General features: G+C 52.1%; 37 protein-coding genes and 1 pseudogene (2 of these 38 cut by a window edge). 27 read left to right on the top strand and 11 right to left on the bottom strand.

What is annotated here, in order from left to right:
- The 7 genes from MRY86_RS20355 to MRY86_RS20325 form a co-directional block, all read left to right on the top strand.
- Nucleotides 1-1,233, top strand: partial view of an HDIG domain-containing metalloprotein gene (locus tag MRY86_RS20355; protein ID WP_293569710.1) — the 3' portion only. It extends 855 nt beyond the left edge of the window; only the last 1,233 of its 2,088 coding nucleotides appear in the window; the start codon falls outside the window, past its left edge; it ends in the stop codon at nt 1,231-1,233.
- A gap of 179 nt (nt 1,234-1,412) precedes the next feature.
- The gene (locus MRY86_RS20350; protein ID WP_293571854.1) at nt 1,413-3,161 is read left to right on the top strand and encodes a M1 family metallopeptidase; all 1,749 of its coding nucleotides are present in this window, start codon (nt 1,413-1,415) and stop codon (nt 3,159-3,161) included.
- Between the two features lie 55 nt (nt 3,162-3,216).
- Entirely contained in the window at nt 3,217-3,585 is a 369-nt protein-coding gene (locus MRY86_RS20345; protein ID WP_293569713.1) for a cupin domain-containing protein, read from the top strand.
- Nucleotides 3,586-3,863: 278 nt separating this feature from the next.
- Entirely contained in the window at nt 3,864-5,081 is a 1,218-nt protein-coding gene (locus tag MRY86_RS20340) for a glycosyltransferase family 4 protein (RefSeq protein WP_293569715.1), read from the top strand.
- Nucleotides 5,082-5,084: 3 nt separating this feature from the next.
- Entirely contained in the window at nt 5,085-6,290 is a 1,206-nt protein-coding gene (locus MRY86_RS20335; RefSeq protein ID WP_293569717.1) for a glycosyltransferase, read from the top strand.
- Nucleotides 6,262-7,422: a 3,4-dihydroxy-2-butanone-4-phosphate synthase gene (gene ribB, locus MRY86_RS20330; protein WP_293569719.1), complete on the top strand. Its 1,161-nt coding sequence runs from the start codon at nt 6,262-6,264 to the stop codon at nt 7,420-7,422. Before MRY86_RS20335 ends, ribB begins: the two co-directional genes overlap by 29 nt.
- A 2-nt stretch (nt 7,423-7,424) precedes the next feature.
- Nucleotides 7,425-8,063 carry a polyphosphate polymerase domain-containing protein gene (locus MRY86_RS20325; protein ID WP_293569721.1) on the top strand — a complete coding sequence of 213 codons (639 nt, stop codon included), beginning with the start codon at nt 7,425-7,427 and terminating at the stop codon, nt 8,061-8,063.
- On the opposite strand, the gene MRY86_RS20320 is transcribed toward MRY86_RS20325, so the two are convergent.
- Nucleotides 8,060-9,100 carry a PorP/SprF family type IX secretion system membrane protein gene (locus MRY86_RS20320; protein ID WP_293569723.1) on the bottom strand — a complete coding sequence of 347 codons (1,041 nt, stop codon included), beginning with the start codon at nt 9,098-9,100 and terminating at the stop codon, nt 8,060-8,062. The two genes, MRY86_RS20325 and MRY86_RS20320, sit on opposite strands and share 4 nt — an antisense overlap.
- Before the next feature lie 147 nt (nt 9,101-9,247).
- On the opposite strand from MRY86_RS20320, the gene MRY86_RS20315 reads away from it, so the two are divergent.
- Entirely contained in the window at nt 9,248-10,099 is an 852-nt protein-coding gene (locus MRY86_RS20315) for an NlpC/P60 family protein (protein WP_293569725.1), read from the top strand.
- 52 nt (nt 10,100-10,151) lie between these two features.
- Here the strand turns inward: MRY86_RS20315 and MRY86_RS20310 are convergent, their stop codons facing one another.
- Nucleotides 10,152-11,510, bottom strand: coding sequence for a pyridoxal-phosphate dependent enzyme (locus MRY86_RS20310; protein ID WP_293569727.1), 1,359 nt, complete (start codon nt 11,508-11,510; stop codon nt 10,152-10,154).
- 34 nt (nt 11,511-11,544) lie between these two features.
- Nucleotides 11,545-12,450 (bottom strand): LysM peptidoglycan-binding domain-containing protein, encoded by a 906-nt coding sequence (locus MRY86_RS20305; RefSeq protein WP_293569729.1) that lies wholly within the window; start codon nt 12,448-12,450, stop codon nt 11,545-11,547.
- Between the two features lie 63 nt (nt 12,451-12,513).
- Here MRY86_RS20305 and kdsB point away from each other — a divergent pair, with 63 nt between their 5' ends.
- The 3 genes from kdsB to MRY86_RS20290 are packed head-to-tail and all read left to right on the top strand — an operon-like array spanning nt 12,514 to nt 14,073.
- Nucleotides 12,514-13,272: a 3-deoxy-manno-octulosonate cytidylyltransferase gene (gene kdsB, locus MRY86_RS20300; RefSeq protein ID WP_293569730.1), complete on the top strand. Its 759-nt coding sequence runs from the start codon at nt 12,514-12,516 to the stop codon at nt 13,270-13,272.
- On the top strand, nt 13,265-13,513 hold the full coding sequence (locus MRY86_RS20295) for a hypothetical protein (protein ID WP_293569732.1): 249 nt from the start codon (nt 13,265-13,267) through the stop codon (nt 13,511-13,513). Before kdsB ends, MRY86_RS20295 begins: the two co-directional genes overlap by 8 nt.
- The gene (locus MRY86_RS20290; protein ID WP_293569734.1) at nt 13,510-14,073 is read left to right on the top strand and encodes an NUDIX hydrolase; all 564 of its coding nucleotides are present in this window, start codon (nt 13,510-13,512) and stop codon (nt 14,071-14,073) included. The genes MRY86_RS20295 and MRY86_RS20290 overlap by 4 nt, the downstream gene beginning before the upstream one ends.
- On the opposite strand, the gene MRY86_RS20285 is transcribed toward MRY86_RS20290, so the two are convergent.
- A complete protein-coding gene (locus MRY86_RS20285; RefSeq protein WP_293569736.1) occupies nt 14,054-14,536 on the bottom strand; it encodes a cytidine deaminase in 483 nt (160 codons plus the stop codon). The genes MRY86_RS20290 and MRY86_RS20285 overlap by 20 nt on opposite strands.
- Before the next feature lie 110 nt (nt 14,537-14,646).
- Here MRY86_RS20285 and MRY86_RS20280 point away from each other — a divergent pair, with 110 nt between their 5' ends.
- Together MRY86_RS20280 and MRY86_RS20275 are read left to right on the top strand one after the other, a co-directional pair.
- Entirely contained in the window at nt 14,647-15,984 is a 1,338-nt protein-coding gene (locus MRY86_RS20280) for a saccharopine dehydrogenase C-terminal domain-containing protein (protein WP_293569738.1), read from the top strand.
- 6 nt (nt 15,985-15,990) lie between these two features.
- Entirely contained in the window at nt 15,991-17,295 is a 1,305-nt protein-coding gene (locus tag MRY86_RS20275) for a polysaccharide biosynthesis C-terminal domain-containing protein (protein ID WP_293571853.1), read from the top strand.
- On the opposite strand, the gene queD is transcribed toward MRY86_RS20275, so the two are convergent.
- A complete protein-coding gene (gene queD / locus MRY86_RS20270; RefSeq protein ID WP_293565476.1) occupies nt 17,284-17,652 on the bottom strand; it encodes a 6-carboxytetrahydropterin synthase QueD in 369 nt (122 codons plus the stop codon). The genes MRY86_RS20275 and queD overlap by 12 nt on opposite strands.
- Nucleotides 17,653-17,879: 227 nt before the next feature.
- Between queD and dnaK the strand changes: the two are divergent.
- Nucleotides 17,880-19,820: pseudogene (gene dnaK / locus MRY86_RS20265) on the top strand (molecular chaperone DnaK); the annotation flags it as partial.
- Between the two features lie 73 nt (nt 19,821-19,893).
- Here dnaK and MRY86_RS20260 read toward each other — a convergent pair.
- A complete protein-coding gene (locus MRY86_RS20260) occupies nt 19,894-21,015 on the bottom strand; it encodes a PDZ domain-containing protein (protein WP_293565477.1) in 1,122 nt (373 codons plus the stop codon).
- A gap of 139 nt (nt 21,016-21,154) precedes the next feature.
- Between MRY86_RS20260 and MRY86_RS20255 the strand changes: the two genes are divergently transcribed.
- The 4 genes from MRY86_RS20255 to MRY86_RS20240 all read left to right on the top strand — a co-directional run bounded on the left by MRY86_RS20255 (nt 21,155) and on the right by MRY86_RS20240 (nt 23,409).
- Nucleotides 21,155-21,751: a hypothetical protein gene (locus MRY86_RS20255; RefSeq protein WP_293565479.1), complete on the top strand. Its 597-nt coding sequence runs from the start codon at nt 21,155-21,157 to the stop codon at nt 21,749-21,751.
- Between the two features lie 80 nt (nt 21,752-21,831).
- Nucleotides 21,832-22,491: a GPP34 family phosphoprotein gene (locus tag MRY86_RS20250; RefSeq protein ID WP_293565481.1), complete on the top strand. Its 660-nt coding sequence runs from the start codon at nt 21,832-21,834 to the stop codon at nt 22,489-22,491.
- Between the two features lie 74 nt (nt 22,492-22,565).
- On the top strand, nt 22,566-22,766 hold the full coding sequence (locus MRY86_RS20245; RefSeq protein WP_293565482.1) for a hypothetical protein: 201 nt from the start codon (nt 22,566-22,568) through the stop codon (nt 22,764-22,766).
- A 46-nt stretch (nt 22,767-22,812) separates the two neighbouring features.
- A complete protein-coding gene (locus tag MRY86_RS20240; protein WP_293565484.1) occupies nt 22,813-23,409 on the top strand; it encodes an ACP phosphodiesterase in 597 nt (198 codons plus the stop codon).
- On the opposite strand, the gene MRY86_RS20235 is transcribed toward MRY86_RS20240, so the two are convergent.
- On the bottom strand, nt 23,372-23,944 hold the full coding sequence (locus MRY86_RS20235) for a hypothetical protein (RefSeq protein ID WP_293565486.1): 573 nt from the start codon (nt 23,942-23,944) through the stop codon (nt 23,372-23,374). The two genes, MRY86_RS20240 and MRY86_RS20235, sit on opposite strands and share 38 nt — an antisense overlap.
- A gap of 140 nt (nt 23,945-24,084) precedes the next feature.
- Here MRY86_RS20235 and MRY86_RS20230 point away from each other — a divergent pair, with 140 nt between their 5' ends.
- From MRY86_RS20230 to MRY86_RS20205, 6 genes are all read left to right on the top strand, one after another.
- On the top strand, nt 24,085-25,521 hold the full coding sequence (locus MRY86_RS20230; protein WP_293565487.1) for a nicotinate phosphoribosyltransferase: 1,437 nt from the start codon (nt 24,085-24,087) through the stop codon (nt 25,519-25,521).
- A gap of 58 nt (nt 25,522-25,579) precedes the next feature.
- Complete coding sequence (locus tag MRY86_RS20225) at nt 25,580-26,557, top strand: DUF368 domain-containing protein (protein WP_293565489.1); 978 nt, start codon at nt 25,580-25,582, stop codon at nt 26,555-26,557.
- 11 nt (nt 26,558-26,568) lie between these two features.
- The gene (locus MRY86_RS20220; RefSeq protein ID WP_293565490.1) at nt 26,569-27,351 is read left to right on the top strand and encodes a shikimate dehydrogenase; all 783 of its coding nucleotides are present in this window, start codon (nt 26,569-26,571) and stop codon (nt 27,349-27,351) included.
- Nucleotides 27,352-27,400: 49 nt separating this feature from the next.
- On the top strand, nt 27,401-28,654 hold the full coding sequence (locus tag MRY86_RS20215; protein ID WP_293571851.1) for a proline dehydrogenase family protein: 1,254 nt from the start codon (nt 27,401-27,403) through the stop codon (nt 28,652-28,654).
- A gap of 384 nt (nt 28,655-29,038) precedes the next feature.
- Nucleotides 29,039-35,953 (top strand): gliding motility-associated C-terminal domain-containing protein, encoded by a 6,915-nt coding sequence (locus MRY86_RS20210; protein WP_293571849.1) that lies wholly within the window; start codon nt 29,039-29,041, stop codon nt 35,951-35,953.
- Nucleotides 35,954-36,252: 299 nt separating this feature from the next.
- Entirely contained in the window at nt 36,253-43,308 is a 7,056-nt protein-coding gene (locus tag MRY86_RS20205; protein ID WP_293565495.1) for a gliding motility-associated C-terminal domain-containing protein, read from the top strand.
- Between the two features lie 8 nt (nt 43,309-43,316).
- Here the strand turns inward: MRY86_RS20205 and MRY86_RS20200 are convergent, their stop codons facing one another.
- Nucleotides 43,317-44,765, bottom strand: a complete 1,449-nt coding sequence (locus MRY86_RS20200) for a hypothetical protein (RefSeq protein WP_293565497.1) — start codon at nt 44,763-44,765, stop codon at nt 43,317-43,319.
- Between the two features lie 207 nt (nt 44,766-44,972).
- Between MRY86_RS20200 and MRY86_RS20195 the strand changes: the two genes are divergently transcribed.
- Both MRY86_RS20195 and MRY86_RS20190 read left to right on the top strand, forming a co-directional pair.
- Nucleotides 44,973-51,476 (top strand): T9SS type A sorting domain-containing protein, encoded by a 6,504-nt coding sequence (locus tag MRY86_RS20195; RefSeq protein WP_293571847.1) that lies wholly within the window; start codon nt 44,973-44,975, stop codon nt 51,474-51,476.
- Between the two features lie 181 nt (nt 51,477-51,657).
- The gene (locus MRY86_RS20190; protein WP_282779001.1) at nt 51,658-52,431 is read left to right on the top strand and encodes an SDR family oxidoreductase; all 774 of its coding nucleotides are present in this window, start codon (nt 51,658-51,660) and stop codon (nt 52,429-52,431) included.
- Here MRY86_RS20190 and MRY86_RS20185 read toward each other — a convergent pair.
- On the bottom strand, nt 52,428-52,844 hold the full coding sequence (locus tag MRY86_RS20185) for an OsmC family protein (protein ID WP_282778999.1): 417 nt from the start codon (nt 52,842-52,844) through the stop codon (nt 52,428-52,430). The two genes, MRY86_RS20190 and MRY86_RS20185, sit on opposite strands and share 4 nt — an antisense overlap.
- A gap of 293 nt (nt 52,845-53,137) precedes the next feature.
- On the opposite strand from MRY86_RS20185, the gene MRY86_RS20180 reads away from it, so the two are divergent.
- Nucleotides 53,138-53,767 carry a copper homeostasis protein CutC gene (locus MRY86_RS20180; protein ID WP_293567676.1) on the top strand — a complete coding sequence of 210 codons (630 nt, stop codon included), beginning with the start codon at nt 53,138-53,140 and terminating at the stop codon, nt 53,765-53,767.
- Nucleotides 53,768-53,879: 112 nt separating this feature from the next.
- Here MRY86_RS20180 and MRY86_RS20175 read toward each other — a convergent pair whose 3' ends face one another.
- Nucleotides 53,880-55,394, bottom strand: coding sequence for a SusD/RagB family nutrient-binding outer membrane lipoprotein (locus MRY86_RS20175; protein ID WP_293567678.1), 1,515 nt, complete (start codon nt 55,392-55,394; stop codon nt 53,880-53,882).
- A gap of 36 nt (nt 55,395-55,430) precedes the next feature.
- A protein-coding gene (locus tag MRY86_RS20170; protein ID WP_293571846.1) for a SusC/RagA family TonB-linked outer membrane protein crosses the window boundary here: on the bottom strand, nt 55,431-57,671 show its 3' portion. The gene runs 867 nt beyond the window's last position; the window shows 2,241 of its 3,108 coding nt (coding positions 868-3,108); the start codon falls outside the window, past its right edge; it ends in the stop codon at nt 55,431-55,433.

Genomic DNA, 57,671 nt, shown 5'->3' with positions numbered 1-57,671 from the left:
GGTATCTTTTTGCTGTATGTGCGCTTGTACGCTCAGGCGGTCTTCTCGCGTTTCAATAAACTGGTGTTCATCATGCTCTGGCTGGTAGCCTTCAGTTACCTGGTGTACGCAGTGGAGCAGGTGGCTTTGCTTAGCACCTATATGATCCCGTTTTGTATCGTGCCAATTGTCATCAAAAACTTTTACGATGAGCAGCTGGCTTTATTTACCCATCTGGTTGTGATATTGCTGGCGAGTTTTTTGTCCTCCCTAGGGTATGAGTTTACCTTTCTTCAGATTCTGGCTGGTATTGTTGTGCTGCTCAGCGATGTGGATACCCGGGACTGGACCCGGTTCTTCTACTCCATCCTGTATATTTTTGTGGTATACCTGCTCGGATACGTCGGGCTCTCACTGATTCAGGAAGGCAGTTATCACGATATTGACTTGTCGGTATTGTCCTGGTTAGCCATCAGCGCATTTATGACCCTGCTGGCTTATCCGCTCATCCCGTTGCTGGAACGTTTCTTTGGTTTTACGTCCTCTATTTCTCTGGTGGAATTATCAGATATGAACCGGCCCTTGCTGCGGCAGTTAGCCAATAAAGCACCGGGCACACTACAGCACTCCCTGCAGGTCGCTAACCTTTCGGAAGAAGCTGCCCGGGCCATCGGCGCGAATCACCTGCTGGTAAAGGTAGCTGCTCTGTACCACGATATTGGCAAAACTTTACAGCCGAAGTTCTTCATTGAGAATCAAAGCAATAACAGTCCCCACCTGAGTATTTCAGACCGGGAAAGTGCTGAAATCATCATCAGCCACGTGACGGAGGGGGTCAAAATGGCTAAAAAAGCGCGCCTCCCCAACGTTTTAATCGACTTCATTACCTCTCATCACGGCACGACCCGCGTGGAATACTTCTACCGCAATTATATCAAAGACCATCCGGAGGAAGAGGTAGACGAACAGGATTTTCGCTATCCCGGCCCCAAGCCCGTCACCAAGGAAGAGACCATTCTAATGCTGGCGGACAGCATTGAGGCGGCTTGCAAAAGCTTGAAAAATCCCACGGAGGAAGCACTGCTGGAACTGATTGACAAAATCATAGCCGGTAAAATGGCGATGGGGCAGCTGGAAGACTCTGAGTTGACCTTCTCCGAGCTGGAAACCTGCAAAACGGTTTTTCAGCAACTCATGCGCAGTGTACACCATGTGCGCATTGAGTACCCGGAAGAGCAGCAATCTGAGGAATAGCTCCCAATTTTTGCACCCGGATGATCAGGGATGGCTTGTTACCTTTGCCAATGACTTAGGCTTTAGAAACACAATCAATTGACTATATGAAAATTTGGTATTCTCTTTTTTTCTGTTGCATCACAATGGCCGCTTTGCAGGCACAACCCGACCGATGGCAGCAGGCTGCAAAATATACAATGGATATCGACTTTGATGTAAAGAAACATCAGTTCGATGGTAAGCAAACGCTGGTTTACACCAATAATTCCCCGGACACCCTGCACCGGGCCTTTTACCACCTTTACTTCAATGCGTTCCAACCGAACAGCATGATGGACGTCCGCTCCCAAAACCTTAAAGACTCCGACCCAAGGGTAGGCGGCCGAATTGGTGAGTTGGAACCGGATGAAATTGGCTATCATGAAATCAATAGCCTTACCGTGGATGGGAAAAAGGCCAGCTTTGAAGTCGTGGGCACCATCCTGGAGGTACAATTACCTCAGCCCATTCTGCCCAATTCGAAAGCCGTTTTTGAAATGGAGTTCGAGTCCCAGGTACCGGTGCAAATCCGCCGTTCCGGACGCGATAATGCCGAGGGGATTTCCTACTCCATGGCTCAGTGGTACCCAAAGATGGCAGAATACGACTATCAGGGCTGGCACGCCAATCCTTACGTGGGCAGGGAGTTCTACGGCATTTGGGGCGATTTTGACGTGACCATTCACATCGACAGCGAATACATCATCGGTGCTACGGGCTATCTGCAGAATCCAAAAGAAATTGGCCATGGGTATACCGATAAAGACGTAAAGGTGAAGAAAGGCAAAAAACTTTCCTGGAATTTTGTCGCTCCTGATGTCCACGACTTTGTCTGGGGTGCCGATCCGGACTACACCCATACCACCTACGAGCGGGAAGGTGGCATGGTGATGCACTTCTTTTACCAGGAGAACGAGCGCACCAAAGAGAACTGGGAAGCCCTGCCCGCCATCATGGACGAAGCTTTTGCATTCATCAACGAAAACTACGGGCAGTACCCTTACGAACAATACTCCTTCATTCAGGGAGGCGATGGTGGAATGGAATACCCCATGGCAACGCTTATCACCGGTGAGCGCAGCCTGCCCAGTCTGGTAGGCGTATCGGTACACGAGCTGATGCACAGCTGGTACCAAATGCTGCTGGGCACCAACGAAGCCCTGTACGCCTGGATGGACGAAGGCTTTACCAGCTGGGCCAGCAGCAATGTGATGAACCACCTGCGCGAAAAGGGCTTGATTCCCGGCGAAGCTTCCGATAATCCCCATCTGGGCTCTTACATGGGTTACGCTAATTTCTCCCAAAGTGGTCTGGAGGAACCTCTAATCACACATTCCGACCACTTCAATACGAATTCCGCTTACGGCGTGGCTTCCTATGTCAAAGGCGCTGTTTTCCTGGAGCAACTCAAGTACATCATCGGGGAAGAAGCCTTCGATCAGGGTATGCTCCGCTACTTTGAAACCTGGAAGTTCAAGCACCCCAACTCTAATGACTTCATCCGTATCATGGAAAAAGAATCCATGATAGAGCTGGACTGGTACCGCGAATACTGGATTAACACCACGCATACCATAGACTACGGCATTGAGAACGTAAAAGTCGATGGGCGCACCGCCGTAGCCGTGCTAAATCGCGTGGGCATCATGCCTATGCCGCTGGAGGTGGAAGTGGTCCTCACCGATGGCACAAGCAAACGGATACTGGTGCCGCTGCGCATCATGCGTGGCCACAAGCCGCTGAATGGCATGGAGCTGGCCGAAGACTGGCCCTGGACGCATCCTCAGTATGAGCTGGACCTGGGTGTGAAAGCCAAAGACATCGAAAAGGTGGTGATCGACCCCGATTTCGGCATGGCCGATATTGACCGGGAGAACAACACTTACGAAATGATCAGCGACGAATAAAACTAACTTTCACCGGGCGGTGGCATTAACCGCCCGGTTTTATTCCCTACTTACTATGCATCCCATTCATAAGCAGTTGCAGTCCATTGCCTCCTTCACCGCCGGAGATGACACCGAAATCCGGGAAGTCCTGCACCCCAAAAATGACGGAATGGATTTTGGCTTCAGCTTGGCACACGCCGCTTTGCAGCCCGGAGAAGCTTCCAGGCCCCACGTCCTGCACGGGCGTTCAGAGACTTACATCATAGTGCAGGGACAGGGCACCGCCTTCGTTGCCGGGCAAACCATGGAAGCCACCCCCGGCAGCGTCATTTTTATTCCACCCGGCGCCGAGCAGTACATTCAAAACACAGGCGAGGAACCGCTCCATTTTTGGTGCGTGGTTTGCCCGCCCTGGACCGCAGAAACAGAGGAGGTCGATTGATTTCCTGGCATACTTCCTTCCTCCGTGGCCTACTATGGTTGTGCGTGCTTCTTTCTCCCCCTGCCGCCTTATTTTCGCCTTTTGTGTGAACCCCCAAAAGCCCAAGATCAGATTCACCCTGCATTTTGGAAAAAACCGTTATTTTTGCAGACCTTTGACCGCAAGTGCAACAAGTCTGAATTTTTGCTGGTTTTTTGGCCCTTTACTGGTGCCAGGCCCCACGTGGTGAGATAATTTTCGAATCAATTCCAGGTCAAGCCGCCGGAAAAAAAGGATGAATGAGAATTCTTCAGCTTTGTAAAAAATTTCCTTTTCCGCTTAAAGATGGCGAATCCATTGCCGTGACGGCTCTTAGCCGCTCCATGAAAGCATTGGGGCATGAAGTGCATTTGCTGGCTATGAACACCAGTAAGCACTATTTCCCTAAAGAAAATCTTCCTAAATCTTTCAACCACTACGCCAGCATACAGGATGTGAGAGTGGACAACCGAGTGAAGCCCTTGCAGGCACTACGCCACCTTTGGGGAAAAAACTCCTACCACATCGCCCGTTTTTGTTCTTTTAGCTTTGAAGAACGTTTGGTGCAACTGCTGCAACAAACCGAGTTCGACGTCATACAGCTCGAAACCCCCTACTTGTCGCCTTACATCCCGGCTATTCGTAAGCACTCCGATGCCGTAATCAGCATGCGGGCGCACAATGTGGAGTTTGAAATTTGGGAGCGCATCAGCCAGCATACAGCACTCTGGCCCAAGCGCTGGTACCTTCGCCATTTGACGGAACGGCTCCGACAGTACGAAATCAGCCAGTTGAAGGCTTATGACCACCTGGCGGCCATCACCCGCCGGGACCTGGAGCGCTTCCGCGAACTGGGCTACGAAGGCTCGGCTACTGTCACTCCCATTGGCTTGGATAGCCAGGTCTACCAGCCAGACTATTCCAGTTTTCAGAAGCCGTTGTCCCTGTCTTTCATAGGTTCCCTCGACTGGATGCCTAACCTGGAAGGGCTGCAGTGGTTCCTGGATGAAGTTTGGCCCCTGGTCCAGGCGGAGCATACCGGTCTGGCATTGCACATCGCTGGCCGCAATACGCCGAAGAGGCTGCTGAAAATGAAGCGCCCCGGTATTGTCGTGGAAGGAGAGGTGCCCAGTGCGTCGGCCTTCATCAATCAGCACAGTTTGATGGTGGTGCCCTTGCTCTCCGGTAGTGGGATGCGGGCCAAAATTTTGGAAGGCATGGCCTTGGGCAAAGCGGTACTAAGCACACAGATGGGGATGGAAGGTATCGGCATTAAGCCCGGCATCCACGCCCTGATTGCCAATAGCCCGGAGGAATTCGCCCGGCAAATCTCTAAAGCCTGCCAATTACAAAAAAATAAACAGCTCGAATCCATGGGGCGTTCCGCCCGCCGGTTTGTCCTGGAGCAATACGACAGCCTGGAAGTAGCCCGGCAGTTGGCACAAGCCTACGGTGAATTAAGCGTTGAAGCCCTCTGATGCATGGGGCTTATCCTGGTACATATCACAGTTTGGCTGAGCGCACTGGCATTGTTGCACACGTACCTGCTTTATCCTTTGCTGATGCGCTGGCTGGCACGCGGGAAATCGCCCAATCAGGATGTCTATCCTGCCGAATCCAACTGGCCGCAGGTAGCCGTAATCATGTCGGCCTACAATGAGGAAGCAGTTATCGAAGAGAAAATGGCTCACTTGCTTGACCTTTGTTATCCGGAGGAGCGGCTGTCCATTTTTATTGGCTCGGACTGTTCAGATGATCGCACAAATGACATCATAGCGCCCATCGCTGCGGAGAAAAAGCACATCCATTTTTTCCCGTTCCAGCAACGGCGGGGCAAACCCGAAGTTATCAATGAACTGGCAGGGTACGCCCGGCAGCAATTCGTATCGGACGGTATCGACCCCATTTTTGTGGTAACGGATGCAAGCGTTATGCCTGCTCCCGAGGTGCTGTTTAAGCTCGTACAGCACTTCCGAAATCCTCAAATCGGGCTGGTCGATGCACACATATTGCATACGGGTATGCAGCAACAGGGCATTTCCGAAGCGGAAAACACCTACATCTCCGGTGAGGTCCGCCTGAAACACTACGAAGGGCTGGTCTGGGGGCGAATGATGGGCCCCTTTGGCGGCTTTTATGCGATCCGGGCCCGCTATTTCAGCAAAGTGCCTCCAACCTATCTGGTGGATGACTTTTACATCACTATGCGTATGTTTGAGCAGGGCGGGCTAGCCATTAATGAACTGGACGCCATCTGTTACGAAGCCGTTTCCCATGAAATCCAAGAGGAATACCGCCGGAAAGCCCGTATTTCCGCCGGCAATTTTCAAAACCTGACGACTTTCCCGCATTTGTGGTGGCCACCGGTAAGCCCGCTGCAGTTTGCGTTTTTTTCTCATAAAGCCCTTCGGTGGCTTGGCCCGTTTTTCCTACTTTTGATCCTGGCGGGCAGTGCTGCCCTCGCAGCACTGGGCAACTTATTCTGGCAGTGGTTGTTTGCCGTATTGACGGGCGGTATCATCCTGGTGCCCGTCCTGGATCAGCTGCTTCGGAAAGCAGGCTTGCATTGGCTGCCCCTGCGGGGTGCCCATTATTTTTTGGCAATGAACCTGGCTTTGCTTACCGGTTTTTTCAAATTTATTAAAGGAGTACGCTCAAATGTCTGGCAACCAACTAAACGTAACTAAGCAACAGGGTTTTCAACTCAATACCATTGATGAGGCCATCCGCGACATCAAGGCGGGCAAGGTAATCATTGTGGTAGATGACGAAGACCGCGAAAATGAAGGCGATTTTATCTGTGCAGCCGAGTGTGTAACGCCAGAGATCATTAATTTTATGGCCACTCATGGGCGGGGGCTGATCTGTTCACCCATTGATGAGAAACGGGCGGATGAGCTGGACTTAAATATGATGGTCTCTTCCAATACCGCCCTGCATGAAACAGCCTTCACCGTATCGATCGATCTGATTGGGCATGGTTGCACTACAGGCATTTCGGCTTACGACCGGGCTACCGGCATTCGAAAATTAGTGGACCCGGCTACCAAGTCTACCGATTACGCCCGCCCCGGGCATATTTTCCCGCTGCGGGCCAAGACCGGAGGCGTCCTGCGCCGTACCGGGCATACCGAAGCTGCCATCGACCTGGCCCGTTTGGCTGGCTTTGAACCTGCCGGGGTATTGGTGGAAATCCTCAACGAAGACGGTACAATGGCCCGCCTGCCGGAACTGATGAAAATTGCGGAGCGCTTCGACCTGAAAGTTATCGCTATCAAAGATTTGGTAGCTTACCGGATGCGCAATGAGCGCCTGATCAAGCGGGAACTCTCCGTTTCCATTGATACCCAATACGGGCCCTTCGAAGTCATCGCCTTCCGCCAACTCACCACAGATGATATCCACCTGGCGATCAAACGAGGCGACTGGAAAGTAAACGACCCCGTCCTGGTACGGGTGCATTCCTCTACCGAAACTGGTGAAATTTTGGGCGGTCTTTTCAATAGTTACGGTGTGCAGCTGCAAAAAGCCATTGAGATGATTGCTGAAGAAGATCAGGGCTTGCTGCTTTACATGCGCCATAGTGAGAAATCAGATGCCATCCTCCATCACCTTGAGGATTATCAGAAACGGCAATACAACGGTGAAAACCCAGAGCTCAACAAACGAGCCGAAATGACCCAACGGGACTTCGGCGTGGGTGCGCAAATCCTCCACGATATGAATGTGACCAAGCTGCGCCTGATAACGAATACGCCGCGAAAGCGGGTTGGACTAATCGGTTATGGTTTAGAAGTGGTTGAGAATATCACAATGTAGGTATGCGGTACGAGCGCAAGTACCGCATAGAAAGCACCCATCCACAGGTGGTCAGTATGGTGATCCGGCAGCACCCGGCAGGCTTCCGCCCGTTGTTCCCGTCGCGCCAAATCAATAATTTATACTTTGATACGCCTGATTTTGCGGCTTTTCAGGATAACGTCACCGGTACACCTCAGCGCTTAAAGTACAGGCTGCGCTGGTATGGTGACGACTTTTCTCTGATCCACAATCCAGTACTGGAGGTAAAAATCAAAGACAATCTGGTAGGGTGGAAGCAGCATTATCCATTACCTGAAGGCAAGTATAATGCTTCAGACTGGAAAAAGCTGGTTCGCCTGTGCCGGGAAACCTTGGGAAAGGGTTTGGACCTGCAACCTGTTTTGTTCAATACTTACCAGCGTTCTTACTGGGGGGCACCCGCGCTTCCCTTCCGGCTCACGATGGATACCGGGCTGCGGTTCGGGCCCTATCAGCCACACCGGGAGCCTGTCCTGCCCTTTACTGACTCAGCTATCGTGATTGAAGTTAAGTACGACCAGCAGGTAGACGAGGATACCGCCTTCATCTTACAGCACCTGCCCTTTCGGTTGAGCAAGAACTCCAAATTCGTGACCGGCATCAACCTCTGTTACGGTTAAAACTTAGGGCAAAGCACCACCTCATCCTCATATTCACCCAGATAAGCGAGGGAGAGTTCAAAAGCGCCCCGTTGTTTGCGCAGAGAGCCAATCCCATCAATGCGGGCATCGTAGCTCAGCCCCAGCAGGAAGTTGCTGAACTCAATACCCACCATGCCCACAACAGCATCAAGCATGAAGTTGTCCAGCTCATCCCGGACCGGGCGTACCCAACCGCCGGTATGCAGCGCCACGCCTGAGATTTCATCAATCAGGAAGCGGATATTGCTGCCCGCATTAGCTGCCAGGTGTGGGCCCTGTGCATACAGCAGCGCCCGTGGCTGTATCTGAATACCCAGACCTACCGGGATATTCACATTGACGTAGGCGGTATATTTGCGGTGGAGGAAGTCAGAATTGCCCAGCTCTGGTTCATCTTCATTATAGAAAAAGCTGATCTGTGGCTCCAGTATATGGTGCATAGCCGCCCCTGCATAAACGGAAACCCCTTTCTTCGGCGCATAGGTATAATTGATACCTGCCGAAATATCACCGTAGGCAAAGTTATTGGCAGGAAGGATTTCAGCACTTGGATTGGTATACCCATCATCGCCACCGAACTGATCTTCAAAATTGAAGCGCTCGTAGCCGAAATTGCGCTGTGCCAGCCCTGCCTGGAAGCCTGCGCTCAGGAACTGATCGTTGGATTTGCTCAGGCTTTTGTGGAAAGCTGCAGCGACATTGATCTGATTATTGGAAAAACCGAATTTAGGCACCCGGTCATTGTAAAAAACCACCCCCACACCAAAGGCATCCTTGTAACGCTTGCCGATGCTGTTAAGCCCGAAGCGGAGGTCGACCGCTCCGGCATAAGTCTGATACGGGTTTTGGTCCCGGTAGACGAGCGCCACCCGGTATTTCCCGTTGAAGGTGCCGCTCAGAGCCGGGTTGAGGGTGAGCGGTGCCGCAAAGAATTGGGTAAAGTGCTGGTCTTGCGCGGTAAGGCGCAGGCTACTCAGCAAGGCAAAACAAAAAAGGAGCAGGAATAGCTTCTTCATAGAATCGGTTCATGTGATTGTGCGGCCAAAGTTAAACAGGCCGCCGGACTAAAACGAGTATTTCGCGCTGATAAGTCAGAAATAGGAACGGAATTGGCTGATATTTATTATTTTTGAAAATATCTTGATTTCCGTAAACCCGCATGCATGCCCTCTTACGCTATTTGCCCATTGAGCAACGTGCCTATCCGGAGCAATTCTTCGGACAAGAGCGAGATCGTGTCCCAACTGCTGTTTGGCGAGCTGGCGGAGGTATTGGAGACCAAAGGGCGGCAATGGGCAAAAATCCGCTGTATTTGGGACAATTACGTTGGCTGGGTGGCTGCCAATCAGCTCAAAGCCATTACGCCCAGCGAGTTGTCTGTCTTTAGGGAACACTTTGCCTACAGCCTGGAGCTTTTCCAGCCCCTGATGGCGGATAATGAAGTGATCCCGGTGGTCATGGGCGCACGCCTGCCCAACTTCGATGGCATGCGCTTCACACTTGACAATACGGTCTATACCTTTAGCGGCCAGGCGGTCTTTCCGGAACACATCAAACCTTCTGCCGAATTCATCCTCAAGATTGCGCGGCGCTACCTGCATGCGCCTTTCCTCCACGGCGGGCGTTCCCCTATGGGTATAGATGCCGCAGGCTTCATACAGATGGTTTTCAAAATCGCCAATATCGCTTTGCCGCGGGAAGCTGCCCAACAAGTCTACATCGGTACAGCTGTAGATTTTGTGGAGCAGTCTATGCCCGGCGATGTGGCTTTCTTTGAAAATCGTACCGGGCGCATTACCCACTGCGGTATCATTTTGCCGGATGCGGAGGTGATTCACGCTTTCGGCAGTGTGCGAATTGACAAGATTGACCACTATGGTATCTACGACCGGTCTGAAAAACGATACACGCACCGCTTGCGCGTCGTCCGCAGAATGCTGAAGACGGAAGCTACACCTAAACAAGTGAAGCGCCGGGTGAGCGGGCATATCCCTAATCAGGTGGAGCTCTTCTAAGCCGGATTGGCAGGTACCCACTTCCAAAAGCGAATGCCTGCCTAACGTTTTTTTATACCGCTCTGATAATATCGTACTGTGTCAGAATGTGCAGGGTGCCCGCCTTGTCCTTAGCAATAACGGCCGGAATGGTCCGGTCTACATATTTGCTCAGCTGGGAGAACGGCAAGTCTTCCTCCACAAGTGGGAATGGAGCCCCCATGATCGCCGCTACGGTTTGCTCCGCGTGATTCATCGGGTTTTCCAGCAGGTAAGACAAGACGGCGGTTTCCGTGATCGAGCCGACCATTTCACCTTCCCGCATAACCGGCAGCTGAGAAATATCGTGGTCCTTCATCATTTTGAAGGCAGCCTGAACGGTATCCGACTCGCTAAGGGTGATGAAGCGGTTGTCGTGCTTCATGTGCAGCAGGTCGCGCACGCAAAGTTCCCGCTCCAAAAAGCCCCGCTCCCGCATCCAGTCATCATTATAGATTTTACCGACGTAGCGGCTTCCATGATCGTGGATGACCACCACCACGACATCCTCGGGCGTAAGTTCATCCTTAAGCTGCAGCAAACCGGCAACGGCAGAGCCTGCGGAATACCCCAGCAGCAGGCCTTCTTCGCGGGCCAGGCGGCGGGCCATCAGGGCACCATCCTTATCAGTCACCTTTTCGAAGCGGTCGATTACTTTGAAGTCGACATTTTGTGGTATGATATCCTCGCCTATGCCTTCCGTGATATAAGGATAGATTTCCTTTTCGTCAAACTCGCCCGTCTCGTGGTACTTCTTGAAAACGGAGCCATAAGTGTCAATGCCCCAGATTTTAACATCCGGGTTTTGATCTTTAAGGTAGCGCCCGGTGCCGGAAATGGTGCCGCCGGTGCCCACGCCCACCACCATGTGAGTGATTTTACCGTCGGTCTGTTTCCAGATTTCAGGGCCGGTACTTTCGTAGTGGGCCGTGCGATTGGACAGGTTGTCATACTGATTGCACCAGTAGCTGTTAGGGATTTCCGTGCTCAGGCGGCGGGCCACGCTGTAGTAGGAACGCGGGTCATCCGCTTCCACATTGGTAGGGCAAACGATGACTTCGCCGCCTACGGCGCGCAAGAGGTCTATCTTTTCCTTCGACTGCTTATCGGTGGTGGTGAAAATACATTTGTAGCCTTTGACTGCTGCCGCGAGGGCCAGGCCCATGCCCGTATTGCCGGAAGTACATTCAATGATGGTGCCTCCGGGTTTGATGTCCCCCCGGGCTTCTGCATCTTCCAGCATCTTCATCGCCATCCGGTCTTTGATAGAGTGGCCCGGATTGAAGGTTTCCACTTTCATCAGTACCGTAGCCGGGATGTCTTTAACGACTTTATGGAGCTTGACCAGAGGCGTATTTCCAATGGTGTGCAGGATATTTTCGTAGTATTCCATGGGTTTTACTTGGTTTGCCGCAAAGGTAAAAAATTCATCGGTGGTATTTGACCTTCACAAAGAATCGGGGGTCAATGGCGCCTAATAATTTTGCCACAAGGGGCGAGACGACCACGATCACATCATCCTTGTAAACAGTGTCGGGTATCCGGCCCACCACTTTGGCATAAACAGTACGACGGCTCATCGGGTTGTAAATGGACACCACCGATCCAATTTCTGCCCTTCGGTGCATCGCCATGAGGTCTGTTTCATCCTTCATGTCTTTTGGCCAGAAGGCCACCCCCTGATGCTCTCGCTCTCGTTCGCCCGCCATGTCATATTGAAAAAGCTTACGGTAGGCAGCGTTGCGTTTGCCCAGCTCGCCCCCCGCGTAGGCACGAAGGCTGTCCGGAATGCCGTTGAGGCTCAGCCAGCCCACATGAAGGATTTGGTTACTTTTCAGGGTATGGTCCAGCAGACCATTGCGCATCATGATTTCTTCCATTGGGATTTCAAAATAGGATTTGGATATTTTATAGAGCGTATCGCCCTTGCGCACCACATAGTACACCGGTGCGAACCGGCCAGGGATAATGTCCTTTTCCTGATATTGCTCAATGGCCTGTTTGGGAATAGGAATGCGGACCGGCATGCCCACCCGCATGGTCTGCGGGCTTAGCCCTGGGTTATGGAAGTACAGCTCCTGAAGGGAAAGCCCGTAAAATTTTGCCAGAGAAAACAAAGTCTGTTTTGGCTCCAGGTGGTGGCTGAAGTATTTTTCATTAAACTGCCCCACCGATAGAAATATGGTATCTTTGGGGGTAAGGTAATTCAGGCTGTCCCCGGTAGCTTTGGCCATCAGCGGCAGGCTTAGGAAAGCGCAGAGTACAGTGGCTTTAAATAAGAGTGGGGCAAGGTTCGCGCCTTTCAGTCTAGTCGCACTAGTCGTTTTCCTCATAGTTTAGTTTTCCTGTTTGGGGTTCATATTTTGCTGAACCATAGGAGCAATATAAACAAATATATGAAATCAATAGCGGTGATTCCAGCCCGATACGCAAGTACGCGTTTTCCCGGTAAACCTCTGGCTTTACTGGGAGGCAAACCTGTGATCCAGCATGTCTACGAACGGGCGCAAAAGGCCCGTCAAATCGACGAAGTCTGTATTGCCACTGACGATGAGCGCATCCTGAAAGCTGCGGCCCGGTTTGGAGGGAAAGCTGTACTGACGGATGCCAGCCACCGCAGCGGGACTGACCGTTGTGCGGAAGTGGCGCTGCAATATCCCGAGGACAGCCTTATTGTCAATATACAGGGAGATGAGCCGTTTATTGACCCTGCACAGATTGACCTTGTTTTGGCACCGCTCATGGGCAATAATCCTGCAGATATCAGCACCCTTGTCGTCCGGCTCAGAGATGTGGAGGCCTTGCACAATCCTAACGTTGTAAAGGCGGTTAAGTCTGCTACCGGCCAGGCCCTTTATTTCAGCCGGTCGCCCATTCCCTTTTTGAGGGGCGTGCCTCCTGAACAATGGATGGCGCAGGGTGTTTTTTTCAAACATTTGGGCATTTACGGGTTTCAACGGTCTGTCTTACTTGAGGTAGCTCAGCTGCCTCCGGGACATTACGAACAAATGGAGTCGCTGGAACAACTGCGTTGGCTGGAAGCCGGATACCGTATTCACATTGGCACCACGCAGACCGAAACAGTGGGCATAGACACCCCGCAGGACCTGGAAGCCGCCGAAATCCTCTGGAAAGAAAGCAATCAACATGAATAAACAACGCTACTATCGCCGCTGGCTGCTCCGCGCACCGATCGGGTTGGTGCTCATTGGTTTTGGTGCCTGCCTGATTGCCGAAGCGGCCATGGACAAATACGATGGCGCTCCCGTCTGGCATTGGGTAGCCTATGGCACCTTGGCCCTCGTGGTTTTCAACAGCGGGCTGAGCATCTTTGGAGACTCGATACTGCAGCGGGTACGGTATGAACGGGCATTGGAAAAAGAAGCGGAAGCATGAATTACTGTAGCCACTGCGGTTCTGATGCCCTGTCATTTAAAGTCCCCGAGGGAGACAACCGGCCACGCTATATTTGCGGCAGCTGCGGGCGTATCCACTACTCCAATCCAAAAATTGTAGCAGGCTGCCTGCCCATCTGGGAAGACAAAGTGCTGCTGGCTAAGCGTTCAATCGAGCCCCGCCTCGGCTACTGGAATGTCCCCAGCGGCTATATGGAAAATGGCGAAACGGTGGAGGAGGGTGCGCTGCGGGAAGTACGGGAAGAAGCCATGGCTCAGGTGAAGATTACTGGTGTGCACACCATATACAGTATTCCTCACATTAATCAGGTGTACATGCATTTTCTGGGTGAGCTGCAGGGGCCGGATGCCTTTGGAGTGGGGGAGGAGAGCCTGGAGGTGCGCTTGTTTACCGAAGCAGAAATCCCATGGGACGAAATCGCATTTACCTCTTCGGTATTCAGTTTGCGGCGCTATTTCGCCGATCGCAAACGGGGGCGCCATCAATTGCATTTAGGCCAGCTGGACTATCCTGGCTCTGCTACAAAAAATGACGATTGAAACCCAGGGGCAAAAGTGCCTGCCCGCTTTCCACTTCGTAAACCATAGCATCGTCCCCCTGCATAAGAATGCGGATGGGCTGCTGTTGCCGGTCTTCCATTTCAGATATCGCCTGCCGGCAGGAGCCACAGGGCGCGGCTGGTTCGGGGATGGCTTTCTTCTCATTTCGTACCCGAATGGCCAGGGTTTTTAATTTTTCATTCGGATGATTGAGGGAGGCATTGCCCAGTGCCACCCGCTCTGCGCACAGGCACATGGGATAAGCCGCATTTTCCTGATTGGCACCCTGTACGATGGTTCCGTTGGTTAGTCGTACAGCAGCACCAACTTTAAAGTTAGAATAAGGAGCATAAGCCAAATCCATAGCCTGACTTGCCGCACGCAGCAGTGTCTGGTCCGCTTCAGACAACTCATCAGCACTATCGTAAATACGGATATTGGTTTCCAGCTTTCGATGTCGCATAGCGTTTTATACAATTTGGAATTTAGCGGCAGGACCCGCTTTACAGTTTCATGCAAAGTTTTATCTTGCGCGAATCGGCAAATTACCTCAATAAACAGAAAAAACCAACCATGACAAATATATTGATCATCGGAGCCGGACGCTCTTCCAGTGCCTGTATCAATTATGTACTTGGGCAGGCACAGGAAAAAAACTGGTTTGTGACCGTTGCAGATGCAGACCCGCAGCTGGCTGAGGCGCGGGTAAAAGGGCACCCCAACGGCCGTCCCGCCTGGCTTGATGTTACGAAAGTGAATGACCGCCGTGACCTGATCGGGCGTGCTGATTTAGTGGTCTCTCTCCTGCCTGCCCATCTGCACCTTGAGGTGGCTCACGATTGCATCAAGCTCAAAAAGCACCTCATCACCGCTTCCTACGTTTCCCAGGAACTCTACCGCCTGGGCGACGAAGCCCGCGACCGGGAGCTCATCTTCATGGGGGAAATGGGGCTGGACCCTGGCATCGATCATATGTCGGCCATGCGGCAAATTAATGAGATTAAGGAAAAGGGCGGGAAAATCACAGCTTTTCGGTCTTACACCGGTGGCCTGATTGCGCCCGAAAGCGATAATAACCCCTGGCACTACAAGTTTACCTGGAATCCGCGCAACGTCGTCCTGGCCGGGCAGGGGACCGCACAGTACCTGGAAAACGGCAAGTACAAATACATTCCCTACAACCGACTTTTCAAGGAATACCGGGTGGTTGATATTCCCGGAATGGGGGAATTTGAAGTTTATGCCAACCGCGACTCCCTGCTTTACCGGGAGGTTTACGGGCTTTCAGACATCCCCAACATCTTGCGCGGCACTATTCGCTACCGGGGCTTCTGCGATGCGTGGAATGCCTTAGTGAAAATCGGGCTGACCGATGGTTCCTATCCCATTTTAGAAAGCGAGCAGGTGAGCTACCACGAGCTGATGGAAGGCTATCTCAGCCCTCAGAATAAGTCAGGATCCGTGCGCGACCGTATTGCTGACCTGCTGAAGCTGGACCCCGATCATGAGGTCATGCAGAAGCTGGACTGGCTGGGGCTTTTCCGCAAGAAAAAAGTAGGGCTGGCCAACGCGACGCCGGCGCTGATTCTGGAAAACCTGCTCATGGAAAAGTGGAAGCTCGAGCCCAGAGATAAAGACATGATTATCATGCAGCACGAGTTTGAATACGAGCTGGAGGGAAAAAAGAAAGAACTGATCTCCACTTTGGTAATGAAGGGCACCAATTCTAACGATACCGCCATGGCTAAACTGGTGGGATTGCCCCTGGGCATATTCGTTAAGCTGGTCATGGAAGGCCGTATTGAGTCCAAAGGCGTGAATATCCCGGTTATCCCTGAAGTGTATGAGCCCGTGTTGGATGAGCTGGAACAGTTCGGGGTGGTATTTAAAGATGAGGTCCGGGACCTCTAAGCCCGGATGTTGAAGGCGCTGTTCCAAATTGATAACGTAAGGGCCATGCAGGGCAATGCCTTGTCCCGGCAGGGCAGCGCCATCCTGATCTCTATTCTACTGGCCAAAACAGCACTGCCCAAGGAAAGCATTGGCTGGTACGAGCAGTTATTGTATCTGGGCTATGTGCTAACCTCTTTTTGGGTAACGGGGCTCATGCAGGCCCTGCTGTCCCGCTTCAGCAAAGTGGAAGAAGGGCAACGGGCCGTTTTCCTAACCAATGTAGCCCTGATTTTCGGGAGTATCGGCGCTGCCCTGACGATTGGCTTCTGGTGGGGGCGGCACTGGCTGGTGCCGCTGCTGACTGGTCAGGCAGAGCTGCCTTTTCTGTTCCCTTTTCTATTGTTTCTCTGGCTCAACCTGGCGACCTTCCTGCTGGAAAATTTTTACCTGCTCTGGGACCGCCCCGGTGAGCTACTTTGGTTTGCCGCACTGACCTACGCTGCACAAATCGCGGCGGTGGTTTATCCGGCATGGATGGGGTGGGGGCTGGGCCCGGCCATCTGGGCGCTGGCAGGGCTGGGCGGTTTGCGTTTCCTCTGGTTGTTGATCCGGCTGAGCAAACTGGGGCAGTGGGGTTGGCAGAGGGAAGCGGTGCGGAGATGGCTGCGGTCCGCCTGGCCATTGGTCCTTTACGCAGCGGTGGGCACAATGAGTTTGGCTTTTGACCCCTGGCTGGTCAATTACCATTTTGATGGCGACCCGGACATCTTCGCCATTTTTCGGTATGGGGCAAGGGAGTTGCCGCTCGCCATGGCGCTGGCTGCTGCCTTCGGGACGGCTATGCTGCCTGCCGTCTCCGCTAATTTGCAGGAAGCGCTGCCCATGATGCGCCGGAAGTCGCTAAGGCTTTACCACTTGCTCTTTCCACTCACCCTGGCATTGATGCTAAGCAGCCCATACTGGTTTACCTGGGTATTCAGTGCTGCATTTGAAGACAGTGTTCCGGTATTCAATGCCTTTCTGCTGATCCTGATCAGCCGGATGCTTTTCCCACGCACCGTGCTCATTGGGCTGGATGCCAACCAGGCAGTCTTCTACTTTTCGCTGGTGGAGCTGTTGCTGAATGTAGTACTGGGCTTTTGGCTGGTGATGCCTTTCGGCCTTTTGGGTGTGGCCTGGGCAACCGTCATAGCCTACACTGCCGATAAATTGCTGCTTTGCCTTTACCTGTACTATCGCTTCGGTATTGCTCCGGCAGCTTATACACCGGTAGGTTGGTGGGGAGGCTATACCTTATTATTGGCCATTGGCTACGTACTAACCTTTTGAGGATTCTCCTTCGTAAACCACCCCTGCCGTAGGCGTTTCCCAAAGTTCGATTTTGGCCAGTTGGGGCAGCTCGGGTTTGAGCTTTCGCCAAATCCAGGGCGCAATATTTTCCACAGTAGGGTTTTCCAGCCCCGGCACATCATTTAAATACTGATGGTCGAGCAGGGGTTCTACCTTCTTCCAGGCTTTTTTTACCACTCCAAAGTCCACCACCCAGCCCATTTCCGGGTCAGCTTCTCCTTCCAGAAAGAGCTTTAGCCGGTAAGTATGGCCGTGCAGGTTGCGGCATTTGTGCTCCTGTGGCACCTTGGGCAGAAAGTGGGCGGCATCGAAAGTGAATTCCTTGAAGATCAGCATACAGGTCGGATTTTAAAAGTTGCGCAAAGATAAGCCGGTCTCCGTCCCCGGTGGATGAGAATCGTCACTGCCATTTCCTGCCGTTTTGTCATTCTGTCAGTTCTCGGCGGGGCATTGCGGGAATACTTGTCAGTAAAAAGCCCGTGATTTCAGCGAAAGTGTCAGGCAGCCCGGCTTGGCATGTCGCTTGATGTAATGATGACTGAAAACTAAAAGAACAAAATTCAAAAGCACATAATATGGGTAAAATTATTGGGATCGACTTAGGTACGACCAACTCTTGTGTGGCTGTGATGGAGGGTAACGAGCCCGTTGTCATTCCGAATGACGAAGGTCGGCGCACGACACCCTCGGTGGTCGCATTTATGGATAATGGTGAGCGTAAAATTGGTGACCCGGCTAAGCGCCAGGCGATTACCAACCCACAGCGCACCATCTCTTCCATCAAGCGTTTCATGGGGCAACGGTATAGCGAGGTGGCAGGTGAAGTGGACCGCTCCTCCTACAAGGTTGTCAAAGGAGATAACGATACCATTCGTGTAGATATTGACGGACGGATGTATACCGCACAGGAGATTTCGGCGATGGTGCTTCAGAAAATGAAGAAAGTAGCTGAAGACTTTCTGGGCAGTGAAGTGACAGAAGCAGTTGTAACGGTTCCTGCCTACTTCAATGACTCTCAGCGTCAGGCAACCAAAGAAGCAGGTGAAATCGCCGGTCTTAAGGTTAGCCGTATCATTAACGAGCCTACTGCGGCTGCACTGGCTTATGGCCTGGACAAGCGCGATCAGGATGCCACGATCGCTGTATATGACCTCGGTGGTGGTACTTTCGATATTTCCATCCTGGAACTGGGCGAAGGCGTTTTCGAAGTGAAGTCTACCAATGGTGATACCCACCTTGGTGGTGATGACTTCGACCGCGTGATTATTGATCACCTGGCAGCTTCTTTCAAGGAGCAGGAAAATATCGACTTGCGCAAAGACCCTATGGCCCTGCAGCGCTTGAAAGATGCAGCAGAGAAAGCAAAGATTGAGCTTTCTTCTTCTTCCGAAACAGAAATTAACCTGCCTTATATTACGGCTGTGGACGGTGTGCCTAAGCACCTGGTGCTGAAGCTGACCCGCTCCAAGTTCGAGCAACTGGCAGATGAGCTTGTACAGCGTACCCTTGAGCCTTGTAAGAAAGCTTTGGACGATGCAGGTCTCAACAAGAGTGAAATCGACGAGGTTATCCTGGTCGGCGGATCCACCCGTATCCCGCGCATTCAGCAGGCAGTCGAGGAATTCTTCGGCAAGAAGCCTAACAAAGGGGTAAACCCGGATGAGGTAGTCGCCATCGGTGCTTCCATTCAGGGTGGTGTACTCAGCGGTGATGTACAGGATGTACTCCTGCTTGACGTAACACCGCTTTCACTGGGTATCGAAACCATGGGGGGTGTGTACGATGTGGTAATCGAATCCAACTCGACAATCCCAACCAAGAAGTCGAAAATCTACTCCACCGCCGCAGACAATCAGCCAAGCGTGGAAATCCATGTACTACAGGGCGAGCGCCCAATGGCAAAGGACAACCGTACGGTAGGCCGCTTTATCCTGGACGGTATTCCGCCGGCACCACGTGGCGTACCACAGATTGAGGTGACCTTTGATATGGACGCCAATGGTATTCTGACCGTGGCTTCCAAGGACAAGGGCACTGGCAAAGAACAGTCCATCCGCATCGAGGCTTCCACCGGTCTTTCTCAGGAAGAGATTGCCCGGATGAAAGCAGAAGCAGAAGCCAATGCTGACGAGGACAAAAAGGCGAAGGAGCGCATCGAAAAGATGAACGCTGCCGACAACCTGGCTTTCCAAACCGAAAAGCAGCTGAAGGAATACGGTGACAAACTGCCAGCCGATAAGAAAGAGAAAATCGAGAAAGCAGTTGCCGACGTTCGCGAAGCACACAAAGCTGAAGATTTGGACCGCCTCGACGCAGCAACCGAAGCGCTGAATGCCGCATGGCAGGAAGCCAGCCAGGACATCTACAACGCCACGCAGCAGGCAGGCGGCGCCGAAGGTCCTACTGCTGATCAGGCACAAGGCGATGCCGGTGCTGATGCCGGTGGTGCGGATGATGTAACTGATGTAGAATTTGAAGAAGTAGACGAAGACAAGAAAAGCTAAGCTTTAACAGTCAGCGTCTGAATGATAAGCAGGCTCGCTCCGGTTTCGGGGCGAGCCTGTGCTATTTGTAGCCTTATTGCAAAACCACTTTGCGGGTAAGCGAGCGCGGGCCTTGCCGGATCTCCAGGAAGTAGATACCCCTGACGCCATTAGCGATATCAATACGGTCGCTGAAAGTGCCCGTAAATTGACCGAGTGTATTGAAATAAACCGCTTGCCCTGCCGGGTTGTAAATGTACACCGCTGTTTCGCCCCGCTGCGGCAGCTCAAACTGTATATCAAAGATGCCGGTATTGGGATTTGGGAATATATTCAGGGCTTCAATGGCCAAATTACGAACTACCGGCTCCTGAATCTCTGCTTCTGGGGCAATAGCCTGGCTTATGTTGGAAGGGTTATCCGCCACGGAGATCGGAAGAACGGTCGCCTCCTGCCGCGTAACCGGCTGAAGCTCAACCCGGGCAACAGGCGGCAGGTCAACTTCCTGAGGCTGAATGATTTCAGGTCCGTTAGGCCGGCTGTGGTTGCCATGGGTGGCGGCCTGAGATTTAATGGGGCGGCTGCGGGTAAATATATCCCCGTTGCGGTAAACAGACACCTGTATGGGGTCTCCTACCTTCCGCATGTCGATCATCGGGCTAAGGTCGTGCCAATCCGCTACCGGGTTGCCATCAATGGCCGTAATGATATCGCCGCGTTCCAGCCCCATGGCCTGAGCGGTAGAGTTATGCACTACGCTGACCGGCACACCGACTACGTCCTGTGGAAGTTCATCATGAACCTGGCTGATGCCGAGAAAGGGGTCTTCTGAATTTGGTGGGTGCGGCATATCCAAGTCCCCACGGCGGCTCAAAAATAAGGTCCGGCTTAGCGCTTCGCCTTTACGGTAAAATCCAATCTTGACTTTGTCGCCGGGTGCAAAATCTTCAAGCAGGTCACTCAGGCCCTTTTGCTTACTGACGGTTTGTCCGTTAACAGCATAAACATAGTCCAGGGGCTGAAGCCCAGCCACCTGTGCCGGCGTCCCCGGGTAGAGTCGGTCAACGCGGCTGCCATAGGGTAGGGGGTAACCCAGTTTTTTCGCTTTTTCCGAGCTGATTTCGCTGGACTGAAAGCCAATCACGGGATCGTCATCGTTGTGGGCCAGGAGCTGAACCGAAAGGAGGAATGCCAGAAGAATGGTAAGGTTTTTCATGAATCTTGTATTATCGGGTGAAAAAATTACCAGACTTACGATTCGATTGGTCGATTGGATTTTCGGTTGTATCTAATTTTGCTCAATCCGGGTGAGCATTCTGTCGACTTTCCTTGTTCAATGATAAAACCAAACCGTTATGTCTACACTAAAGCAACGCATGCAAGACCGCCTCAAAGAATGGCAATCCGATTTGGAGCAACTACAGGTGCAGTTCAATCTGGGCAAAAAGGAAGCCGCTGAGGAGTTTGAAAAGCAGAAAATCCGCCTTCAGCACTGGCTGGAAGAGCAGCAGGCTGAAGTGAAAGAAGAGTTCGGGGAAGCCCGGGCAGAGCTAAAGGAAGAATACGATGAGCTATTGGCAAAGCTCAAAAAATCAAAGACAGCTGCAGCTGAAAACCTTGCTGAACAACAGGCTGCCTTCGGCTCCACTTTAGATAACCTTCAGGCAAAAGCCAAGAAAGCTGCAGAGGAAGAAAAAGCCGGATCTGCAGAAGCCGCAAGCTCGCTGCAAGACCGCCTGATGCGGTTCCGGGCCCAGATGGACGTACTGGCTGCCAATGCCAAGTCAGAAGCCTCAGAAGAATACGAGGAAGCCCGGGAAGAAGCCCAAAAGCGTATCGCTGAACTCAAAAAGAAAACTAACGAATGGCAGAGTGAAGCCAGGGAAGAATGGAAGGAATTTCAGGAAGATTTTGAGAAAGCATTCGGAAAATGGAAGAGTTACTTTAAATAGGATTCATCTAAACAGGGCTTTGATCTGTAGATTTTATTGGCAGCGTTTGGTGAACAGGCTTATTTTCCAGAAAAAAAGATATGGACCTTTACCTGCACGAAGCCATCGCATTGATCAGCCTGGATGACGAAAAAGGCAACTTTACGTACGCCGGGGGCTATATCAATTATGCCTTCGGCGCTGCTTTTATAATCGACCTCCTGCTCGAAGAGCGCATTAAAATTGAAGACGGCCGCGTTCACCTGCATACCAATGCCATTACCGACAGCCGGGCCCTCAATAACCTCATCGAACGCATCGCAAAGCGCAAAAAGCCGGACCGGATTTCCAATTGGATTCATATCTGCGTACAGCGCCTGACCAAACTCCGTCAACTGACGGTAGACAAACTGGTGCAGGAAGGGGTACTGGAGAAAACCGAAGGTAAAGTACTTTGGGTTTTTTCCGTAGACCGCTATCCAACCAAAGATGCAGCGCCTGAAAATGAACTGCGGCAGCGCCTCCGCGCCCTGATGCTGGACAAAACCACCGAGCCCGATAAAAAGGAACGGATGCTGCTGGTCATTATCCTGAAATGTGAGCTTTACGCAGAGATGATTAAAGACAAAGCTCAGCGCAAAGCAGCCAAAGCCCGGCTCGAGCAACTCACAGATGGCGAAAAAATGCAGGAAGAAGTTGGAAAGGCGGTTCAGGAAATGCTGACTGCTATTATGGTAAGCACTACGGTGGCAACGATGTAGCCCCTCTTAACATTTTAGTAAAAAATATATGCCGCCCAAGCTGCGTTATTTCACCGTACCAAAACCCAATGGCTATGTATTACCAAAGTAAATCCATCCGTAGTGCCCGCGCCATCCGTTCCAAGGCGCTGTTGTTCACCCTCCTCTTTCACATCGCTTTGATTGGGTACTTTACTTATGGCGCTGACCTGCCCCTTACCGAGCTGCTGCCTGAGGCGGTGCTTGATTTTATGGGCATGAATACGCCCGAAGCTCCGGACGTGCCCGTGCCTTAGCAAGGATGAGCTTTCAACTCTCCTGGTTCAGCAGCGTTATTAAGGCATGAATTTTCTCGCCCACTTTTTTCTCTCCGGTAAAGACGACCACCTTATGGTGGGCAACTTTTTGGGGGATTACCTCAATAATGCGCAGGTGAGTCAATTGCCGCCGGCAGTGCAAAGAGGCGTAGCCCTGCACCGGGCCATTGATTCCTACACCGATCAGCACCCCGAAGTGCTAAAAGGCGTACGGCGGATGTACGACCGCCACTCCAAGTATGCGCCCGTCATCATTGATGTGTTTTACGATTATTTCCTTTCCCTCAACTGGTCCACCTACTCAGAGCAGCCGCTGCCTGACTTTATTTTAGATGCCTACGCCTGCCTGAAGCGCCATCACCACCTTATGCCCGAGCCCGTCCATACCTACGTGCCCAAAATGATTGCAGACAACTGGCTGGAAACCTACGCCACCCATAATGGCATTGCCTACACCTTCAGGCGGATGAGCCACCGGGTGAGCCGCCCTGAGCTCCTCGCAGGCGCCCTTGACACCATGGTCAGCCACTTTCAGGATTTGAATACAGAGTTCAACGCCTTTTTTCCGGACGCCATCCGGTATACTAAGGCTTTTGTGAAGCAGGCTGCTCCGCCTCAATAAGGGTGAAGCTCTCAAAAAAACGGTCGGTTGCCCGGTTGAGGCTACGGGTGGCAACGGTCGCTGTTTGCACTGAGTAAAAACGACGCCCATTCACCAGCGCCCATGTTTTCAGCACAGCATTCCCATCCAGGTAATCGATCCGCCAGTATTGCCCGGTAGCGTCCCCGAGGTTGCGTTCAGAATGGTAAATCAGGTCGCCGTTAATGGAGAAAGCGCCGGACTCCCGGGTCGTCTCAAAAAATTCCGCGAGCAATTCTGTGCTGTCTGCATGCAAACTGCCTTCAGGATAGTCACAATAACTCACCATATACATCAGGTTCTCTGCCGATTTTTCTTCTGCCGGTGGCTGATAGTAATAGGTATAGTAGGTCAGTGCCCCAACCGGTGTTTCCATCGTATCCACAGCCAGTTGCATGGTGCCGGGGGCAAGGACACGGAAGCGCCCCTCAAAGGATTTGACCTCTTCCCAGGTATCCGTTTGGGCTAAGCTCAGAAAGGGGAGCAAAAAAAGGGTGGCGATCAGTAATTTCTTCATAGGCAGCTTTGCTATTCCGGATAAGAACCCGGAAAACGGCCTTCGGGTTGGCTTGGCCCTGCCAGAAAATAAAAATTTCACTTGCATGTCAACCTTAAAGGGCTTAACTTAGTTTTAAAATTAAACTAACTATTGCTGATATGCCGAATACCCACCTCCGCCAACTTTACCGCGGCCCATTTGGCCTTATGACTGACCTGTACCAGCTCACCATGGCCTACGGGTACTGGAAATCGGGGCTGCACAACCGACAGGCTAACTTCCATCTCTTTTACCGAAAACCACCGTTTCAGAATGGCTTTGCCATAAGCGCCGGTCTGGAGCTCGCTGTTGACTTTTTGCAGCAGTACCAGTTTTCCGTATCGGACATTCAGTATTTGGGCGGGTTGAAAGGCTCGACTGGCGCGCCCCTGTTTAATGAAGCCTTTCTTAACCACCTACAGCGCCTGGAGCTTGAATTAACGGTGCACGCTATGCCCGAAGGCACTGCGGCTTTCCCCAATCAGCCGATGTTGAGGGTGGAGGGGCCCATCCTGCAGTGCCAGTTGGTGGAAACCGGCTTGCTTACGCTGATCAACTTCTCCACCCTGCTGGCGACCAAAGCTGCCCGGATTGTGGATGCGGCGCAGGGCGATAGCGTGCTGGAATTCGGGATGCGCCGCTCTCAGGGGCTGGACGGTGCGATGACGGCCGCCCGGGCCACTTACATCGGTGGCGTACATGCAACGAGTAATGTGATGGCAGGGCGCCTGTACGGTATTCCCGTTAAGGGTACGCATGCCCACAGCTGGGTGATGGCTTACGAAGATGAGCTGTTGGCTTTTCAGCAATATGCCGAAGCCTTACCCGGCAACTGCATTTTCCTGGTCGACACCTACGATACAGAAGCCGGGGTGCGGAACGCCATACGGGTAGGGCAGTGGCTGCGCGAACAGGGGCATGAAATGAATGGCATCCGCCTCGACTCTGGCGACCTGACCGCTCTGAGCCAGAAAGCCCGCCAAATGCTGGACGAAGCTGGATTCAAAAAGGCGGCGATCGTGGCCAGCAATGACCTGGACGAGTACCGGATCGCACAATTAAAAAAAGAAGGCGCTAAAATTACCGTTTGGGGAGTCGGTACGCGCCTTGCGACCGGGCACGGCGACCCGGCTCTGGGCGGCGTTTACAAACTGGCAGGCATACAAAATGAGCATGGAGAGTGGGAAGACCGGATTAAGCGATCTGAGGATGCCATAAAATCTTCACTTCCCGGCCTTTTGCAGGTCTGGCGGTCCGAAAAAGACGGCGAGTATCGGGGGGATGTCCTTTATGATATCCGGCATGGTCAGGAAGGGGTAAAACTATGGGATGAAAGCCAAAGCCGCTACTTAGAGTTGGAGGGCACAAAAGGGCAGGACCTTTTGCTAACAGTCCTGGACCATGGGCAATTGGTATACGATTTTCCCCGCCTTTCCGATATACGTGCCTACGCAGCGGAGCAATGGCAGCAGTTTTCAGGCAGGCCATCCTACCCTTACGGATTAAGCCCGGGTCTGCATGAAGCAAAATCTGCCATGATAGCCACAGCGGAATAAAGAAGCCGCTCAACAGAAAAGGCCGGTTTTTTCAGATTGAATATTTAGCTTTGCTGCCATGAAAAACTGGACAGCAACAATCGGACTGGTACTCAAGGGCATGGCGATGGGCATGGCAGAAGTCATACCGGGCGTATCCGGCGGTACCATCGCTTTCATCACTGGTATTTACGAGCGGTTGCTTGAGACCATCAAGCACATCCTTGGACCTGAAGTCTGGCGAACCCTCGGCAGGGAAGGGGTGACTGCGGCCTGGAACAAAGCCAATGGGACCTTTCTATTGACTTTACTGGCCGGGATGGTTTTTGGGATTGTGGTCGGGGTATTTGGCATTACACACCTGCTGGAAAATTATCCGATTCAGCTATGGGCTTTCTTCTTTGGGCTGATCATCGCTTCCGCTATTTACATTGGGCGGCAAGTGGGCGTTTGGAAGGCTACTGAAGTGGTCGGACTGGTAGTAGGAACACTTGTTGCTTATATTATAACCATTGCCAGCCCTTCGGAAGGCAGCACCCACCTCGGGCTGGTATTTGTATCGGGTATGATTGCCATTTCTGCGTTGATTTTGCCGGGGATTTCCGGCAGCTTCATTCTCTTGCTGATGGGGATGTACACCATTATTATACCGACGATTAAGGATGCGCTCAAAACGTTGTCGCCGGAGAGCCTGGTGGTCCTTGGCGTATTCGGTGCAGGCTGCCTGTTGGGCCTGGCGACTTTCTCCCGGGTGTTGTCCTGGACGTTCAAGCACTACCACAACCTGACCCTGGCTGTACTAACTGGCTTTATGCTTGGGTCCCTTAACAAAATCTGGCCCTGGCGCAAAGCTGTGCTAGGCCTCACTGAAGAGGGGGAAATGGTAGAGCTGCAACCGGGAATGGTGGTTGACAAAGTGATCAAGGAGGTTAATTTAATGCCGGGGCAGTACGCTGCTGAGGTCGGCCCTTCTTTTCTGGCGGGCGCCCTCATTTGCATGGTTGCCGGTCTGGCGATTGTCTTTGCATTGGACCGGCTGGATAAGCGCGGGCTGTAAAAAAGTTTTTGATGAAGCCACTGAATGAATATAAGCGGCTGTTTGGATTGATTGGCTATCCGCTTTCGCACTCTTTTTCCAAAAAATACTTTTCGGAGAAGTTTGCCAAAGCTGGTATAGTTGATGCCTGCTATGAGCTGTTTCCCATCCGTAAGATCGAAGCCCTGCCGGAACTGTTGCTACAACACCCCAACCTGGTCGGGCTAAACGTGACTATACCTTACAAGCAAGCGGTATTGCCGTATCTGGACCAACTCTCAGAAGGGGCGGCCGCCGTTGGTGCGGTGAATACAATCCGTTGCACCGGAGGTCAGCTGGAAGGCTTTAATACCGATGTGGTGGGCTTTGAAACCTCCCTTTGCGGCTGGCTGGAAGCCACCCGGGGAGGCTGGTCCGGCCTGAAGGCGTTGGTGCTGGGGACCGGAGGTGCAGCTAAAGCGGTAGCCTTTGTTTTGGGCCGGCTGGAGGTACCGTTCAAAATGGTGTCGCGTACACCCGGGAACGATCGACTGAGCTACGAGCAAGTGACTCCCGAAGTGATAGCTGCGCACGAACTCCTCATCAACACTACTCCGCTGGGAATGGCTCCCAATATTCGAAGTAAGCCTGAATTGCCCTATCACACCCTCGGCAGCAGTCATTATTTATACGATTTGGTCTATAATCCCGCCTCTACTGCATTCATGGAGTCGGGGCAGCAGCAAGGGGCAAAGGCTATGAATGGGCTGCAAATGCTGCATGGTCAGGCCGAAGCCGCGTGGACAATTTGGACCAGCCCCAATATTAAAAAATGATAAATATAGCTTACCTTGGGATAGCCCTTAACCTGACCTAATAACATTCATGGAAAAGATAGGTAAACCTGTGAAGGACATAGAAAGAATGAAGAAAGCCGTTGATGAAGTCATCAATAGTAAGGAGGAGCCCATTGTTGATTTTTCCAATACGGAGGTAGCTTTTGCAGGCAAAACCGATGAGGAGCTGCGCAAGTCTGCCTGGATTTTTGGCATGATGAACCGGCACTGGCTCGTTGGTATCGGTTCAAAGCTGGGGCTGGCAGCCATTAAGATGCACCTGCCTTTTGTGGAGGGTATCGTCAAGAATACCATTTATGAGCAATTCTGCGGGGGGACTACGCTTTTGAACAGTCAGCCTTCCATCAATAAACTAGCTGAGCAGGGGTGTATGACCATCCTGGACTATGGAGCTGAAGCTAAAGACTCAGAAGACGAGTACAATCAGACAATGAACGAAACCATCCGCGCTATTGAATTCGCTGCCAAAGCGGATCATGTGCCGGTGGTGAGTACCAAAGTGACCGGCATGGCTCGCTTTGGGCTGCTCAAGCAAATACAGGATGGAGAAGCCTTTACCAAAGAGACGCGGGCGGAGTATAAAAACATCCTGAAACGCATCGATGCAATTTGTCATGTGGCTGCTCAAAAGGGCGTCAGTGTGTTTTTTGATGCGGAGGAGACCTGGATACAGGACCCCATCGACCACTTCGTCAATATGATGATGCGCCGTTACAACCGGGAAAGAGCAGTGGTGTACAACACCTTTCAAATGTACCGGAAGGACCGCCTGCAATACCTCATTAGTTCTTATAATCAGGCCGAACGCAACGGCTACATTTTGGGCGCGAAGCTTGTGCGTGGGGCTTACATGGAAAAAGAAAGAGCCCGGGCGAGGGAGCATGGATATGAATCTCCCATTCATCCTACAAAAGCCGCAACCGACGACGCTTATAACACCGGAGTGAAGTTCTGTATTGATAATTACGAGCGCATCGCCTCCTGCAATGCTTCTCACAACCCCGAGAGTAACCTGCTGCAGGCCGAGTTGATTCACCGCAAAGGTATTTCGCGTGATCATCCCCACCTGATGTTTTGCCAGCTCTACGGTATGAGCGACAACCTCACCTTTAACCTCGCCGCTGCTGGTTTTAAGGTGGGGAAGTACCTGCCCTACGGTCCGGTACGGGAAGTCGTGCCCTATCTGATCCGCAGAGCCGAGGAAAACTCCTCTGTCACAGGTGATATGACCCGGGAACACCGTCTCGTCCATGAAGAAATGAAGCGCCGGAGGTTGTCTTAGTTCTTGTAAAGCATGCCTTTACAGAAGCAAATGAAAATTATATTTTAGTTTTTTAATGATCAGGCAGCAATTTATCTGGCTCAGGTGTCTTGTATCAAAGCAGGAAAAAGAGAATTATTCGGGCTGTTTTCTCAAATGATGGGATTACTGTTTATCTTTTTTTATATTTGTAAGGTATTCGCCCCCCGAATAAGTTGTCTTTATCTACCAGATGCCTAAGTACAGCTCCCAACTCAGCGTACTATACAGGAACACAACCGCTTTCAGTTCGATAAACAAGACACTTACCTATTAGCCCCGGAAGAGTTATAATCCCATGATGCATAGCATTTTAGAATTGCTGGCATCCATTGCTGGCTATTGCCGGAATGAAAAACTATATTGATGCGGTGTTGTAATCTCAAAAGCCGTCTAATCCTAACCCTGACCGTGCTGCCCCTTTGGATGATGGCACAGAATGTCTCTGATTGCAGTGGTGCGATAGTGGTTTGTGGCGACCGAAGTATTGACGTTCCGGATTCACCGGGCGAGCTTAACGACTTCCAGGACCCTGATAATTCTATTGGATGCCATGAGACCGGAGAGTCTTCCAGCGTATGGCTTTACTTTCGCTTTCGCAATGACATGCCCCCGGGCAGTGAACTCCTTTTTACCATTTCTCCCTACGAAGGCGGTGATGTTGACTACGACTTTGCCTTATTTGCTGCAGACACCCGTTGCGACAGCCTCGGTGAGCCCGACCGCTGCTCTTACGCCTGGTCTGTAGAAGAAACCCAAACTTTCCAATGCGGTTTCTGCCCATTTACCGGATTGGGCAATGGGGAAACGGACCTTTCAGAAGGTATCTTCTTTGATGAAACCGGCGCTATGGCCAATGGCTATGTGGCGCCTATGATTGTAGAGCCCGGGCAGGGCTTTTACCTCTACATCAATGAATTTTACGGAGTAGGAGGAGAGCAGTCGGAATCTGACGGTTTCAACATCTCCTTTTCGGGCCAGGCGGCAGATTATTTCGATTGCACGGCCAATCCCAACTGTGAATTGCAGGTGGTGGCCCTAGATCAGGACACGGCGCTTTGTTCCGGTAACGTGCCGTTTACCCTTAACAGTGAGGTGACCTACGCGACAGGCTTTGAAACCTACACCTGGATGGGTTCCCCGGAAGCTCTGAGTTACCTCGATGACCCTTCAAGCCCCGCACCGCAGGCGGTCTTCCCCGATAATTTTTCCGGAACAGTCGAATATATCCTGGAGGTTAGCTCCGATGGCTGCACCAATTCTGATACAATGACCCTAAGCATTGAGCCTTCTCCCACCATTATGGTCGGCTTCGAGGCCTTCTTCTGTGAAGGCACGGACCTGACGCTGGATGCAGGGCCAGATTTTGCTTCCTACGAATGGTCCACCTTTGAAACAGATCCTGCCATCGTGGTCGATGAGCCCGGAGTTTACACCGTAACGGTCACCGCACCGGGCAACGGATGTACCATCATCCGGGAAGTGGACGTGACCGAAATCCCTACGCCCGCGCCCATTATTGATGGGGGCCCCTATCTTTGTGAGGGTACCACGGATACCCTGGTTGTTCAGGGCAATTACGACACTTACAGTTGGGTGGGGCTATCCGCAGACAGCTTTCTGGTGATAGATCAGCCCGGTAATTACCTGTTGCGAGTGACGGACCCATTCGGTTGTCAGGGTGATACCACGCTAACAATCGAAGAGGTACCGGCTCAACAGCCACAGATTGCTTCTCCTCCTGGTTTATGCCCGGATGGGGATGCCACCCTTGCCCTCAACGAATCCTGGTCCGCTTACCAATGGTCTGATGGAAGTATAGACAGCTTGCTGGTGGTGGATTCTACAGGCAACTATGCTGTAACTGTCACAGATACCTTCGGCTGTTCCTATTCTGCCGATACTGAACTGTTGGCTATTGATGCCCCTCTGCCTGAGGTGGATGGCGATACCGTATTCTGTGATGGGGGCAGCAGCTTATTGCTGACGGTGCAAAACTATGAAGGCTACCTCTGGTCTACCGGTGATACTACCAATACCATCACCGTAGAGGAAGGCGGTACCTATCTGGTCACTGTTACTGCAGCGAATGGCTGTACCGGCATAGATTCCCTGCAGGTCAACGAGTACGATCCGCTTGCGTTGGATGTCGCCATCGTTAATGCCGAAAGCCTCTGCGCGGGAGATACCGTCTTTGCCTTCGTGGACCAGATGTATCCCAGCTATATTTGGAGTAATGGTGCGACAGGGCCAGCCGCAGCAATAGCAGAGGCTGGCTCCTACAGCGTTACCGTCACGGATGACCGGGGCTGTACTGCGGTAGATTCCATTCAGGTAGATGCGTTCCTGCCACCTGAGCCTGAAATTTTTGGCCCGGCGGGGCTTTGCCCGGACGCTTCCGGGGTTTTGAGTGTAGCCCCCTTTGTTTCTGTAGACTGGGGCGGCACCAATCAGGACTTTACCCTGCCCATATCAGCACCGGGTACTTACAGTGTGACTGTGGTGGACGAAAATGGCTGCATTGGGGCCGATACACTTGACATAGCTGCTTTTGCCGAGCCGGAACCACAAATCGGCGGAGATACCAGCCTTTGTGAGGGCGGTGCCGTTAGTTTGTTTGTGGAAGGGCTGTATGCGAGCCTATCCTGGGATGGCGGTAGCACAGACAGTATCCTGGTGGTGAATGCTCCTGGCACCTACGGTGTCACGGTAACTTCTCAGGAAGGTTGTACCGGCAGTACGGATGCCGTAGTAGCGGAATTCTCCAATCCACAGCTCACACTGGATGAAGAAGCTGCCTTTTGCGCCAACAGCTCGGTAGAGATCAGCGCCAATGGTACTTATACCACTTACAACTGGAGTAACGGAGCCACGACTGCCACAACGGTTGTGGATAGCGCAGGCATCTATCAATTGGAGGTGGCGAACGAATTCGGGTGCACCGCCACCGACGATATCCTGGTGCAGGAAGAAGCAGTCCCGGTGAGCGGGCTGGCCGGGCCATACGCCTTTTGTGAAAATGAAGACACCGAAATACAAGCCAACACTGGTTATGCCGATTATCAGTGGTCAGTGCCCGGTAACGGGCCTTCGGTCACAGTAGATGCCGCGGGTACGTATTACGTAACCATTACCGGAGCGAATAACTGTGTGACCATCGACTCTGCCGTAGCTGAAACCCTGCCTCTGCCGGCGCCCGAGATCTTGGGCGGGCCAAGTCTGTGCATCGGTAGTAGCCTGGAGCTGTCTGCAAACGCCATTTATGCGACTTACAGCTGGGAGGGCGCGACCAATGCCCCAACCCTTGATGTATCCATGCCAGGCACCTACGGGCTAACGGTAACAGATGCTAACGGTTGCACAGGCACAACTGATACGGAGATCACAGAAGTGCCATTGCCGGAAGCCAATCTGCCCGACAGCGCAGCTTTCTGCACGAATGGCAGTGTGGACCTGGAAGCAGCCCCCGGTTTTGCACAATACAGCTGGTCAACCGGAGACACATCGGCTGTAGTTGAAGCGACTACTCCCGGCCTTTATTACCTGACGGTTACGGATGCGAACAGTTGTCAGGACAGCTTCGCCGTAACGGTGGCAGAAAACCCGTTGCCAGATATTAATTTGCAGGGCCCCACAACATTCTGTGATGGTGACAGCATAACCCTGTCGGTTGCCCCTGCCGAGTACCCTTTTGTAACCTGGTCCACCGGAAGTGAGGAAGCGGAAGCCACTATCTCGGCTCCCGGTGTTTATCAGGTATCGGTCCTGGACCTGAATGGTTGTATACGGGACTCTGTGTTCACCGTTGAGGCCCTGCCGCTGCCCATGCTGGAGATTGTGGGGCCGGACTTTATTTGTGCCAACGACAGCGCAACGCTAGAAGCCACCCCCGGCCTGACGGATTATTCCTGGTCCTCTGGCGCCACCACCTCCGAAATCGTAGTGGACAGCACGGCCAGCTACCTCGTTACCGCCGCTGGTGCCAATGGATGTTCCAATACGGCCAATTTTGAATTTGAGGTCATTGATTTGCCGGATGTGCCCTTGCCGGATTCAGCGCGGTATTGTGAAGACGGCTCTGTTGTCATTGGAGTACCTGAAATCAATGGGCTGGCCTACGAGTGGGCTACCGGGGAGACCGCTTCAGAGATAGAGGTGGATGCGCCAGGCAGTTACATTCTAACAGCGACTACCCCTGAAGGCTGTACCACCCAATCCGCTGTAGCTGTGGAAGAAATACCTGAACCGGAGGCAGTCATTACAGGTGATCTCAGTGTATGCCCCGGAGAAGCGAACGCACTGAGCGTGGCGGACAATGATTATACCTTTTTGTGGTCTACCGGTGATACGACCAGTCAGATTTCGGTATCCGATCCGCAGGCCTATATGGTTACAGTGACCGATGCTTTCGGATGCGTAAGTTCGGCAAATGCTATTGTCGTTGCCTCTGTAGCTCCTGATGTTGAGATCACCGGCGTTATTCCTTTCTGCGAGCGCGATTCCATTTTTCTGAATGCAGGCGACCATACCAGCTATCAGTGGTCAGGGGGGGAGACGACCTCCAGTATTCCCGTCACACAGAGCGGTGATTTTGCTGTAACGGTTACGAATGCGGCAGGCTGTACCGCTGCTGATACGATACAGGTTTCGGCCTATCCATTGCCAGATCCTGAATTGCCTGCCTATCAGGCGGGGTGTGATGGAGAAGGTTTCCTGATTGAAGCTCAGCCTGGGTTTGAATCCTACCTGTGGAGCAATGGAGAAGAAGACCTCAGTATTAATGTTCAGACCGCAGGCCTTTACACGCTTTTGGTAACGGATGAGAATGGTTGTACCGCGATTGATACCGCGGAAGTTTTTATTCAGCCGACCCCCGAGCTGGAGGTGACACCGGCACAAAACATCTGTCTGGGTAGTTCCACTACCATCGCCGTGGAAGGGGAGTGGGCGGCTGTGCAATGGTCCAATGGGGCCACTACCAACGAAATTACAGTTAGTGAGCAGGGCGGCTATGGCGTGGTGGTTACGGACAGCCTGGGTTGCACGGCAAATGCCGTAACGGCAGTTTTTGTCTTTGTGGTCAACGCTCCGGAGATAGAAGGAGATACCGGGTTTTGCCCTTCGGGAGCTGCTTTGTTTGCTGCTGAAGAAGGGTATGCTTCCTATCAGTGGAGCAATGGTATGACAAGCCGGGAAATCTCTGTTTCCGAAGCAGGGGTTTATGCAGTGACGGTGCAGGACACTGTAGGGTGCATGAATGCAGCAGAATGGGAGATCAAACCCTATGCTGAACCCGAAGTGGACATTTCCGGGCAAAGTGTGCTGTGCGAGGGGACCTCAAACGAGTTGAGCGTTACTACAGATGGCACTTTTCTGGATTGGTCAACCGGGGAAACGACGATGACTATTGAGGTGTCTGTCGAAGGGTTCTACACTGCCCGTGCCCAAAGTGATAATGAATGTATTGCCATAGATACCTTTGAAGTGGATCTGACCACTCTGCCCCTTGCTGATGCAGGAGAAGACGAAGCCATGGACTGTGATACGCGATCCGTCTTCATTGGGCCTGAAACGGCTCCGCCTGGCTCCCTGAGTTTCATGTGGACCGGTCCCGGCATTAATTCCGGCAACCAAAACAATCCAAATCCGGAGGTTTCCGAAATTGGTGTGTATGGCTTATTTGTCACTGATTTGCAAACCGGCTGTGTGTCTGAGCTCAGTGCGGTAGAAGTGACCGACAATAGTTATACGCCCACTGTGGCAGTAAGCGTGGAAGACACGCTCGATTGTAACACCCCTACGGTAACCCTGACCGGCACAGGTTCTCAAAATGGGCCCACTACCGTTTATCAATGGCTGGATGCCAGTGGGGAACCTATTCCTGGTGCTACTAACCTGGAGTACGGAGCCGGCGCTATCGGGGATTTCAGTTTGATGGTTACGGACACCGCAACCGGTTGCTTTGCCGTGGAAGCAGTATCTGTACAGGGTGATTATGAAATTCCTACAGTGGTCATCAATCCGAATGCGCCCGATTTGGACTGCAATACCACTTCTTCTTTGATACAAGCATCAGTACATGCCGTTTACGGAGCGCCCATGCTTCAGTGGTCAGAAGCGGTCCTGGGAGATATTCCCGGAGCAGATTTGCCTAATTATACCACTGTAGAGCCCGGACACTTCTTCCTGACTGTTACCGATCCGGTTAACGGATGTTCTGCTACAGACTCCATTCAAATTGCTATTGACACCCTCCCTCCCGTGGCGATTATTGTGGCTCCTGATGCCATTGATTGCATCAACGAAACCGTCATTTTGGATGCGTCCGAATCCTCATTAGGTGATCAATTGACGTACAGCTGGTCCGGTCCGGAAAGCGGACTTGCTAGTGGGGTATTGCAGCAAACCGTGGCTACGCCCGGAAATTATCAGTTGATCGTGCAAAACGGAGGAAATGGTTGTGCGGATACGGCTCAGGTCTGGGTTTCTGAAAATCCCAACACCCTTGCCGGAGCGGAAGTATCTACAGTTGACCCCATTTGTTTTGAAGACGAGAATGGTCAAATCCAGGTCCTGTCCGTAACCGGAGGGACGGGCCCCTATCTGTACAGCCTGAACGGTAGCCCGCTGTCGATGCAGCCCCAATACACCGGTTTGGGCAGTGGTAACTACGAATTAGTGATTCAGGATGTGGAAGGCTGTGAATACGAAACGACGGTGCTTCTGGAAGAAGGCAGCCTGCCACAGCTTCAATTGGGAGAGGATCAGGAAATCCGGCTCGGCGATGAAGTCTTCCTGAATGCCCTGACCAACCTTCGGGACGGCGAATGGACCTCCATCGAATGGGCGCCACAGGACTCGGCGGCCTGCGATCAATGCTTATCCTGGATTGACCAGCCGGAGCGCACCATCCAGTACTTTGCTACGATAACCGATACGGCTGGCTGCACAGCTACTGACAACCTGCTCGTCCGGGTGATCCGGGATTATCAGGTCTACATTCCAAATGCCTTTACGCCAAATGGCGATGGCAGTAATGACTTTTTCCTGATCTTCGCGGGCAGTGATGTAGTTGAGATAGAAAACTTTGAGATATACAGCCGTTGGGGAGAGCAAGTCTTCCAAATGCAAGAGTTTCCACCGAACGACCCGCGATATGGCTGGAATGGTGTCTTCAGGGGCCAACCTATGAATATTGGCCATTTTACCTACTTTGCGCAAATTCGTTTTGTCGATGGTGAAGTGCGTTTGTTCAAAGGAGGAGTGAACCTCGTGCGCTGATTTCAGCCATGCTGCTAAACTGGCACTTGCCAAAGCTTGCCGGTGTGTAAAAGGCCCTGAGGAGACTGGCCTTTCGCCAATCAGGGCCTAGTACTTGTATGCCCGATCCCAGGGCTCAGTCAGCCCTGCAATCTAAAGGTGTTTTATGCAGCTTACCTAAAAAATCGTACCTTAGCCCGTCATTATTTGGTATCCATCATCTATACCCGTTATTTTTTATACTTGCCCCGGTTTATGCCAAATGAGCCATTGTAAGGCTTTGAAAGACTAGTGCTTAAAGCATTAACATAAAACATTTTATGCTGAACAACTACTCGACTACTGCAGTCTGCTTTATTGCTATGCTGTTAACCGGAGCAAGCTTTTTGGGGACGATCACGCCATTGGCGGCCCAATGTACGGATCCAAGTATAAGCCTGCCTGATGAGAATCAACCTGTAGCCAATCCATCGGTGTCCTACTGTGTCAATATCCCCATCAACCCGGCTATTACGGGTGATCCGATAGGCTTTTCTATGGAGTTGGAACATACCTTCATTGGCGACCTGTCGATCAGGGTGAATGCTTGTGGAGAAACCCTGATGCTGGTAACTCGTCCCGGCGGTGGTTCCTGTAATGCAGGTGCGCCCTTTGGGTCCTCGGCCAGTGTGAATGGGTATTTCACCTTTTCAGAAGGGGGCGGCCCTAATCCCGACAACGGGTTGGCCTTTGGTGGCGGCGACTATGGGTTATCCACCGACCCCTGCAACGTCAATACGGTCAATTCCTTTGCTGAACTGGCTGCTGCCTGTGGCAGTGGGCCGTACACGCTTGAATTGTGCATCACAGACCATGCCAACGTTGATGTGGGTTTTGCAGGGAGTATTGCCCCCATTTTCCCGGGGGTGCCCCCCACCGTTTGTGGATGTACAGACCCGCTGGCCACCAACTATGACCCTACTGCCAATTTTGACGATGGCACTTGTATTTATCCTCCCGGCTGTGGAGACTTTTTTTATGATTCAGGCGGGCCCGGCGGACAGTATTCCAATCAGGAGAATACGGTAACTACTATTTGCCCGGATATTCCCGGTGACCTGGTGGAGGTGACCTTTAATGTTTTTGATCTTGAAGGCCCTTTCGACGACCTGACCATCTACGATGGGCCCAACACCAGCGCTCCGATTATTGGAACTTTCAGCAACAACAGCCCGGGCACCGTGACCTCCAGCCACCCCTCCGGATGCCTGACCTTCGTTTTTGACAGTGACTTTAGCGGTACCGGTAACGGATGGGCAGCATTTGTGGATTGTGTGCAGCCTTGTATTCCTCCCCCTCCGCCAGTAGCTACACCGGTGCAGGTGTGTCAGGGGGAGAGCGCTATGCTTTCGGCGGCAGCTTGCCCCGGAGGTACGATCCGTTGGTATACGAGCCCCACCGGTGGCAACCCGATTGCTAGCGGGCCAGTCTATAATTCCCCCGTGCTCAATAACAATACCACTTATTATGTTGCCTGTGATATTGGAGATTGTGCTTCAGACCGTTCGGCCGTTACCGTAACAGTGACGCCCCCTGTGACGCCATCCCTGATACCCATTGGCCCATTTTGTCAGGGTGCGCCTCCGCAGTTGTTATCCAATGTGCAGGATGGCGTTCTGGGTACCTGGAGCGGGACCGGTGTCAATGCCGGGACTTTCACGCCCTCTATAGTCGGGGTTTATGCCCTAACCTTCACGCCTTCACCGGGAGAATGCGCCCTGCCTGCTGTCCTGGTGGTAGAGGTGTTGCAGAATCCCGTTCCCGAAATAACAGGCCCGGATGCAATTTGCGATGGAAACCCTGATTTCCTGAGTGTATCCGGCAATTTTGCAAGTTACCTTTGGAATACCAACGATATTACTCAGACCATTCCGATTTTTGGTCCGGGCACCTATTCTGTGACCGTCACGACTCAGCCTGGCAACTGTATTGGTGAAGGTTCATTTACAGTAGGTGAAAGCCCCGCCCCTGCGCCAACGATTAGCGGGGATCTTCAAATCTGCCCTGGCGAAAGTACTACGCTAACCGTCAATAGCGGGTTCAGCAGTTATGAATGGTCCGATGGGACCACCGGAACCACTTTGAGTGTCAATACGCCCGGGGATGTGGAGGTGACGGTAACGGATGCTAATGGCTGCGAAGGAACAGCGCTTGCAACAGTGTCTGAAATTAGTCTGCCAGACCCGCAAATATCTGGCCCTACGCTTTTGTGCCCCGATATTGAAGGCACGCTTGCTATCATTAATGCCGCGGCCTACGATGGCATTATCTGGTCTACCAATGATAATACCGGGCAAATTACCATTCCCGGCCCGGGTACTTACAACGTCACGGTAACCAATCAGGGGTGTAGCACCACTTCCACTTTTACCGTTGCCGAAGATGCCGCACTTCCGCCCTCAATATCAGGGGCACTCAATTTTTGTGATGATGCCTCAACGACACTCTCGGTAAGCCCGGCTTACGACAGCTACAGCTGGTCTACCGGGGGCAGTGGGCAGACCGAAGCAATACTGAATGGAGGAAATGTAGGTGTGACGGTGACAGACGCGAATGGCTGTGTGGCCGAGACCAGCGCAACCGTGGTCGAAAACCCACTGCCGAATGTGCAAATCACAGGTGACGATTTCATTTGCGAGGAGGCGTTCGGAGTGCTCAATGTCGTTAATGGCTCCGCGTATACCGACATTGTTTGGAATAATACAGAAACGGACCCCACGATATCCGTTAGCAGTGCCGGCACCTACAGCGTCACCGCCACTGATGTGAATGGATGTACAGGTAATGCTACCTTTGAAGTCGAAGAGGTGGCCTTGCCCGATGCTTCCATTTCCGGGGTGACGAGTTATTGCACCGGTACCAGTACGACACTTACGGCAAGCCCGGCAGGCCTCTCGTACGAGTGGTCCAATGGTACCACAACTCAAACCGCTGAAATTACGGCCCCCGGTACCGTTTTCGTGACGGTCACCAACGCATCGGGCTGCCAGAGCGTGGCATCGATTGGCGTTACGGAGGTCACAGAACTTTCTCCGGAAATTACCGGACCTGATGAATTTTGTGAAGGGGAGTCTATCGTCCTGGTTGGGCAGGGAGGCTTTGCAGCTTATGAGTGGTCCGATGGTACACCCACTTCGGAATTGGAAGTAACCGTAGGAGGCACCTACACGCTCACGGTCACTGACGCAAACGGATGTACAGGGACTGCTTCCTATGTTGTTGCCGAAAACCCATTGCCAGAGGTTCCCATTACAGGAGAACTGTCTTTCTGCGAAGGCGCGTCCACCAGTCTGAGCGGGCCGGCAGGTATGGCCGATTACGAATGGACCGGAAATGAATCCGGGCAAATTTTGGACATTTCAGTTCCCGGAACTTATAGCCTGACGGTTACTGACAATAACGGTTGCGAGAACACGGCTGCCGTGACCGTAACGGAAAATCCCCTGCCAGTGCCGGAAATTGCCGGCGAGCTGGCCTTCTGTGCAGACACTTCAAGCATGCTGACCCTCTCGGAGCCTTACGAAAGCTATCAATGGTCAACCGGTAGCACGGCCCCTTCTGTTACAGTAGCGGACTCCGATGTGGTCTCCGTAACGGTTACCGATAGCAACGGTTGCGAGAACAGTACCTCGCAAACGGTTACTGCGCAGCCTTTACCAGAATTTAATATTACCGGAACCCTTGCCTTCTGTGATGGAGAAGCCGTAGTGCTTGGGGTGGACAGCACCTTCGAGTCTTATCAGTGGAGCACTGGAGCCACAACAGATAGTACGACCGTATCTGAGCCTGGGGAAGTCAGCCTTACGGTGACTGATGCCAATGGTTGCAGCAGTACCAATTCGGTTAGTCTTATTGAAAATGCACTGCCAGTGCCCGAAATAACGGGTGAAATCTTTTTCTGTGCAGGCGATAGTGTTACGCTTCAGGCCACTGCTGGCTTTGAGAGCTACCTCTGGAACGATGGGTCTGCCAATGATACTTTGAGCGTATCCACACAAGGTCCGTCCACCGTTACCGTCACCGATGCCAACGGTTGTCAGGGTGAGGCTTCCTTTTTTGTAGATGAGATCAGCCTGCCTGCTCCCCAAATTAACGGAGTGCCTGCTTTTTGTCCGGGCGAATCCACCACGCTATCGGCTTCCTCTATATTCGCTTCCTATGCCTGGAGCACTGGGGATACGACCGGCACCACAGTGGTTGCTAATTCTGGCAATGTGACCCTGACCGTAACGAATGCTCAGGGGTGTGTGGGGACGACTACAATAGAAACCGATGAATACGCCACCTCTGTCCCTCAGATTGACGGAGCGCCCAACTTCTGCCCAGGAACTTCGACCACACTGACTGCTGAGGCCGGCTTTGAAAATTACCAGTGGAGCAATAATACCGGCACGCCCGAAGTGGAAGTCACAGCACCCGGTACGATTGAAGTCACCGTCACCGATGCCAACGGATGTCTGACCTCCAATAGCATTGAGGTAGGGGTGTATTCGGTTTTGGCACCGGATATTCAGGGGCCGGTCGGTTTCTGCACCGACACAACGGCTACTTTGTCCGCAGGAGCAGAGTATGTCGCGTACACTTGGTCTACCGGCAGCAGTGCAGAGAGCATCACCATTGATAGTGGGGGCGTTTACCGGGTAACGGTCACCGATGTGAACGGCTGTGTCAGCCAGGATAATTACCAGCTTGTGGAGTACAATTTGCCTGCTGTCGCCATCGGAGGTTCTGCCTCTTTTTGCCCGGGCGGGTTCGCTACCCTAAATGCCGGTGCCGATTATGCCGCTTACGAATGGTCGACAGGCAGTGGCGCTTCCTCCATTGAGGTGGATCAGGAAGGCTTGTATACCCTGACCGTTACCGACGACAACGGCTGCACCAATACCGCCAGCCTTCAGGTGTCGCAGCAGGAAGAATTAAGCCCGGTGATCTCGGGGCCATTGCAGTTTTGCCCGGGCACTGAGACTCAGCTTAGTGCCGGAGCCGGCTATACGGTCTACGAATGGCAGGACGGAGCGCAGACTTCGGGGATTACGGTTACGGAGCCTGGTTCTTATTCTGTTTACGTGGAAGATGCCTCAGGCTGCGCCGGCACCGCTAGTGTGGACGTCAGCCTCTTCCCGGTACCGGTGGTCAGTATTGACGCGCCCCAGGGCTTTTGCGTGGATGAATCCGCCATCCTTACTGCGAATGGAGCAAGCCTGTCTTCCTTTGAGTGGGAAGACGGGAGCTTTGACCCCGAGCGGACAGTCACCGAAGCCGGTACCTATACCGTATTTGCGACAGACGTTAATGGCTGTATGGATACGGCTTCCTACGACATCATTACCTTCCTGCTGCCCGATTTTGAGGTGGAAGGGACGCCTTATTTCTGTGCCGGATCAAGTACCGTGCTGCAAGCCTCGGATTCCTTCACCGCTTATGAATGGAATGGTAGTGCCGGAGATTCCACCCTGACTGTCAGCAATGCCGGTCTGTTTGTGCTCGAAGTGGTTGATACCAATGGCTGTCAGAACCAAGCCAGTTTGCAGGTGGAGGCTATTCCTCTGCCCGTTGCCGATCCTGGTATGCCGGATACCCTGACCTGCACGGTCGAATCCGTGGCAATAGGTGGCAACGGGACCAGTACCGGGCCGGCTTTTGTGTACGAGTGGACGGGTCCCGGCATCAATGCTCAAACCGAAGTAGTGCCTTCTCCAACCGTCAGCACTGCTGGTACGTATGAATTAGTTGTGACCGACACCATTCACGGGTGCGTGTCTGAACCTGCACTGACCGAGGTGCCGCTTTCCAATGACGTTCCTGTGGTCAGCCTGGCCGTAAATGACACCCTCGATTGTGCCACCACCAGCCTGGTCATCGACGGAAGTGCTTCTTCAGCCTGGCCTGAGCTGACTTATCAGTGGGAGGACCTGAACGGCACCGTGCTGGCTACGAATACAGATCAGCTTCCTACCGAAGATCCAGGGTTCTACATCCTGCTGCTGGAAGATATGGAAACGGGCTGTGCGGAAAGAGATACGGTACAGGTCATTCAGGATATCGAAACGCCAAATGCCGAAGCCGGTCCCACTCAGCGGCTGGATTGCGCCATCACAAGTGTGTCCCTCAGTGCTAATGGCTCCACACAGGGCGGCACGATTGAATACATATGGCAGAACGAAAACGGGCAGACAGTAGGTGCCGCTGACTCCGTCATGGTCAACACACCGGGTACTTACACTCTGGTGGTTTTGAATACCAGTAACAGCTGCCAGAGCGAGGATGAGGTGGTCATTACTCAGGATATCGAAGCACCGGTAGCTGATGCCGGGCAGCCACAGCAAATCGACTGCCTTAACCCCACCGCCACCCTGAACGGCACCGGGTCACAAACCGGGCCGGATATCACATATCAGTGGGCATTTGGTCAGCAAAGCAACTTAATCGGTGGCGATCTGAGCCTCTCAGTAGATACTGCTGGCCTGTACTTCTTGATCGTAACAAACGAAGACAATAATTGCCAAAGCGTAGCTACAGTAGAGGTTTCTGAAATCGCTGCTGCGCCCACCGCTCTGCTGACCACCGCTAATGGGCCTACCTGCTTCGGGCAAGGCAATGGCAGCATTCTCGTTAGTGGGGTGGAAGGTGGCACAAGCCCATACCTTTACAGCTTCAACGGGGAAGCCTTCGATCAGCAAGCTACATTTACCAATTTGGATGGCGGGGTTTACACCCTTATCGTTCAGGATGCGATTGGGTGTGAGTACGAAACAGCGGTAGTGCTGGAAGAAGGCAATGATCTTGATGTGGAAATCATTGAGCAGGACCTCAACGGGCAAATCCAGGTTGGTCTGGGCGAGGAAGTGCGGCTTACGGCGGATGTGAACATCCCGGAGGACGAAATCACCCGTTACCTGTGGCAAGGGGCCGACAGCCTTTCCTGTTATGACTGCCCGGTAACCTTTGTTATGCCTTCAGCTTCCGGCTTGTACCAGGTACAAATCACCGACCTGAATGGCTGTACAGCCACTGACCAGATACAGCTCATCCTGAATAAGGAGCGGAGGGTATACCTGCCCAACGTCTTTTCGCCCAACGGCGATGGCGCCAATGACATCTTCTTTGTGCAGACCGGACCGGAAGTGGTTAAGATTGAAGCCTTTGAAGTGTACAGCCGCTGGGGAGAGCCTGTCTTCACCGTTTTCAATGCCCCAACGAACAATCCGGATTACGGATGGGACGGACAATACCGGGGCGAGTTGCTGAACGGAGCGGTCTTCACCTGGTTTGCCAAGGTGGAGTATGTCGATGGCGTGGTGGAGCTGTTCCAGGGTGATGTGGTCCTGATGCGGTAATACGGTTTTCAGGGCTCCAGCTCAGCGATCTTTTGCTGCAGCCAGGCCTTGTTGAATACTGCTGCCGCCTCCCGAGTATCTTTCTGCAGGCGCTGCCATTCCTTGTGGTAGCGCCTGTGGTTATAATAGCCGGTGTTTTCAAGTAAGACAGCGGCCCGCCGGGTCAGTTTGAAGAGATTGTAGTACCCCTGCCGGCGCCCATCTGCCATCAGTTTATTGCGTACGAGGTACTGACGGAAGGAGTCTACGAGTGCGTATAGGGCACTGTATTCTTCAAGGTCGTAATAAGTCCGCAGCAGCAGAGCCTTAGCGCCAAGGCTGTACCTTAGGTCGCTGTATTCCACCTGGGTGAGTAATGCGAGGACCTTATCGTACTCCTTTGCTGCATAATGATAGGAGGCCAGGTTAAACCGGTAGGCATTGTCCCGGGCACCTTCAGGCAGCAATTCGCGGTAGTTCTCGATAAAACGGTACACCCAATCCAGAGCGTTGAGGCGCAGAGCTGTGGTGACGATGTTTTTGTAATGCCATTCCGACAACTGCCCGTCTTCCAGCAATAGCCCTTTGTCGAGTTGCACTTGGTACAACTGGAAAATCTCCCACAGGAAATTAGCCTCTCCAGCATTGATTTTTTGAATACAGTAATTCTGTAGATAGTTGTAAATGTTCTTCAACTCTTCGTCCGGGAGGTCTTCCTGTTGGGCGCTTAGATGGTGTAGCACGCTGTAGTAGTCGTCCTCTTCGGCTTTGGTGATCATCTGGTAAAGCTGGTAGTAAATATTGATAGCCGGTATGGATTCATAGCGTTCCGGAGCTTCAGGTACCTGGTGCAGGGCGACGGCTGCCATTGGGTCCTGATAGGCTACTTTGAGTATCCGTTCCCGGACCGCCATCTCGCAGGCATCTCTCAGTTTTACGGACAAAAAATAGTGATTCAGGTAGAATTGTTTATCCTGCAAGCTGCTGTCCCGGCGGCGTTCGGCGACCGTTGTGAAGAAGTAATCCGATTCTGTTGCCAGCTGAAACCTCAAATAGTACCAGTCTGCATCGCGCTCCCGCTGTTGCGCTGCATTGGCTTCTGATTTAGAAAGGGCTTTCTCAAACCACTTAAGTTGCTGCCGTTGCCGGAGCTGCCTAAGCAAAAACGGGGTACGGGCTTCAGGTTTTTCGAGGAAGCCCTCGATTTCCAGGAATAGTTCCAGCAGCCGTACCGTGTAGGTGAAAATAACTGCTAACTTAGACTGATTATGAGGCGTGCCCGGGAAAAGGGCCTGAAAAAGCTTTTTACGCTCACATCGTTCCTCCGTGAAGTCAGGATAAGCCGCGCTGAGGTACTGTACGAGCAGGCGTACCCCGTCGTGCTTATTGTGGTAGGGCGATTCCGCAAATTCCCGGAAACGGGTCATCTCCCGCCGGGACAGGCTTTGAAGCAGCTGTATGAGTTTATGTTTATGCATGCACTAAAGATAAAAAATCCAAAAAATACAGGCTGCTTGTTTTGTTGATTTTCAGTTTTTATAGGTGTTAAGGACTATGAACGAATGATTTTAAGGACAAAAAAATCCAAAAAAAGACTAAAAATGTACTTGTTGCCCGGCAGGAGGTTTATCATTTTTGTATTGTGATCGAATCCAATCAACGGACCTCAGCGAAACTTATTTAAGATGAACCGAATCCTTCAATCCATGAACGCAAAGTACTTTTACCTACTGCCGCTGCTGTTTAGCGCACTCAGCCTGCATGCACAACAGGCTTGTCTAGATTTTGAAGACTTCCCCACGGGCCCTGCCTTTGGCCCGTTGTTGAATAACCTCCCCGGCGATACACTCTTTGAACAAGACGGCCTGGTTGCCATCGCCCGTGAAATTGAGTACCTCAATGGCAACACCGGCTTCGGCAATGCCGCCATTGAGGGGGCTAATGTGAGCTGGCTGGACGGAAATTTCCTGTTCATGGGCAATAATGCCCTGGAGCTGCAATACCCGGACGGCGTGCAGCAAGTCTGCTTTGATTTCTTTGATGGGGGAGGAGAAGAGAATTTTTCCGTTAACGGCAGTGATGTTGTAGTGTTAACGGGCTTCCCGGATATTGCCGGGATGGATTTTCCGGGAGTGGACGTCACCGTTGCCCTGGACAGTAGCAGCAATAATACCTTTCTCTCTGCAGGTACCGTTTGCATCACTGGCGAGGTCTTTAGCCTGCTCGTGGGTGGGCAGGAATTTGGGGTAGACAATGTCTGCGCCACTCCTTTTGATACGACCAATTCCGGTGATTGCCTTGCGTTCGAAATGATGGATACCCTGGGCTATGGCGCTCAGGCGGGGACACCGCCCGGAACGGTATTTTATACTGAATCTGATGTGGCAATGCGCCTTGCTCCCGTTCAAACGCTGTTCTGGAGCAGCGTGTACGGCGATTTGCGGGTCCGTCAGGCCGCAGGCTTTCCGGATTTCACCCAAGCCTCCGGACAATTCATTGAATTTGCCAGCATTAATTCGATCTACGATTTCACTGCCTACCCTGAACCGGTGGAGGAGGTTATCGTCGATTACCACTACACCCCCGATGGCGATGGTACCATCAATTTTGCCGCTAACGGTGCGGCTCTCCTGATTCAGTTTGTACTGGAGCCCGGGTTTTATCCACTGGCCCCCGGCGTGACCCTGGAAGTCGTGCCTGATAACAACATCAATAGCTCAGGACAACTTATTTTCGAAGGCAATGTCCAAAGCTTGCTCATTGGTGGTGTTTCCGGGCTGCATATTGATAATGTTTGCATTAATCCACCGCCGCCCTGCGCCCTGCAGGAGCTGATTGTTCAAGCCGGAGATTGTAATCCCAACGGTGTTTTTGAAGTCACCATTGATATCGAATACGATGGGCTGCCCACGGATACCCTTCAGTTGTTTACCAATGGCAATTATCAGTTGTATGCAGCAGGTGATTTTCCAATATCGCTAAGCCCGTTCATAGCCCCGACTGATGAAATCGAGTTCAAGGTCTCGGCTTTCGGTCAGCCCGATTGTTTTCTGACGAAGGTGCTGCCTGCACAAGATTGCGGTGCGGATTGCACCCTGGAAGGCATTGTGATGGAGGGCGGCGTTCAGTGTTTCCCCGGCGAAGATATTTACACGATCATCCTGGTAGTCGAAGGGGCGCAGGAGGGGGATACCCTGACCGTTTCAGCTCAGGAAACCAACTACCTCGAAACCCTGATCTACAATGGCCAGCAGTTGGTGCTTGATCTGCCAGTGCCCGCTGAGCAGTTTGAAGTCCTAAATATCTGTGATTTTAACGGAAACGCTGATTGCTGCAAGGAAATCAGCTACGATGTAGGCTGCGCGGACTGTGTTTTCGTCAATCTTACCATCGATTATCTTCCCTGCGACGGAGACTCTCTTTTTTATTTTGAACTCGACTTTGATGCCCTTGGCGTATTCTCAGGCGAATCCTTCAAAGTAGAAACCTCCAATGGTTTCCTGGAAACCTATGCTTATGCCGACCTGCCCGTAACGGTAGGCCCGGTGCTGGGGTACGGTGAGCCCGTAACAGTTTGGGTGTACGACACCGAAGGGGATTGTGGGGCTTCCCAAACGATCATTACGCCGGACTGTGCAGACGGCTGTGTGCTGGAAGATGTGAACCTGCTCATTCCGGCAGCGGGCTGCAATAATGATGGGACCTTCAATATCCCAATGACGGTAGGGAATGCGCAAAATGGAGATACATTAATCGTTACGTCTTTGGTAACAGGTTATTCTGAAACCTTGACTTACGGAGAACCTACAGGGTTTAACCTCCAACTTTCCAACTGGCCTTCGCCACCCTCTGGATTGGATAGCCTGTCCATCTGTTTCGCCAATCAGCCGGACTGCTGCGCCTATGTTGACTTTGAAGTGCCTTGTGACCCGGTAGACTGCGGCTTGGAAGCGGTGGTAGAGGTGATTGATTGTCAGCCCAATGGCGTGCTTACTTTTTCCGTGACCACTACGAATGATAACCCTAACGGTGGGCCATTTGTGATGATCAAGATTGGTAATGCTTTCTCGTATGGCCTGGTGGGTGTCAACACTACTGTAGAGGTAGGGCCGTTCATTAATCCCGGTACTGATGAGATTATGGTTTTGGTAGAGCAGTGGGCTACCCAATCTTCCAATAGTGTATTCTGCGAAGTCGAAGTGCCGGTGGATGTGAGCGATTGTAATCCAGACTGTGATATTCCTGATTTTGAAGTCACTCCACAGGGCTGTACCGGCATTTTTGGCATCTATTCTGCATTTATAGACCTGGACGAAACCGCGCTTAATGGAGCCCCCATAGATATTTATGTCAACGGAGACCTTCGCTGGAGCGAATATACCGGAGGAGACCTCAGCCTTGATATCTGGGCCATCAACCCGGGAGACGTGCAGGATGTGATTTCCATTTGTTATTCTGAAAACCCGGAGTGCTGTATTTCCAAAGGAGTGGATGCTATTCCCTGCTACTGCTCAGATATCCTGAATATTGTGGCGGAGGCTACGCCTTGTGACGGGGACAGCTACTATGTGGAGCTTGATTTAGTCGCCTCTGATTTTGGAGATATTTTTATTCTTGAAGTAGACGGTGCGTTTTACGGATCCTATACTTTTTCAGAATTGCCACTGACCATAGGGCCATTTGAAGGCAATGGAGCACCCTTGAACCTGTTTGCTTATCCGGATGGGCAGTGTCAGCCTGCGGAAACCTCGATAGAAACGCCGGTGTGCAATCCAGGCTGCGACATCCAAGCCGTATTTGCCGATGCAACAGACTGTAATGACGATGGAGAATACAACCTGGTACTCGACCTGGAATACAGTGGTGTACCGACCAGCTTTGAAGTCTCCATTCCCGGACTGGGCTACAGCGAGGTGTACGGGCTTAACGACTTCCCGGTGACCATCCCGGGGCTGCCCGGCGATGGAGCAACCTATCAAGTGAATATCGGGGCGACGGACTGCAACGCCTTCACAGAAAAGCTTTTCGATACGCCGGCATGTGATGTAGGCTGCATCTTCAACAACGTCATCGCTGAGCCTCATCCCTGCGAAGACGGCACCTTCCTCGTCGACATCGAAGTGCAGGTTAATGATCCCGGTGACCTGGGCTACTTCATATTCGCGGACGGGGAAATTTTTGGTCCATTTGACTACAGCGAGCCTTTTGTGACCCTCGGGCCCTTTGCCGGAGACGGTGTGACGGTCTATGACTTTCTCATCCTCGACTTCGCCAATCCCACCTGCTTTGGTTATGTGGAGGTCGGTCCAAAGTCCTGTGACAACGGTGGTGATTGCCAAATCCTTGAGCTTGCTGCAACGCCCCAGGATTGCAATGGGGATGGCACTTATGATTTACTGGTAGATATTGCGGTCGAAGAACCGCAGAACGATTTACTGTTTTGGTTCTACCTCAATGGCGACTATATCGGGCAAAGCACGCTTGCCGCCCTGCCGGGAGAGCTGATTAACTTGGAGCTGGTTAATACAGAAGAAATCACTTTCAAAGCCTGTATTTTTGATCAGCCGGATTGCTGCAAGGAAGTCGTTTATACCCAGCCAAACTGTCAGGTCGATGCCTGTCTGATCACAGATGTAATGGCTGAATTTGCCTTCTGCGATGAGCAAGGCTTCTACATGGAGCTCGACTTTGTGTCTGGCAATCAACCGGAGAACGGGCTCTACAAGATCTTCGGTAATGGCGAAATCTACGACACCCTCAGCTACGGCGATGAGCGCCCGGTATTGGTGGGCCCGTTTGATCCGTTCACCGACAATATTTATGAATTGATTGTGGAAGATTTGAGCGGGGAAGGCTGTAGCGGGTTTACGGAGTTTGTCGCCTTTGACTGTCCGCCACTGATCAGTGGTTGCTTCCCGCTTGAAGCTTATGCACCTTTTGAATCACCCGCAGGTGCAGGTGAAGACCTCATTGGCGCGGAGCCTTGGGGACAGTTGACCTATACGACTTTAGAAAACAATGAGGAAGGGGCCGTCCGTATTGAAGAGGCAGGGGCTTACCCGGGATTTGATGCTGCGGAAGGGAAAGTCGTTTCCTTTAGCGAGGCGATATTAGGCATTGTGCTGGAGCCGATAGCGCCCAACGCTCCTCCCCGAACAGTCTCAATCGATTACTTTGAAGGCGCGGCAGACAGTCTGCTGATTTCGCTAGGTGCCGACTTTGAAGCGGTTTTCCTACCTTTTGTCGATGATGAAATAGCCTTGGAAAACGGTATTACGCTCCGCTTTGAGGTGGTGGATTTCAATAAAGGCCGTATGGTTTTCTCCGGGCCGGTGGAAGAGCTTTACTTCAATACTTTTAATCAATACGCCCGCGTTGCCTTCGATAATATTTGCGTAGACGGTATTGAAAGCAACGCCTGCGCGATTGTACAAGCCTCTGCCGAGACAAACGGTTGCTCCGGTGGCGAAGCTTATGATTTGACGGTGGATTTTGCCGTCCAAAATCCTGGAAACGACTTTTTTGACCTGTATAACTCGAATGGTGAACTCATCAATTTCTACAGCATGGAGGAGCTTCCGTTGCTGTTGGAAGGCTATGGAGTCGGCATCGGTGGTGCAGACTCGGTTAAGATTTGCATCAATGACCAACCGGACTGCTGTACGTGGGTAGCCTTTGAAGTACCGGACTGCCTGGGGCTAGACGGAGCGTGCTTGGACTTCGAGCCGTTTGCAGGTTTCCAGAGCCCGCCCGGGGACGGGACCGGTGAGCTGCAGGAGGTGGGCACCCAGGGTGGAGTATTCTTTGGCTATTCTCTGGGTGATTTCTGCCTGTGTTCCATGGAGGTTGTCGATTCAGAAGACTTGAATTTCTTCGATCCGGCAGAGGGGCAAGTCGTCGAGTTCACGGATGCGGAGCTGTACTTTGAATTCCCGGAACCCGCAGGTGAGGTCTCCTTTGATTATTCCACACAGGAAACAGAGGTTTACCTGACGGAAGACAACTTCAACGCCCTTACCCTGCTTGATACCCTTACAGAGAATACCCTCGTCACCTTGGCAAACGGCAATACCATTAAGCGCATTCCCTACACCAATAATAATAATTTCTCGGAGGCTTCACGGATTGTGATCACCGGGGAAGTGACAGTCATGAGAATCCTGGGCACCGGCTTCCTGGATAACCTTTGCTGGTCTCCGGCTACAGAAGAAGTCTGGCCCGGCGATGCCAATGCCGACAACCTGGCGCACCACATTGACCTGCTGTCGATTGGTCTGGGCTATGGCGTATCCGGCCCGGCGCGGGTAAATCAGGATAATTCCTGGAGCCCTGCGGTAGCCATGAATTGGGACAGCACCTTCGCAGATGGCACCAACTACAAGCATGCGGATTGCAACGGTGATGGGATTATTGATGAGGCCGACCGTATGGTCCTAATGGATAACTATGGCTTATCGCACGGTGTGCCCGAGCCTGTTACGGAGCTGCCAGGTACTGACCTGGACCCACCGGCATTCATTAATTTCCCAACGGATCAACCGAATGGGGCAACATTCCAGGCACCGATTTTAATTGGTGAAGCTAATGCACCTGTACAGAATGCCTACGGTGTAGCCTTTACCGTACAGTTTGACCCTGAAGTCATCAACCCCGATGAGATTGAGGTCGTTTACCCCACAAGCTGGTTTGGCGAGCCTGGGGTCAACACCCTCACCGTTGATAAAGTCTACCCGGATGGCCGTATTGAAATAGCGCTGACCCGGATTGACCAGAACAACGTCTCCGGGCACGGGCAGGTCGCCTACATCATTGGAATAATCGATGATATTGCCGGGCTTACGGAATCGGAAGTATCCGTAGAGAAAACCTTCTGTATCGACCTGGAAGAGAACCGCCTGCCAATTCAGGGGCAGGAAACCATCTTTAAGGTTGTTTCCAATGAAGAGGCAGACTCCGGAAGTGGCGTATTCACCCTCTTCCCGAACCCGGCAACCGATTGGGTCAACATCGTCAGCCCCCACGGGTTTGAAGCCGATCAGATACAACTGCTCAATATGAACGGGCAGGAGCTGCCGGTGCAGGTGGAAGACAACCGGCGCCTGTCGCTGGCGAATCTGCCATCGGGCGTTTACCTGGTCCGGATCACCACCGGGCGGAGTATTGTCCACAAGCGGGTCGTCAAGGAATAGAGGCAGCCGGGGTTAGGCACCGGGTGCAGGCATTGTGCCCGGTGCTTAATTCAACCTTACCCTTTTACCGAGTTTATCAAAAGTGGCCGTTCCTTACAGCAGGGAGCGGCTTTTTTGATGGCCAACAAACTACTGCGGGCTTTTGCTGTTCTCAAAACGGACGCAAATACCAACCAAGAACATGAAGCATTGGACACTCAAAGGAAAAACCGCAATCGTTACCGGAGCCAGCAAGGGCATTGGGAAAGCCACTACAGAAGAGTTCCTCGCCCTGGGCGCTGAGGTGCTGTTCCTGGCCCGCTCCGAAGACCTGATCCGCGAAGCTGAAGAAGAATACCAGCAGAAAGGCTACAAAGCATTCGGTATGGTAGCGGATATAGGCGAAGAAAAAGAGCGTATAGCCATCGTGGAGCGCGCCGCTTCGCTCTGGGGCAAACTGGATATCCTGGTCAACAACGTGGGCACCAATGTCCGGAAACCCACCCTGGAAGCCACTTTTGAGGACCTGCAGCATGTAATGGACATCAACGTGGGCACGGCCTTCGACCTCAGTGTCCGGCTGCACCCGCTTCTGTTGAAGGGAGAGGGGCCCAGTATCGTAAACGTAGCCTCTATTGCCGGCAAAACCGGTGTAATGTGGACCACAGGCATCTACGCGATGTCAAAAGCTGCGATGGACCGGATGACCAAGTACCTGGCCGTGGACTGGGGCAAGGATGGTATCCGGGTGAATTCAGTAGACCCCTGGTTTATTGCCACAGCACGGGTGGACCGGGTGTTGAAAATCCCGGAGAAAGTCCAGCGCATTAATGACGCTACGCCATTGGGCAGGGTAGGGGAGCCGGAGGAAGTCGCGCGGACGATCGCTTTTCTAGCGATGCCTGCCTCTTCTTACCTGACGGGTTTGAATGTGCGTATTGATGGTGGTTTTTCGCAAGTTGGGATTCAAGGTTAATCCGCTTTTTCCCAACTCCAGGTGATCTCAGCGGCTTTTTCCAGCATGATTTTGACAGAGCAAAGTTTCTCCATAGACATGCTCACCGCCCGCTCTGCTTTATTATCGGCAATATTTCCGTAAAGCGTATAGTGCACATGGATGGCTGTGAAGGGAGATGGTGTTTTAGTAGTATCCCGCTCACCAGTCACCGTTACCTTAATGTCACGCAATTCCTGCCGCTGTTTACGCAGTAAATGGATGACATCGATGGCGCTGCAGCTGCCCAGGGATGCCAACAGCATCTGCATAGGCCGAAGCGCCTTGTTGTGCCCGCCGATGGAGGGAGAACCATCGGTTTCGACGGTTAGGCCGTCTTCATTGGCAGCTTGCAGGTGGAAGTCGTCGTCCAGGCGGGTCAGTTCTACTTTCATCTCACAGGTTGTTTTTCAGAATAGAGGTTATGAATACAGGTTTTGTATAGACAATTAATAAAGATTTTTCGTCAGATCAAAGAGCGCCCGGAACCTCGACTTCAGAAAGGGAGCCCTTTAATTCCCTTTCTTCGTATAGCTACGAAGGTGAGGACGTGATGCAGAGCTGGCGGAAAAGATTATTCAGGGGCATACAAAATTTGTGTTCATAACCTCTAATAAGGCTCCAATATCCGGATTGGTTGGCAAAAGGGGAAGGGATTTTCGTTCTTTGCAAGATAAAATGACGAAACATGGAAGGAATCATCCGTGAAGCCTGTGTAGAAACCCTGGAGCAGTGCCGCCGGGCTGAGGCGCTGGGTGCCGATCGGTTAGAACTGTGTGCCCGGTTGGACCTCGGCGGGACCACGCCCGACTGGCAGCTGGTAAAGGAGGTATTGAAGCAGGTGCAAATCCCCGTAAAAGTTATGATACGCCCGCGGGGTGGGAGCTTTGTCTACACCGAAGCTGAAGTGGCACAAATGAAAGCCAGTATTGCCCGCTTCCTCGATTTGGGCGTACCGGAGTTCGTTACCGGCACCCTTACGCCCCGGCATCAGATAGACCTCCCCCTGCTCACCACCCTGTGCGAAGCTATGGAGGGCCGGCCTGTTACCTTCCACAAAGCCATTGATGAAGTACCGGACATGGAAGCGGCCGTCGGGCAGCTCAAATCCATTCCAAACCTGAAATACATCCTGACTTCAGGCGGTGCCCCCACGGCACAGGCAGGTCTGGGTCAGCTCCGCAAGCTGTTGGAGTGTGCTGCGCCTGAAATAACCGTCATCGCGGCAGGCAGCGTCACGAATGCCAATCTTCAGCAACTCCACCAGGCCTTAGGCGGCAGCGAGTACCACGGGCGGAGGATTGTAGGTGAGCTGTAATCAATAGACTTGATGCGTTGGGTCTAACAAAAAGCCCTGCCGCTCATTCGAACAGCAGGGCCCTCGTTCAGCCTGAAGACAGGCTGGTATAACTCCTTAATTCATCATCAAATTATCTATCCCACCACACCGGTACAGTAAGGTGCTCTACAAAGCTGGTTGGCAGGCTTTGACGGGAAAGGGCCTCTTGCATATTTGGGTTAACACCCAACTCGCCCTGAGGCAATGCAAGGCGTACTGGAATTGTCCCACCAGTTACGTTGTTCGGGTAGTTGGTTGGAGTCAGCTCCGGATAGCCGGTACGGCGCCAGTTAGAGTAAGCTTCATACTCATTCAGGAAGGTAGCGGCCCAGTACTGCTCACCGATTTGCTGCATGGCATTGGCCTCATCAAATGGGTTGTTGGCAATGTACTCGTCGATTACAGCATCCTCCACTACGATGGAAGCATCGAAACGCTCCCAGTTCTTCATGGCTGCGCGGATACCATTTTCAAAGTGCTGTTGTGCGCTACCAGAGTGCCAGCCACGTACAGCCGCTTCTGCAAGCAAAAATTCAGACTCGGCAACAGTGAGGAACATCATAGGCGAAGAAACCTTAACAATAGCCTGGTTGACCGTGCTGAAGTCATCTGTTGTTGTACCTGTTGGGTTAAGCGCAATGGTTTCAGAGTCAAGACCATTAGGTAAACCATTGTGCTCTGTGCCATTTACAGGCAGAGTGCCGATGATATCGAGACGAGGATCGTTGTGGTCCTTCATCCAGTTCACGAAGGTCTCGCTTAGGCGCGGGCAGCCTTCGCCAGCAGAACCATTAGTAAGATCAAGTACTTCACCAATACCGTTGCGGTTGATCCCCTCTGGTCCATTGGTGTGTTCAATGAAAGCATCTTCACCAGGCTGCAGTGTGCCGCCCTGAATGGCTTTCTCTACCCATTTCTGAGCTTCACCAGGGTCTACCTCAGACATCCGCATACCAAGGCGCAGCATCATAGAGTAACCAAAGCGGCGCCACTTAGCAGGGTCACCTCCGTAGAGGAAATCTGCAGAGCCAAAACCACCGTCGTCGCTGATTTGAGCAATGCCTTCTTCCAGTTCCTTGAGCATATCCTTATAGATAAACTCCTGCGTATCAAAAACCGGGAAGTCAATCCCTTCAATAAAGCCTTTACCTGCTTCAGAGTAGGGTATATCTCCGTACAAATCAGTCATACGGTGGAAAATAACGGTACGCCAGATACGCGCCATGCCCAGCATGGTCTGATCGCCGGCAGCTCCGGACTCCAGCGTGGCAATGAGGTCCTGCATATCCTTTACCGCCTGTGTGTACTGACGGTCAAAGAGTGAGGAAGAATAGCCTGCATTGTAGAAATACTTATCACCAGACCAGTAGCTGCAGGTGGTTGCCAGGTGCTGAATCATGGTAGAAGAGTAAATCAAAGCCGCGCGCCAATTTTCATAGCGCTCACCAGAAGTTCGGAGCTGAACCCACGAAAACTGGAAGTTAGGATTAATCTCGATAGCGGCGTTCGGATCAGTGTTGAGTTCCGCAAAGCCATCATCACAGGCTGTAGTGGTCAGCATCAATGCCACCGCCACGAGGGTTATATTTCTAAAAAGTTGTTTCATTTTAAAAGGTTTTGTCAGTGAACAGTTGAGTCATACTTAGAACCGGACGCTCAGGTTGAATTGAATAGAGCGCGTTGATGGCACACCAAACATTTCGAGGCCCTGTGCATTGCCTACAGTGTAGGTCGATTCCGGATCAATGTTCTCTGTCTTACTCCACAGGATGGCCAGGTTACGTGCAGCGATACCAAACTTCACACCCGTAACACTAGGCAAACGGTCGATTACACTTTGTGGTAAGTTGTAGGAAAACATGATCTGACGAAGCTTTGCGTAGTCGCCATCATAAATGAATTCCTCTGTAATACCTGCAACGCGTCCGTAGTAGTCTTCAATATTTGCTGCATCAACTGAGCCGATACCTGTTTCTCTGCCCACAAGGGTGTTTTGGTGCAAACCACGCAGGTAAGCAAAGGAATTCGTTGCTGAGTAGATTTTTCCGCCAAGGCGGGAATCGATCAGGAAGCTCAGGCTCATGTTTTTATAGCGGAAAGTATTGCCAAAACCTATCATTGTAGGTGCTACACCGGTACCAAAGTGGGTGAACTCTCCTTGAAGGGGAAGCCCGTTGTCGTCGAGGACAATTTCACCAGCTTCGTCACGTTGATAAGCAAATCCTGCAATTTGGCTGTAGGGAAGGCCCTCTACATGCTCAATGTATGCAGAACGTGTGCGGCTTTCATCTGCCCGGAAAGTCTCTTCGTCATTTTCAGGATCAAGCAGACTTTCTACTACGTTTTCATTGTACGCATAGTTAAAGGTAACGTCCCAGCTAAACTTATCGGTAGCAATCGGAGTTCCTGTCAGCATAAGTTCCACACCCCGGTTGCTCATTTCGCCCAAGTTGACGATTTTAGAGCCAAATCCTGAAGTAGGAGAAACAGCACCGCTAATGATATCCTGTTCTGTTGTACGATCATAGTAGGTAAAGTCAACCCCCAAACGGCCTGTAAAGAATCGCATATCAATACCGGCTTCAAATTCTTTAGTCAAGAGTGGTACAAGATTAGCATTTGGAATAGAGCCGTTGGCAATACCTCCAAGTGCTTGTCCTAAGTGGCCCTGTCCAAAGATACCGTAGTTGAGGTTCAACTGATAGGGTGTTGCGGCTGCGCCAGGCCCTGAACCAGTAGCGTAAGAAGCCCGTAGCTTAAGGAAGTCTACAGAACGTGGTAACACAAGAAGATCAGACAGTACAGCACTCACGCCTGCAGAATAATACTCCTGATTGTTTTCACCTTCCCCATCACCGGTTGGCGAAGTAAGCGTGGAAAACCAGTCATTACGATAAGTACCATTAACATAAATGGCACGCATAAACCCTACCTCAGCGGATCCAAATAGTGCATTTACCTGCGTTTCCTCCGTATCAAAGGAAACAGACTGGTTTTGAAGATTAGGCAATGCGTGTAGGAATGGAATATTAAAGTTGCTTCCGGAACCACCTGTTATATCGATAAGGTTTCTTTGCTGGTTACCACCCGCGAAAAGGCTAAGGCTTACGTTTTCAGAAACATCCTTGTCATATCCAAGCAAAAGCTCCGTATTGATTTCCTGCTGTACCCGCATTCCTTCGGACAGCTGTCCTCTTGGGCTGTATGCTGTTCCGTAAGGTGTAAGGTTACGCGTGCGATTTGTAAAGCGGTCAAGGCTTAGCTGTCCGCGTGCGTACAGGCCACCTCCAATTTCGTACCGCATTTGGAACTTACCGATCAGGCGGTTCTTGGTGTTGTCGTTGTCAAACTGATGGGCTGCCCAGTAGGGGTTGGTCACAAAAATGTTGTCGTTAAACTGCAACTCTTCACCTACATTTCCAAGGCCCGCATCGGCTTGCTCCGGCGATACCGCACCAAGTTTGTTTGGATCGCCCTTAAGCGTTTCAACATCAATGGTAGCAGGCAAGGACCATGCTGTGTAGTTGGCATTACCAGGCGAATCAGAAAGACGGGGCCGGTTGTTGGCATTCTCGTATACGTACATTGCAGAAGCAACCGTTGAAAGCCGGTCACTTAACTGAGAGTTGATACGCATGGTGAAATTCCGTCGGGTAAGGCCTGAGTTAGGCATGATATCGCTGTTATCCAGATTGGAAGCTGAAAAACGGAAGTTCGTCATGTCAGAGCCACCTGTCAGTGTTAAGGTGTTGATAAATGACAGACCTGTATCATAGAAACGGTCAATATTGTCTCCCGCATCACCGTATGGCCGTTCAACTCCATCAAACTGCATTACGTTCCGGCTAGCGTCTAGTGGTTCGCCCCATGCGTAGAGCTGTTG

Source organism: Phaeodactylibacter sp., assembly GCF_022763345.1.
Classification (GTDB): Bacteria; Bacteroidota; Bacteroidia; order Chitinophagales; family Saprospiraceae; genus Phaeodactylibacter.
The sequence above is the reverse complement of the archived record's forward strand: the minus strand, read 5'-3'. Positions and strand labels throughout refer to the sequence as shown.

Coding starts and splice junctions, on each gene's coding strand:
- MRY86_RS20350 (WP_293571854.1), top strand. CDS start 1,413: ATGGATATCGACTTTGATGTAAAGAAACATCAGTTCGATGGTAAGCAA.
- MRY86_RS20345 (WP_293569713.1), top strand. CDS start 3,217: ATGCATCCCATTCATAAGCAGTTGCAGTCCATTGCCTCCTTCACCGCC.
- MRY86_RS20340 (WP_293569715.1), top strand. CDS start 3,864: ATGAGAATTCTTCAGCTTTGTAAAAAATTTCCTTTTCCGCTTAAAGAT.
- MRY86_RS20335 (WP_293569717.1), top strand. CDS start 5,085: ATGGGGCTTATCCTGGTACATATCACAGTTTGGCTGAGCGCACTGGCA.
- ribB (WP_293569719.1), top strand. CDS start 6,262: ATGTCTGGCAACCAACTAAACGTAACTAAGCAACAGGGTTTTCAACTC.
- MRY86_RS20325 (WP_293569721.1), top strand. CDS start 7,425: ATGCGGTACGAGCGCAAGTACCGCATAGAAAGCACCCATCCACAGGTG.
- MRY86_RS20320 (WP_293569723.1), bottom strand. CDS start 9,100: ATGAAGAAGCTATTCCTGCTCCTTTTTTGTTTTGCCTTGCTGAGTAGC.
- MRY86_RS20315 (WP_293569725.1), top strand. CDS start 9,248: ATGCCCTCTTACGCTATTTGCCCATTGAGCAACGTGCCTATCCGGAGC.
- MRY86_RS20310 (WP_293569727.1), bottom strand. CDS start 11,510: ATGGAATACTACGAAAATATCCTGCACACCATTGGAAATACGCCTCTG.
- MRY86_RS20305 (WP_293569729.1), bottom strand. CDS start 12,450: ATGAGGAAAACGACTAGTGCGACTAGACTGAAAGGCGCGAACCTTGCC.
- kdsB (WP_293569730.1), top strand. CDS start 12,514: ATGAAATCAATAGCGGTGATTCCAGCCCGATACGCAAGTACGCGTTTT.
- MRY86_RS20295 (WP_293569732.1), top strand. CDS start 13,265: ATGAATAAACAACGCTACTATCGCCGCTGGCTGCTCCGCGCACCGATC.
- MRY86_RS20290 (WP_293569734.1), top strand. CDS start 13,510: ATGAATTACTGTAGCCACTGCGGTTCTGATGCCCTGTCATTTAAAGTC.
- MRY86_RS20285 (WP_293569736.1), bottom strand. CDS start 14,536: ATGCGACATCGAAAGCTGGAAACCAATATCCGTATTTACGATAGTGCT.
- MRY86_RS20280 (WP_293569738.1), top strand. CDS start 14,647: ATGACAAATATATTGATCATCGGAGCCGGACGCTCTTCCAGTGCCTGT.
- MRY86_RS20275 (WP_293571853.1), top strand. CDS start 15,991: ATGTTGAAGGCGCTGTTCCAAATTGATAACGTAAGGGCCATGCAGGGC.
- queD (WP_293565476.1), bottom strand. CDS start 17,652: ATGCTGATCTTCAAGGAATTCACTTTCGATGCCGCCCACTTTCTGCCC.
- MRY86_RS20260 (WP_293565477.1), bottom strand. CDS start 21,015: ATGAAAAACCTTACCATTCTTCTGGCATTCCTCCTTTCGGTTCAGCTC.
- MRY86_RS20255 (WP_293565479.1), top strand. CDS start 21,155: ATGTCTACACTAAAGCAACGCATGCAAGACCGCCTCAAAGAATGGCAA.
- MRY86_RS20250 (WP_293565481.1), top strand. CDS start 21,832: ATGGACCTTTACCTGCACGAAGCCATCGCATTGATCAGCCTGGATGAC.
- MRY86_RS20245 (WP_293565482.1), top strand. CDS start 22,566: ATGTATTACCAAAGTAAATCCATCCGTAGTGCCCGCGCCATCCGTTCC.
- MRY86_RS20240 (WP_293565484.1), top strand. CDS start 22,813: ATGAATTTTCTCGCCCACTTTTTTCTCTCCGGTAAAGACGACCACCTT.
- MRY86_RS20235 (WP_293565486.1), bottom strand. CDS start 23,944: ATGAAGAAATTACTGATCGCCACCCTTTTTTTGCTCCCCTTTCTGAGC.
- MRY86_RS20230 (WP_293565487.1), top strand. CDS start 24,085: ATGCCGAATACCCACCTCCGCCAACTTTACCGCGGCCCATTTGGCCTT.
- MRY86_RS20225 (WP_293565489.1), top strand. CDS start 25,580: ATGAAAAACTGGACAGCAACAATCGGACTGGTACTCAAGGGCATGGCG.
- MRY86_RS20220 (WP_293565490.1), top strand. CDS start 26,569: ATGAAGCCACTGAATGAATATAAGCGGCTGTTTGGATTGATTGGCTAT.
- MRY86_RS20215 (WP_293571851.1), top strand. CDS start 27,401: ATGGAAAAGATAGGTAAACCTGTGAAGGACATAGAAAGAATGAAGAAA.
- MRY86_RS20210 (WP_293571849.1), top strand. CDS start 29,039: ATGCGGTGTTGTAATCTCAAAAGCCGTCTAATCCTAACCCTGACCGTG.
- MRY86_RS20205 (WP_293565495.1), top strand. CDS start 36,253: ATGCTGAACAACTACTCGACTACTGCAGTCTGCTTTATTGCTATGCTG.
- MRY86_RS20200 (WP_293565497.1), bottom strand. CDS start 44,765: ATGCATAAACATAAACTCATACAGCTGCTTCAAAGCCTGTCCCGGCGG.
- MRY86_RS20195 (WP_293571847.1), top strand. CDS start 44,973: ATGAACCGAATCCTTCAATCCATGAACGCAAAGTACTTTTACCTACTG.
- MRY86_RS20190 (WP_282779001.1), top strand. CDS start 51,658: ATGAAGCATTGGACACTCAAAGGAAAAACCGCAATCGTTACCGGAGCC.
- MRY86_RS20185 (WP_282778999.1), bottom strand. CDS start 52,844: ATGAAAGTAGAACTGACCCGCCTGGACGACGACTTCCACCTGCAAGCT.
- MRY86_RS20180 (WP_293567676.1), top strand. CDS start 53,138: ATGGAAGGAATCATCCGTGAAGCCTGTGTAGAAACCCTGGAGCAGTGC.
- MRY86_RS20175 (WP_293567678.1), bottom strand. CDS start 55,394: ATGAAACAACTTTTTAGAAATATAACCCTCGTGGCGGTGGCATTGATG.